The following is a 44,522-nucleotide window of genomic DNA, read 5'->3' as shown; positions in this document are numbered from 1 at the left end:
TCCCTTCCTTAAATCAGAGGACGCCGGCTTCGACTTTAAGCTTTTCGACGAGCTCGGCGACCGACTTGACCTTGATGCCGGCCTTGCGGCCCGACGGCTCCTCGGTCTTCAGCACCTTGAGGCGGGCAGCCGTGTCGACGCCGAAGTCGGCCGGCGACTTCTTGTCGAGCGGCTTCTTCTTCGCCTTCATGATGTTCGGCAGCGAGGCGTAGCGCGGCTCGTTCAGGCGCAGGTCGGTGGTGACGACCGCCGGCAGCTTGATGTCGATCGTCTGCAGACCGCCGTCGACTTCGCGCGTCACGGTTGCCTTGCCGTCGCCGATCTCGACCTTGGAGGCAAAGGTCCCTTGCGCCCAGCCGAGGAGAGCGGACAGCATCTGGCCGGTCTGGTTCGAATCGTCGTCGATCGCCTGCTTGCCGACGATAATCAGGCCCGGCTGTTCGGCCTCGGCCACACCCTTGACGATCTTGGCGACAGCGAGCGGCTCGACCTGGTCTTCGGTCTCAATCAGGATGGCGCGGTCGGCACCCATGGCGAGCGCCGTGCGCAGCGTCTCCTCGGCCTTGGCCGGACCGACGGAAACGACGACGACTTCCTCAGCCTTGCCGGCTTCCTTCAGCCTGAGCGCCTCTTCGACCGAGATTTCGTCGAAGGGGTTCATCGACATCTTCACGTTCGCAAGTTCGACGCCCGAACCGTCTGCCTTCACCCGGATCTTGACGTTGTAGTCAACGACCCGCTTCACCGTCACAAGTATTTTCATGGATTCTTCCCTCCAAGAGCTTTCGCAGGAAAATGCGCCTTAACGGAGCCGCCTGATTGTCGGTTGGCGACATCGATACGCGTTTTTTCTCCAATTACAATCGCTGTGCATGGCGCTAAATCGATATAATCCCGAGAATTGGAATTACGTTTACGTACACGTAAGAATGATCCATGGCAAGTGGTTTGGGGCCTGATGCGGCACTGTCCCGGCAGGGCCGGGCGCGCTTCAGGCAAGCCATTGAAATAACGGATCATCCTCGTTGAAGGCTGGCGATTGCCGGTGTCAGGATCCGGTCTGGCGTCCCCAGGGAATGGGCGGTCTTGTCGCATCTGACGACGGCTGTTGGCTTGCGGTGACCGGTTCGGCCTTGTGCCGGACGGCGCGCGGCGTGACGATCGTGCGGTCGAAGAGCGGCACATCGCGGCGTCGCAAAATGACAACCAGAACCAGGCCCGCGACGATGCCGCCGACATGGGCGCTCCAGGACACGCCGCTGCCGGGATCGACGACCAGCATGAAGAACTGCTGGCCGATCCAGAAGGCAAGCGGAATGGCGGCCGGCAGCGGCAGCGGGATGCGGAAGAAGACAAGCACCCAGACGCGCACCTTCGGGTGCAGCAGGAAATAGGCGGCAACGACGCCGGAGATCGCGCCCGATGCGCCGATCAACGGCGCCTCGGAGGCCGGGTCGAGAAGCCCATGCGCCAGTGCGCCTGCAGCGGCGCAGAGAAGATAGAAGGCGAGATAGCGGAAGTGCCCGAGCGCATCCTCGACATTGTCGCCGAACACCCAGAGGAACAGCATGTTCATGGCGAGGTGCATGAAGTCGCCATGCAGGAAGGAATAGGTGACGAAGGTGAAGCCGTCAGGGACGACGACGAGCGAGGGATCGAGCTGCGCGTAGTCGAAAATGAGCGCCGGAATATAGCCGAAGCCCAGCAGCGCGGCGTTGGCGAATTGCTCGGAGGCAATCGGTCCAGTGATCAGCCAGACGGCAATGTTGATGACGATCAGGCTGATCGTGACGTACTGGACCTTGATGTGCTTCAGGGTGTTCGTATCGTGAAGCGGTATGAACATGCGGTCTCCCGAAGCACAGGTTATTGCCCGTTTCTCCCGTCGAATCTCGATCGGGCGCGACAATGCGCGAGCCGACGTTATCTGTTTTTTCCGGGAATCCAAAGGACGTCGGCTTGACCTTTGTCATTTGCAAAGCGCGCCGCGACGAACAGGAAATCCGACAGGCGATTGATATAGGCGATGGCTTCCGTGCTGACGACTTCACCCTCGATCTGGGCAAGGGCCACCACCTGGCGTTCCGCACGGCGTGCGACCGTGCGGGCGACGTGGAGGGCTGCGGAGGCGGGGCTTCCGGCCGGAAGCACGAAGGAGCGCAAGGGATCAAGTTCGGTATTCAGCCGGTCGATTTCGGTTTCGAGCCAGGTCACCTGCGCTGCGACGATGCGCAGCGGTTCGTATTGCGGCGGCTCGCCGGTGTCGGGTGTTGCGAGATCCGCGCCGAGATCGAAGAGATCGTTCTGTATCCGCATCAGCGCGGCGTCGAGATCGACGTTGCCGGCCGTATGCTGCCGAGCCAGGCCGACGAAGGCATTGGTTTCGTCCACTGCGCCATAGGCATCGACGCGCAGATCGCTCTTCAGCCGGCGCGGGCCGGAGACGAGCCCGGTGGTGCCGTTGTCACCCGTCCGGGTATAGATCTTGTTCAGCTTCACCATGGGCGGACGCAGTCCTCTAGCGCAATTTCAGGAACGGTGTGGAACGGTTGTCCGTTCGGAATTTGCGTCAGGTCGGACGGCCGCCGCCGGTGATCCAAAGGGTCACCATGATGAGCACGATCGCGATTGCCTGCAACAGCACACGCGCCTGCATCAACTTGTTGGACGTGTTGCCGCTGCCACCCTTTGCCATGTTCACGAGGCCGCGGATCAAAACGATCACGACCAGGCCCATGACGAACAGGGTCAAGCCGGTAAAGAAGCTGGACATCGAACTCTTCCTTGCAATTCTGCTTCAGCCAAGTCGGCCGATGATGCGATAAAACAGTGCCGCCGGCAGGAGCTTCTTCAGAAGCGCGCCCTGTCTGGCTGGCCTTGTTACAATATAGTGCGGTTTCGGTTTCTTTGCTGTCAGTGCGTGCTTCAAAACCGCATAAACCGCCTCCGGGCCGAGCTTTCCGGCCGCGGGTTTGCTTTCGCCTTTCAGGCGTCGCATCTGCCGCTCGTATTCGACGCGGTGCACCGAATTCTTGAGGTCGATGAAGCGCTCGATATAGGTAACGGCATTGGCGGTGAATTTCGATGTGATCGGCCCTGGCTCGATCAGGCTCACCTCGATACCGCTGCCGGCCAACTCCATCTTGAGGGTGAGGGACAGGCCCTCGATCGCAAACTTGGAGGCGTTGTAGGCGCCGCGCCAGCGATAGGGCACGATGCCGAGGATGGAAGAGCACTGCACGATGCGGCCGCTGCCGCGCGCCCGCATCGCGGGGATCACCCGCCGCGTCAGGTCGTGCCAGCCAATCACGTTGGTCTCGAGCTGGAGCCTCAGCGCCTCGGTCGGCAGATCCTCGACCGCACCCGCCTGGCCATAGGCGCCGTTGTTGAACAGCGCGTCGATGCGCCCGCCGGAGAGCGCCAGCACCGTATCGGCCAGGGCAGCGATGCTCTCCGGCTTGGTGTAGTCCATCAGAAAGGTCTCGATGCCCTCGCTTTCAAGCGATTGCCGGTCCTCTTCCCGGCGCACGGTCGCAAACACCCGCCAGCCGTCGGCATGAAGCGCGCGTGCGCAATGGGCGCCGATTCCGGAGGAGCATCCGGTGACAATGATTGTGGGGCGATCCGTCATCCGGTCGAATCCTGTAGAAATCCTGCCTCGGTTTCCCATATTCATCGGCGGGATACAATTGAATTGCGCAAGCCGGAACCCGCCAGCGTTGTCGCCGTTGGGGTCATGCGAAGCCAAGGAAACGGCGCCGAGACGGACGTACTGATCGGGTAGTCCCGGCGCCTGGTAGGATTGGAATGGAATGCCAGCGTTTATACGCATCACCTGGAAAGTCGTGTTCGATGCGCTCTGGCACTTCAGCCTCGACGACGGTTGGGCGATGGCGAGCCATGTGGCGCTGTCGTCGCTGCTCGCCGTCTTTCCCTTCCTGATTTTCGGCACGGCGCTCGGCAGCTTTCTCGGGGCCGACCAGTTTGCCGAAACGGCGGTGCATCTGATTTTCGATGCCTGGCCGGAATCGATCGCCAAGCCCATCGCCGACGAAATCGTGCGGGTGCTGACGATCCCGCGCGGTGGGCTCTTGACCGTTTCGGTGCTGGCCGCCGCCTATTTCGCCTCCAACGGCGTCGAGGCGCTGCGCGTCTCGCTCAATCGCGCCTATCGAGTGACCGAGAGCCGCTACTGGTACGTCACTCGGCTTGCGAGCCTCGGCTTCGTGCTTGCCGGCGTCCTGATCCTGGCCGCACTCAGCATTCTGCTCGTCGCCGTGCCCCTGGCGGTGCGTTATGCCGGACAGTGGCTCCCCTGGCTTGGTGGCGTGCTTGCGACCGTCGACAATTGGAGCCTGCCGCTCGCTCTCGTCGTGCTGACCAGCGGATTGCTCGTGTCCCATCTCTGGCTGCCGGATGGGCACCGTAAAGTGATCGACGTTTTGCCGGGCATCGCGCTGACGCTCGTTTGCTGGACGATCGGCGCTTATGCCTTTGCTTCGTACCTCGCGACCTTCGCCACCTATGTGTCTACCTATGCTGGCCTGGCGTCGATCATGATCGTGCTGGTGTTTCTCTACATGATCGCTGCAATCTTCATCATCGGCGCCGAGATCAATGCGGCGATCCTCAAATACAGGGTCAAGAGCATGGTGCGGCGCAGCTTCCAGCTGCGCAATGGCAACGACGCGGCCCGCGAGGAGCAGGACCTAGCCGATTAGCGCGCGGATTTCCTCCGCTGTGCGACCGGCGGCGCGGAAAGCGGCGATGCCGGTATCCTGGTTGCTCTTCGACAGCTTGCGCCCATCCGGGCCGAGGATCAGCCGGTGATGGTGATAGAGCGGTTCCGGCAGATCGAGAAGCCGCTGCAGCAGCCGGTGCACGGATGTCGCATGATAGAGGTCGCGGCCGCGCACCACATGGGTGATGCCCTGCAACGCGTCGTCGACGACGACGGATAGATGGTAGCTTGACGGCGCATCGGAGCGCGACAGGATCACGTCGCCCCAGGCGGCGGGGTCGGCGATGATGGTGCCGGTTTCGTCCTCAGGACCATGGCCGCTCTCGGCCCAGCTCAGGTGGTCTTTTCCCAAAAGCGCGATGGCCTTCTCCATGTCGAGCCTCCAGGCATAGGCCTTGCCGCCCGCGCTGAGAGCCGCGCGCTCGGTTTGGGGCAATTCCCGCTCACGGCCGGGATAGAGCGGGCTGCCGTCCGGATCGCGCGGCCAGGTCTGGCCGCCGGCTTCCGCATCGGCAACGGCGGCCTTGATTTCGCCGCGGGTCATGACCGAGGGGTAGATGACACCCAGCATGTCCAGCCGTTGAAGCGCCGACGTGTAGGCGTCGAGATGTTCCGATTGCCGGCGCACTGGGCGCTCCCAGTCGAGGCCGAGCCAGGCAAGGTCTTCGAAGATCGCCGCCTCGAATTCCGGGCGGCAGCGGGTCTGGTCGATGTCTTCGATGCGCAGCAGGAAGCGCCCGTTCGCGGCCTTCGCCATGTCATGGTTCAGCACCGCGGAAAGCGCGTGGCCGAGATGGAGCAGCCCGTTGGGGCTCGGGGCAAAACGGAAAACGGGTGGCGTGTCAGGCATGCTTTCCCTTTGCCATGGAAGGGGTATAAAAATCATCCGCTTTGTGGAGGCGTCATGCGGATCATCCGGACACATGAGGATATCGAGGCCGGGCTGTCAGGCCTGGTGATGCTCGATGCGCGCCTCGGGCACGTCGTTGCGAGAGCCGGCCCGGTGCCGCTCCGGCGCACCGATCCCGGCTATCGCGGCCTTGCCAGCATCATCGTCTCGCAAATGGTCTCGAAGGCAAGCGCGGCTGCGATCTGGCGGCGCATGGAAGAAAAGCTCGGCGAGGTCACGGCGGCAGGCGTCAATTCGCTGAGCGACGAGGATTGCCGGGCGATCGGGCTGTCGCGGGCGAAGGCCGAGGCGCTGAGGCGCGTGGCCGAGGTGGTCGTCAGCGGTCAGATCGATCTCGACGCGATCTGCAACATCGAAGGATCGGAGGCGATCCGGGAGCTGACGGCGATCAAGGGGGTGGGGCGCTGGACGGCGGAAGTCTATCTGCTCTTCTGCGCCGGCCACCCGGACGTCTTTCCCTCCGGCGACGTCGCGCTGCAAAACGCGATCGGTCACGGACTGGGCCTCGAACTGCGCCCGAGCGCACGCGAAATTGATTCGCTCGCCGCTTCGTGGTCGCCCTGGCGCAGCGTCGCCGCACGCCTCTTCTGGGCCTATTATTCACAGGAAATGCGTCGTGATGCTGTTCCTGTGACACCTTGAAGGAAAAAGCGAATCCAGCGCACGCATTTTTGTTTCCGGCTTCACAATCCTGTTGCAACGGGCCTAATATAGAAGGTGCAGATGCCGAATCGATCAGGAGAATACGCTTGACGATTGCAGTCTCACCACAGGCCTTGCCGGCGCTCGTCTTGAACGCTGACTACAGGCCGCTGAGTTACTACCCCTTGTCGCTTTGGTCCTGGCAGGACGCGATCAAGGCCGTCTTCCTTGACCGTGTAAATATCCTTGCCGAGTACGAACATTCGGTGTCGTCTCCGAGTTTCTCGATGCGACTGCCGAGCGTTGTTTGCCTCAAGAGCTACGTGCAGCCCTCACGCCACCCGGCCTTCACCCGGTTCAACGTGTTCCTGCGCGATAAATTCGAATGCCAGTATTGCGGTTCGCCCGACGATCTCACTTTCGATCACGTGGTGCCCCGCGCTCACGGCGGCCAGACGACCTGGGACAATGTCGTCGCAGCCTGCTCGCCCTGCAATCTACGCAAGGGCAGCAAGCTGCCGAAGCAAGCCGGCATGTTCCCGCACCAGAGGCCTTTCCAGCCGACGGTGCAGGACCTGCACAACAACGGCCGGCTCTTCCCGCCGAACCATCTGCATGAAAGCTGGATGGACTATCTCTACTGGGACGTCGAACTGCAGCCCTGACGCTGTTCGTGCCTTCTTGCCGGATCTAAGCCCAAAGCGGGGTCAGGAGAGGTGCGTGCGCTCGCGAACCCCCTTGTCGGGGCGTTGCCTGTTTCCCGAGAGCAATCTGGGATCAGCGCGCCTTTGCCGCACCGCGCAAGGCGATTGCTGCGAGGATGAGGCTGGCGATCACATTCCATCCGGCAAAGGAGAGCCCGAGCACCCGCAAGGAGGCTTCAGTGCAGGACGGGCCATGCTTGGAATCGAGATCGCCCAGCAGATCACCGACATTCGACGAAATCCCTTGCGCGGTCGTGGCGCAGGTGGACGGTCCTTCCCAGAAGCCCCATTCGGCGCCCGAGTGATAGACGCCCATGCCGGCGCCGACCAGCATCAGGATGCCGACGATGAGAAGCAGAGTGCGTGTCGTCCACGCCGGCAGTTTGAACGCGCTCGTGGCGATTGCCAAAACACCGACCGGGATGCCCCAGTAGTAGGGATCGCGCTGCAACAGGCAGAGCGCGCAGGGAATATAGCCACCGACATGCTCGAAGCCGAGCGCGCCGCCCACGGTCGCCGCCATGCCGAGTGTTACGATAACGGCGATCAGCAAATGCTGGCGGGATTGGGTGGCGGCGTCGATCATCTATACCTCGCGGGCGGCAACTCGAAACCGAGGGATGCCGCAGTGCAAACTGGATGGCGCCTTCTTAGGCAGGATCGTGCGCGCTGTAAATCGCAGCGGCTGTGAGCGGCCCGCACGCTTTCGTGATTGTTGGTCGTGCATCCTGAAAATGATGGTTGACCACGGCGAAATCCTTCGTGTAAATCCGAGCCGCTGATATCGCACTTCCCTGAGCCCCATTGGCGGAATTGGTAGACGCGCTCGACTCAAAATCGAGTTCCGAAAGGAGTGCTGGTTCGACCCCGGCATGGGGCACCACCACATACACTTTCTTCACATCCATCGTCCGACATGCCTGAACGCCGCCGCAGTCATTGAACTGTCGCTTGCGAAGGTGTTAGGTGCGCTGCAGCAAGAAAACTGTCATGGCAGCGTCATGTTACCGAGAATAGAGACCTACGACGAACTCTACCGCGCCTTCCGCTGGCAGATTCCGGAAAAGTTCAATATCGGCGTTGCCGTCAGCGACGCCTGGGCTGAGCGGGCGCCGGAGCGTGTCTGTCTCCAGCATTTCGATCCTGGCGGTGCGCATCAATCGCTGACCTATCGTCAATTCGCCCGGCAATCCTCGGCCTTTGCCAAGGGGCTGACGGGGGAGGGTATCATGCCCGGCGAACGGGTGGCGATCCTGTTGCCGCAGGGGTTCGAGACGGCGATTGCCCATGCAGCGATCTACAAGCACGGTGCCATCGCGCTGCCGCTGGCGCTGCTCTTCGGCGTCGAGGCGCTCGAATACCGGCTGCGCGACGCCGGCGTGGCGGCTGTCATCACCAACGGCTTTGGCTATGAACGCATCGCGGCGATCCGTGAGCGGCTGCCTGACTTGCGGCTGGTGGTGCTGGCGGATGATCAGCCGCGTCCGGGCACGATTGTCTTCTCTGACTTGGCGTCGGGTGATCCCTCTGGCTTTGTTGCGGCCGATACCGGCCCCGACGATCCGGCCTTGATGATCTACACGTCAGGCACGACAGGGCCGCCGAAGGGGGCACTGCACGGGCACCGGGTGCTTCTCGGCCATCTGCCGGGCTTCGAGTTTCACCATCACTTCCTGCCGCAGCCGGGTGACCGCATGTGGACGCCGGCCGACTGGGCCTGGGCGGGAGGGCTGCTCAACGCGCTGTTACCGTCGCTGCTGCACGGCGTACCCGTCGTGTCGTCGCCGGCGCAGAAGTTCGACCCGCATACTGCCTTTCGCATCCTGGAAGAAATGGACGTGCGCAATGCCTTCATTCCGCCGACGGCGCTCAGGCTGATGAAGGCGGTCGAGAATCCGCGCGAGCGCTATCGGCTTAATCTTCGAACCTTCAGCTCGGCTGGCGAGTCCCTCGGCCGCGAGACCTATGAATGGGCAAAGGCGGCGCTCGGTCTCGAGGTCAGCGAGTTCTACGGCCAGACCGAGTGCAACATCGTCATTTCGTCAGCCGCCGATCTCGGCGTCGTCAAGCCAGGGTCGATGGGCAAGGCCGCACCCGGCCACCGGGTGGCGATCATCGACGGCGAAGGCCGCGAACTGCCGGCCGGCAGCGTCGGGCAGGTGGCGGTGAAGCGGCCGGATCCGGTGATGTTCCTCGGCTACTGGGGCAACGCGGCGGCGACGGAAAAGAAGTTCATCGGCGACTGGATGACGACAGGCGATCAGGGCGTGATGGACGAGGAGGGCTATTTCACCTTCTTCGGGCGTGACGACGACGTCATCACCTCGTCGGGCTATCGCATCGGCCCGGGCGAGATCGAGGATTGCCTCGCCGGCCATCCGGACGTGCAATTGGCCGCCGCTGTCGGCAAGCCCGATCCGGTGCGCACCGAGATCGTCAAGGCCTATGTCGTGCTACGGCCGGGCGTCGTTGGCGACGCGCGTGTGGCAACCTCCATCCGCGAGTGGGTGAAGACCCGGCTCTCGATGCACGAGTATCCGCGCGAGATCGCCTTCGTCGACAGCCTGCCGTTGACGACCTCGGGCAAGGTGATCAGGCGGTTCCTGCGCGAGCAGGCGGCGGCGGAAGCGCGTGGGGCGATCGAGGTTTCCGAAGCGTCGTAGTCCCTCGGCCGCCGCGCGATTGATTTGAATTGGCTGGAGCGGGATGCGGGCGGAAAACGGCGCACGCTTTTTCCTCATCCCGCTCTAGCGTCCGGCAAGCGCCTTGATCTTGTCGCGCAGGATCCGCGCCATGTTGCGGGTGTTGCGATAGAGGTGGAGCTGGGCTGCCACCTGGCGCACTTCGCGGTCTCGGGTCTGCTGCAGGCCGATCACCATCGTGCCCATGTCTTCGCGCTCCTGCCAGAAACGGCTCATGATCGGGTGGTCCGGCACCGCGCAGGAATCGGAGCGGGCGATGTTGGCGTCGTCGAGATGCCATTCCGTCAGTTCGGCGAGAAGCAGTTTGCCCGGCGAGAACTTGGCATAGCGCTCGTCATAGGCAGTCTTCCAGGTATAGGCCTCGCCCGACATCAGGAAGACGACCATCGAGGCGATCGCCTTGCCGTCGAGATCGAGCGTGTGGATGCGCACGCTGTCGCCGTCGGCCAGATTGGTGATCGCCTCGCGGGCAAAGGCGGCCCGGAAGCGGTCGAGCACCATGGCGCTGCGCGCCTTGCCCTTCCAGCCGGATGCTTCCAGCGCCAGGAATTCCTCCATGCGCAGGCGGACGTCGGCGGGCTGACGGGCGACCGAATAGACGAGCTCGCCCTCTTTTTCGAGATTGTTCCACTGCCGCCGCAGTTCGCGGAAATGCGCCGGGCTGATTGCCTTGCGCAGATAGGTCGGGCCGTCGAGCAGGCTTTCGAGCATCGGCCGGCTGAAGGTGTCGGTCACCGTCAGAGGCAGGTTGCGGCCGATGGCGACGGCGCGGGTGAGGCGGGCGACCTTGCCGTTGAGCCGCATGTCGGGCAGCACCAGGATCGAGGGCAGCCCGGTTGCCGGCGCGGCAAAGGCTTCGAACAGGTTGTCGATGGTCTCGGCCGCATCCTCGGCGTCGAGCAGTGGCACGCCCAGTGGCCCGAACGGGTTCGACCAGGCGCGAATGATCGGCGCGCCGATCGAGAAGCCGGGCTTTTCGATCGAGAACGGCATCAGGAAACGCAGCCGGCTGCGGCGCTCGTCGTTGTCGCGCATGATCGCGAGCCGGATGACTCGCTCTTCCAGGCGTGGCATGGCCGGCGCCAGGAAGCGTCCGGTGAAGAAGACGTTCGGCTCCAGCGCCCGGTTCGACAGAAAGTCGAGTTCGCGCTGCAACTCGTAGCCGGCCCTTGCCGGATAGATGGCAAGATGCCGTCCGGGACGTCCGACCTCGATCAGATGCTCTGCGGTCGGTCCGCTTTCGCCGTCCTGCGCCAGACCGCCGAGAACCCGTGCGGCCCGGCTGTTTGCATCGCTCGGAAGATTGGTATTGCCGATCATGGATGGACAGCCCCGTTGTTTTCATTGCCGGCCCGCGCTCTTGCGAAGGCAAAGAGCGCAAAGCCGAAGGTACGCCGGACGGCGAGGTGCAGCAGCATCGCCTCTACGAACATAGCACCAGCGGTTGCAAAAGCAGCACCGTTCAGTCCGAAAAGAGGGATGAGGCTGAGGTTGAGTGCGATGTTGACGACCAGCGCGCCGGCGTAGAGGGTCACGCACAGCGTCTGCTGGCCGGCCATCGTCAGCAGCGTTTCGGCCGGGCCGACGAAAGCCTTGGCGAGGATGCCCGCGAAAAGCACCATCATCAGCGGCAGCCCGGTGACGAAGGCCGGGCCGAAGAGCGAAAGCAGGAACGGCCCTGCCAGTAGCACCAGCGCGCCGACCAGAAGCGACGGCCAGAAGGCCCAGCGGGCGCTTTCGACCGCGATGCCGGGGATCTGGCCGGGATCGCGGGCCATCGCGTTGGAGACGCGCGGGCCTGCTGCTGCCTTGACCGCGAACATGACGAAATGCACAAGCGCCATGGTCTTGGCGGCAGCGAAATAGATCGCGACGTCGTCCGGCTCCAGGTAGAGGCCGACGATCACCACATCGGAATTGGTCAGCAGGAAGCCGAAGCCATCGACCAGGAAGACGGGGATCGAGACCTTGAGCCAACGGCGAAGCTCGATGCGTCGCGGTCCCGGAACGTAGCGCGAGCGAAGACGGTAGGTGAGCGCGAGAAACTGCGAGACACTGGTGACATAGGCCGCGGCCATGGCTGCCATCATGGCGGTTTGCGCGGTGTGGGGCGCGCCGGCGGTGACGGCGAGCACCATGAAAACGAGCACGAGCAGCGGCCGGATGATGAAGGTGGGGCTCATCGCGGCAATCGGCCAGCCATGGGCACGCGCCGTTCCGTCCATGACGTCGCCCAGCGAGATCATCGGCAGGGTGAAGAGGCCGAGATAGAGGGGCACAAGGTAATAGGCCTCGATGTGCCCGGAAAAGAACCAGAGGCCGGCAAGGCCGAGGACGGCGACCGTGGTGGCGGAGGAAAGCGCGAAGATGCGCACCGTCGTCGTCACGCCGCGGATTTCGTCCATGGCGGCCGACGCCTGGTATTCCGGCAGGAAGCGGATGACGACCGAGTGGAACCCGACGCAGGAGAGGCTGCCGAACAGGATGACCAGCACCCAGACGAAGACGAAGATGCCATATTCGAACTCGCCCATCAGCCGCGCGAGGATGATCTGCGACAGAAAGGCGATGGCGGCGCTGACGATGCGAACCGAAAAGGCGACGAGCGCCATGCGGCGCGCGGCGTTCTTGGCGTCCGAACTGGTCAGGATGGGGAGAAGCCGGGCGATTATTGCGGACAGGCGGTGTCTCAGTGCCGACGGCAGCATTCGTCCGGCCGTTTGACATACCGCCATGAACACGAGAACACCCTGAGATTACGCAATACAGGGTTTCAGTACTGCCAGAACAGCGTTAACAAAGGGTGCAGCGCGGTTGTAAGGAATGGGGGCAACCATGCCGATTGTGGACAGCGAGCGGCAGCGGATTATGCAGGCGAAATCGATTGGCCGCACATGGTCGGCGATCTCCAGGAGATCGGCATCGAGCGGCTGGAGGACCTGAAAGCTTCCTACGCGCAAGATCTCGCACTCCGTATCAACGCCACGCTCGGCCGCCGCCATCAACAGCAACCGGCATTCGCGCGCTCGAAAACCTGATCGCCCACGCCAGGGCGAGCGATCGCTAGCAAACAGGCTCCAGGAAACGAAAATGCCGCCCGGAGGCGGCATTTCTGAAGGGCAGGGGGCGCAGACAGTACCTGCATTCCGCGGCTGGCTTATGCCTCGTAGATGCCGTGGCAGTGCTTGTACTTCTTGCCCGAACCGCAGGGGCAGAGCTCGTTACGCGAGACCTTGCCCCAGGACAATGGGTTGGTTGCGTCTCGCTGCACTGGCGGGGCGGCCAGCAGCGTGCCGTCGCCGAAATCGTCCTCGCCGGTGAGCGGATCGATATGGTGGCCATGCATGACAGGCGGAGCCGGCTGCGGCGCTTCGGCTGCTTCGCGCACCAGCTCGACGCGCATGAGCTGTGCGGTCACGGCCTGGCGCAGGTTGCCGAGCAGGGCCTGGAACAGCTCGAAGGCTTCGGACTTGTATTCCTGCAGCGGATCGCGCTGGGCGTAGCCGCGGAAGCCGATGACCGAACGCAGGTGATCGAGGTTGACGATGTGCTCGCGCCACAGATGGTCGAGCGTCTGCAGCACGACCGAGCGTTCGACATACTGCATGATCTCCGGACCGAAGCGTTCGGCACGGTCGGCGGCTTCCTTTTCGGCAGCGGTCATGACGCGCTCGAGAATATCGGCTTCGTCGATGCCTTCCTCGGCAGCCCATTCGGTGATCGGCAGGTCGAGATTGAGGTATTGCTGCACGTCGGCCTTGAGACCGGCGACGTCCCACTGCTCGGCATAGGCCTTCTCGGGAATGCGCTTGCTGACCATGTCTTCGACGACTTCGGTGCGCATGTCGGTCACGGTTTCGGTGACGCTTTCGGCATCCATCAGCTCGATGCGCTGCTCGAAGATCACCTTGCGCTGATCGTTGAGAACGTCGTCGTACTTCAGAAGGTTCTTGCGGATATCGAAGTTGCGGGCTTCAACCTTCTTCTGGGCGCGTTCGAGAGCCTTGTTGATCCACGGATGGATGATCGACTCGCCTTCCTTGAGGCCCAGCTTCTGCAGCATACCGTCCATGCGGTCGGAGCCGAAGATGCGCATCAGGTCGTCCTGGAGCGACAGGTAGAACTTCGATCGACCCGGGTCGCCCTGACGGCCGGAACGGCCGCGAAGCTGGTTGTCGATGCGGCGGCTTTCGTGGCGCTCGGTAGCCAGAACGTAAAGCCCGCCGGCGGCCAGCGCTTTTTCCTTCAGCTGCTGCACTTCGGCGCGGATCGCCTGTTCGCGCTGTTCGCGCTCGGGGCCGGGCTCGACTTCCGAGAGCTCCTGCTGGATGCGCATGTCGACGTTGCCGCCGAGCTGGATGTCCGTGCCGCGACCGGCCATGTTGGTGGCGATCGTGACGGCGCCGGGCACGCCGGCCTGGGCGACGATGAAGGCTTCCTGCTCGTGGTAGCGGGCGTTGAGAACCTGGAAGTTGGCAAAGCCGGACTTCTTCAGAAGATCGGCCAACTGCTCGGACTTTTCGATCGACGTCGTGCCGACCAGCATCGGCTGGCCGCGCTCGTGCGCCGACTTGATCTCGTCGATGATGGCGTTCAGCTTTTCGCCCTGCGTACGGTAGACCTCGTCATCCTCGTCGATACGCTTGATCGGCAGATTGGTCGGAACTTCAACGACTTCCAGGCCGTAGATGTTGCCGAATTCTTCCGCTTCGGTGGAGGCCGTACCGGTCATGCCGCCGAGCTTGGAGTACATGCGGAAGTAGTTCTGGAAGGTGATCGATGCGAGCGTCTGGTTCTCTGGCTGGATCTGCACCTTTTCCTTGGCTTCGAGCGCCTGGTGCTGGCCTTCCGAATAACGGCGGCCCGGCATCATGCGGCCGGTGAATTCGTCGATGATGACGATCTCGCCGTTGCGAACGATGTAGTCCTTGTCGCGCTGGAACAGCTTGTGGGCCTTGAGCGCATTGTTGACGTGGTGGACGATTGCGACGTTTTCGATGTCGTAGAGCGATTCACCCTTGAGCAGGCCCGCCTCGCGCAGCAGGTTTTCGAGCTTCTCGGTGCCTTCTTCGGAGAAGTTGGCCGAGCGCTGCTTCTCGTCGATCTCGTAGTCCTCCGCCGAAAGCAGCGGAATGAATTCGTTGATCGTGTTGTAGAGATCCGAGCGGTCGTCGAGCGGGCCGGAGATGATCAGCGGCGTGCGCGCTTCGTCGACGAGGATCGAGTCCACTTCGTCGACGATGGCGAAGAAGTGGCCGCGCTGGACCATCTGCCCGCGCTCGTACTTCATGTTGTCGCGCAGATAGTCGAAGCCGAGCTCGTTGTTGGTGGCATAAGTGATGTCGCAGGCATAGGCGGCTTTGCGCTGCTCGTCGGTCAGGCCGTGGACGATGACGCCCGTGGTCATGCCGAGGAAGCTATAGATGCGGTCCATGGTGCCGGCGTCGCGCTGGGCGAGGTAGTCGTTGACGGTAACGACGTGCACGCCCTTGCTCGCAAGCGCGTTGAGGTAGACCGGAAGCGTCGCGACGAGGGTCTTGCCTTCACCGGTCTTCATTTCGGCGATGGCGCGCTCGTGCAGGATCATGCCGCCGATGAGCTGGACGTCGAACGGGCGCAGGCCGAGCACGCGGCGGGCCGCCTCGCGGGCGACCGCAAAGGCCGGAACCAGAAGGTCGTCGAGCGTCTTGCCTTCTTCCAGCTGCTTGCGGAATTCCACCGTCTTGCCGGCGAGCGCCTCATCCGACAAAGCCTTCATGTCGGCTTCAAGTGCGTTGATGGCGTCCACCCGTGCCTTGTAGCCACGCACGCGGCGATCGTTGGAGGAGCCAAACAACTTGCGGGCTAGGCCGCCGAGACTGACCATACGAATGGTCCTTTCATTTTTGTTGCCTTGGGTCTCATGGCCACGCCGCGAAAACCGCGCAATGCCGTGAAACGCCCGGAAACTGTTCTGGACGCGAGGTTGCGTGACAGATAAGAGGGGGGTCGAATTATGTCAACGCAATTGCACTGCCGGACGGCTACAGAACCGCCACATTCTGGTGTTGTGCAGCCGCTACAAGCTGCAGGCAATTGCGCCGAAGGCCAATGTGAAAGGTTAGTGAGCATGACCAAGTTGAAAACCCTGGCCGCCGTGGCACTGGTTGCGGCGATGGCCGTACATGGTGGCGCGCGGGCGGAAGACGCCGATCCGGTGGTCGCCAAGGTTGGCGACGAGGACGTGCGTCAGTCCGAACTCAATCTTGCTCTGGGTGGTCTCGACCCGCAGTTGCAGCAGATGCCGGAAGAGCAGAAGCGCGCCGCAGCACTGTCAGCGATCATCGACGTTAAGCTTCTTTCCGCCACGGCCGAGAAGGAAGGCCTGCAGGACGACGCTACCTTCAAGCAGCGCGTCGCGTACCTCACCGAGCGCGAACTTCACAACGCCTACTTCAAGAAGCATGTCGTCGACGCCATCACCAAGGAAGAGGTGAAGGCACGATACGACAAGGAAGTCGCGGCCATTCCGGTTCAGGACGAAGTGAAGGCTCGCCATATCCTGGTCAAGACGGAAGACGAAGCCAAGGAAATCATCAAGGAACTCGACGCTGGCAAGAGCTTCGTCGAGCTTGCCAAGGCGAAGTCCACCGATCCGAACAAGAACGACGGCGGTGACCTCGGCTACTTCACCAAGGGCCGCATGGTGCCGGAATTCGAAACGGCTGCCTTCGCTCTCGAGAAGGGCGCCTACACCAAGACCCCGGTCAAGACGCAGTTCGGCTTTCACGTGATCCTGGTCGAAGACAAGCGCCCGCAGGCCCCGCCGCCGCTCGAGCAGGTCGAGCAGCAGGTTCGTCAGCTCGTCATGCGTGACAAGTATGTCGAGCTGCTTGCCGCCGCCAAGAAGGATACAGGCGTCGAAATTTCCGACCCGGCGCTGAAGCAGGCCTATGACGAGGCCAACAAGGCGCAGGAAGCGCAACAAGCCAAGTAATTCGATCGGCGGGCCCTGCCACTGGCGGGGCCTGTCGTCACCGCTTTTTGTCGATGCCCGGCGGTGAAAACCGTTCGGGCATTTGTCGCAAGATGGATCTGGAGCCGTTTCGGTTGTAGACCGCTCCGGATCCTTGTTCTTAGGCATTTCCTGAAGGCTGCTATGGTCTTCCTGGAAATGCTTTGGCTCCAACACGTCACAGCAGGTTTCCCATGTCCGGCTCCGTTTCTCCGCTCGCTCCGAAAACCTTTGCCGAAATGCCCTCCGTGCGCGGCGTCCGCATTGCGACCGCAGCCGCCGGCATCAAGTACAAGAACCGCACCGACGTGCTGATGATGGTGTTCGACCGGCCGGCCGTCGTGGCCGGTGTCTTCACCCGTTCCAAGTGCCCTTCGGCCCCTGTCGATTTCTGCCGCAAGAACCTTGCCGGCGGTGTCGCGCGCGCTGTCGTCGTCAACTCCGGCAACGCCAATGCCTTCACCGGCAAGAAGGGCCGCGAGGCGACGGAACTGACGGCAAAGTCGGCGGCAAAGGCTGTCGGCTGCGCGGAGAGCGAAGTCTTCCTGGCGTCGACCGGCGTCATCGGCGAGCCTTTGGACGCGACCAAGTTTGCCGGCGTGCTCGACGATCTGGCTATTGCCGGCAAGGAGGACTTCTGGTTCGAAGCCGCCAAGGCGATCATGACGACGGATACCTATCCGAAGGTAGCGACACGCAGCGCCGAAATCGACGGCGTCAAGGTGACGATCAACGGCATCTCGAAGGGCGCCGGCATGATCGCGCCCGACATGGCGACGATGCTCTCCTTCGTGGTCACGGATGCCGACATTGCGCCTTCGGCGCTGCAGGCCCTGCTTTCGGCCGGCGTCGGCCCGACCTTCAACTCGGTCACGGTCGACAGCGACACTTCGACGTCCGATACGCTGATGCTGTTCGCTACGGGCGCGGCATCGGCCGACGGCCAGCCGGCAATCTCCGATGCGGCCGACCCGCGTCTTAATGCCTTCCGCGCCGCACTGAACGACCTTTTGCGCGATCTCGCGCTCCAGGTGGTGCGCGATGGCGAAGGCGCTCGCAAGATGGTTGAGGTGACTGTCGACGGCGCCGAGAATGATGCGGCCGCCAAGCGCATCGCGCTTTCGATCGCCAATTCACCGCTCGTCAAGACGGCGGTCGCCGGTGAAGACGCCAACTGGGGCCGCGTGGTCATGGCCGTCGGCAAGTCCGGCGAAATGGCCGAGCGCGACCGGCTGGCGATCTGGTTCGGCCACGTGCGCGTCGCCGTCGAGGGGGAGCGCGATCCCACCTATTCTGAAGCTGCGGCCACGGCCGTGATGAAGGAAGAGGACATCACGATCCGCGTCGAAATCGGCCTCGGTTCCGGTCGGGCCACTGTCTATACCTGCGACCTGACGAAGGAATATGTCGAGATCAACGGCGATTACCGGAGCTGAGGCACCGGTTATGTGATGGTGAGCGGCCTGGCGCGCCAGGCCGTAGAGGTAGCAAGATGACATCGAATGATATTCGGCCCGTGGCGGGCAAGGCACAGGCCGAAGCTGGGGAAGTGGCAATGGTGGATCTTCCAAACGTGCGCCGTCTCGAGGCCGTGGGTTTCCGCGCCTGGCCGGCAGCGTCCGTGCAATATGATGGCAGCTGGCTGATCCGGCTCAATGCAGGCCATGATTCCAAGCGGCTGAATTCCGTCAATCCGCTTGATCCGTCCGACTATCGCGACATCCCGGTCCGTCTCGAAAAGGCTGCCCGGCGCTTTGCCGACTACGGCCGGCCGCTGACTGTGCGCCAGACGCCGCTGACGCCGCCGCAGCTTGTCGCCCATATGGATGCCGAGGGCTGGAATGCGTTCAGCCGCAGCCTGGTCATGAGCGTCGACCTGGTCGAGCGCGAGTTCGGTGACGGCATCGATCATCTGCCGATCAAGGATGTCGGCCGGTTCGTCGATGCGTGCATCGGGATTGCGAAGAGCGATCCGAAGCGCAAGGCGGCGCTGGCCGAAATCATCAACGCGATCAAGCCGGAGAGTGGCCTCTTCCTGTTCGAGGATGCCGAGATGGGGCCGACGGCCGTGGCGCTCGTCGTCCAGGACAACGATCTTGCCGGCATCATGCAGTTTGCCGTGGACGAGCGGGTCCGTGGCCGGGGCGTCGGCAAGGCGATGCTCGACGTCTGCCTGCGCTGGGCGCGTCTGCGCGGAGCCAAGAAGGCCTGGCTGCAGGTGGAAGCGGATAACAGCTCGGCTATGGCGCTTTATCGCGGCGCCGGTTTCTCCGAAGTTTACAGCTACATCTATCGAACGCCGGGAGCTTGAGGCCATGGATGCCAACGGAAAGAAGATCGTGCTTGTCGCGGCCTGCGCGCTTGTCGATTCCGATGGTCGCATCCTGCTCGCGCAGCGGCCGGAGGGGAAATCGCTTGCCGGCCTATGGGAGTTTCCGGGCGGCAAGGTTGAAGCCGGCGAGACGCCGGAGGAAACCCTGATCCGCGAGCTCGAGGAAGAACTCGGCATCCGCACCAAGGTCGCATGCCTGGCGCCGCTGACCTTCGCCAGCCACACCTATGACGACTTCCATCTGCTGATGCCGCTCTATGTCTGCCGCCGCTATGAAGGGGTTGCGATCGGGCGGGAAGGCCAGGCGATCAAGTGGGTCCGGCCAAAGGCCCTGCGCGATTTTCCGATGCCGCCGGCAGACGAACCGCTTATCCCGTTTCTCATGGATTTGCTCTGAACCTACCCGAAATCTGATTGATTATTAATCGATCGTTTATCTCCCTGGCGCAAAGATAGCTCCAATTCAGTTTTGGTACGTATCGTTGGCAACGGCGTATCGATTTCAGGCAGTGCGGTGGAACCAAGCTTGGGAAGGGCGCTTGCGTTCGCCGTATTTTGCGCGTTTGTGAGGCTGGGATGGTGGACGACGATTTCTGGAACACGGTTCAGGAAAAGGATCTGATGAATAATCAGTCCCGCCGGACAGGTGTGCTCAATCTGTCGCTGTTGTTCGGAACGGCGGTGATCGCGCTGACGCTGATCCTGACGCCCATGCTGTCATCCAAGACCGACAAGCGCATCATGGCGAACACGCCCGTCGATTACGACAACATTTCCACCGGCTCCATCCCTTCGAAGGGGACCACCAAGCGCTACACGGTTCGGCGCAGCGTCCTTCAGGAAATGCCCGGAGCGGTTTGCATTATCGATGCCGACGGCCGCAAGAGCGGCTGCTGAGGCGAACGCCATCGGCCCGTTTGGCGCTGGCGTCCGATTCGGATTGAACACAAATCTGGCTGGGGACGCATGGAAACGCTTAGACGCTTGTTTGGTGGCACGGACGGCGGCATCGCCATCGAGTATGCGCTGATCGCCGCCCTCGTCTCCCTCAGCTTAATCTTCGGGGCCAACCAGATCGGCAACGCCCTGACCTACGTCTACGACTCGCTCGCCGCAGCGTTCCCGAGCGCATAAGCACTAAAACCGGATCTGGGGTGGATGCCGCCCTACAGCGGCTGCTCCTTCGTGCCAAGCGCTGCCGAAAGCCGTTGCTTTGCTGAACCCGGCTTCAGCGGCTTCTGCTGGCTTTCGTGCGGCGCCCAGCCGGACAGATAGATGATGGAGAAGGTAGCGCGAACGCGGCCGTCCGGATCGGAGAAGCGCTCCGCGTAAATTTCCGCAGCCCTGAGGAAGAACCGCCTGGAAACGGGCGTGCGGCTGCGCGCCGAAAGCGGGCTGGTCATACCCATGGCGCGCAGGTCGCGGATCAGCGCGAACAGCGAATCGTAGCGCACCGTGTAGGTTTCCGTGTCGGTGACCGGCAGGGCGAAGCCGGCGCGTTGGAGCAGAGCGCCGACGTCACGGACATCGGCGAAGGGAATGACGCGCGGGCTGGCGCCGCCGGTCAATTCAGCCTCCGCGGCCAGCAGCGCTTCGCGCAGCTCCTGCAGCGTGCCGCTGCCCGGGATGGCGGCGAGGAACAGCCCATCGGGCTTTAGCGCCCGCCGCACCTGGATGAAGGCGCCCGGTGTGTCGTTGGTCAGATGCAGGGACAGCGGCGAGACGATCAGATTGACGCTTTCCGGTTCGGCCGGAACTTCCTCGAGCGAGGCGATCGTCACCGGCGCCTCGGTCGAGCTGAAGCGGGCGTCGGTCTCGACGCGCTCGATGGCGTCGATCTTGCCGGTCGCCATCAGTTGGCGGGCCGTTTCTCCGGTATAGCCGTGCAGTTCGAGTGCGCGATCAAAATGACGCTCGACCACGCCGACACGCTCGGCGAGCTCCTCGGCAACGATGTCGAGAAGGAAACCGGCCTTCGGATCGGCGTTTCTGAGCGCCCTTGCCCGGTGCGCCTCGACGAGGCTCTGGTCAAAGATTTTTTCCACGATAGTCTCTCCGCGATGGGCAGCAAAGAGACCTTCGGAGGCACAAAGTCAACCGCATGGCATGGGAGAGGTTGCGTATTCCGCAGGCGTGGCGCGCGGGCATGCTGAAACGATTCGGACTGGGGCTCGTCGATCTCGTCTTTCCGCCTGTCTGTTGCGGTTGCGGCCGGCTGGTCGGCGATCATCGCGCGGTCTGCGCCTCCTGCTGGGCGACGCTGCCGCTGATCGAACGGCCCTATTGCGATATTCTCGGCATGCCGTTTTCGGTCGATCACGGCGCCGGAGCGGTGTCACCGGAGGCGATCGCCAATCCGCCTGCATTCGATCGGTTAAGGTCGGTGGCGATCCATGAAGGCGTTGCCCGCGATCTGGTCCACGGGCTGAAATATCGCGACCGCACGGATCTCGCGCCGATGATGGCGACATGGATGATCCGGGCGAGCGACGGTGCCGTCGCTTCCGCCGACGCGATCATCCCCGTGCCGCTGCACGCCTTCCGGCTGTGGAAGCGGCGGTTCAACCAGTCGGCGGAGTTGGCGCGAGCCATTGCGCAGCTCTCCGGTCGTCCGTATCAGCCCGACATCTTGAAGCGCGTCCGGCGCACGAGCCCGCAGGTTCGCCTGGGGTTGCGCGCGCGCGAGGAGAACGTCCGCGGCGCCTTCGCCGTCTCGGAAAGCGGCAGGGCGGGTCTCAGTGGGAAAAGCGTGGTTCTCGTCGACGATGTATATACGACCGGCGCAACCGTTGCCGCAGCGACCCGTGCGCTGAAGCGGGCGGGAGCCGGGTCGGTCACGGTTTTGACCTTTGCAAGAGCCGTATCCGGTCTTATATGACAATCAGATGTCCGGCACGGTCGCCGGCAAAGGAGCGGTTCAGGATCATGGCTTCGGTGGTCATTTATACGCGTCAGTTCTGCGGCTATTGCTCGGCCGCAAAGAAACTCCTGGAAACCAAGGGCGTTTCCTTCCTCGAGCACGATGCCACCTATGATCCGAACGTTCGGCAGGTGATGATCGACAAGTCGCACGGTGGGACGACGTTCCCGCAGATCTTCATCAACGACATTCATGTCGGTGGCTGCGACGACCTGCACGCGCTGGAACGCGCCGGCAAACTCGACGCGATGCTGGCTGCCTGAGGCACCGTACCCTTGCATGAGGCGACGTCCCGTTTATCTGCGGTGAGCGCTTAGGAGTTGGACGAGATGACTTTCAGGGCCGCAGCCATTCAGATGTGTTCCGGCGTCGATCCCCGCAAGAATGCGGAGACGATGGTGCGGCTCGCGCGTGAAGCGGCAGCCCAGGGCGCGACCTATATCCAGACTCCGGAAATGACCGGGGCGCTGCAGCGGGACCGGGCGGCGCTGCGCGCGATCCTGAAGGACGAGGCCAACGATCTTATTGCCGCGGCGGCAGCTCAGCTTGCCGGCGAACTTGGCGTCTACCTCCATGTCGGCTCGACGCCGATCGCGCTTGCTGGCGGCAAGATCGCCAATCGCGGCCTGCTGTTTGGCCCGAATGGCCAAAAGATCTGTGACTATGACAAGATCCATATGTTCGACGTCGATCTCGACAACGGCGAGAGCTGGCGGGAAAGTGCCGCCTATCAGCCAGGCAGCATTGCGCGCCTGGCCGAACTCGACTTCGGCAAGCTTGGCTTTTCCATTTGCTACGACGTGCGCTTCCCGGAGCTTTTCCGGCAGCAGGCCGTTGCCGGCGCCGAGATCATGTCGGTGCCCGCCGCCTTCACGCGGCAGACGGGCGAGGCGCACTGGGAAATCCTGCTTCGCGCCCGCGCGATCGAGAACGGCCTCTTCGTCATTGCCGCCGCACAAGGGGGCACGCATGAGGATGGGCGTGAGACGTTCGGCCATTCTATGATCGTCGATCCCTGGGGGCGCGTGCTCGCTTCGGCTGGCCCTACGGGCGAGGCGGTTGTGCTTGCCGACATCGATGTCGCCGCCGTGCACGCGGCGCGCGCCAAGATACCGAACTTGAAGAATGCCCGTAGCTTCGTGCTCGATGAAGTGGCGCCGACCGGGAAGGGAGGCGTTGCCGCTTGATCCGCTACACCCTTTCCTGCGACAACGGCCACGATTTCGAGGGCTGGTTCTCGTCGAGTGACGATTTCGACCGCCAGGTCGAGCGCAAGCTGGTCTCTTGTCCGAGCTGCAACTCGACATCCGTTACCAAGCAACTGATGGCGCCCTCGGTCGCGACCGCGCGCAAGAAGGAGGCGACGCGGGCGGTGATCATGGACCAGGCGCAGAAGGAAACGGTCGCCAAGATCCGCGAGCTGGTGAAGTCCGTACGCGAGAATGCCGAGGATGTCGGCGAGCGCTTTCCCGAGGAAGCCCGCAAGATCCACTACGGCGAGGCGGAAGAGCGCGGGCTGATCGGCAAGGCGACGGCGGAAGAGGCCGTGGCGTTGCTCGAAGAAGGGATCGCGGTCGCGCCGCTGCCGATCTTGCCCGACGAGGTCAACTGACGCGGGGCACTTTCGCATCTGCGCGTCTAAACTTTGGTTCCCGCCCTTTAAATACAATGCCTTGGCTCCCATCTCGCAGCTTTGCAATGGGAGTTTTCCAGCCAATGGCATTGTCCGATGTTCACATTTCCACTGATCGCCTCGTTATCCGGCCCTTCGCGCTTGGCGATTTTCCGGCATTCTTTGCCTATCACCGCCTGCCGGAGGTCTACCATTATCTCTATCAGCACCCGCTCGACGAAACGGCAGCGCGGACAAAATTCGCCAAGGCTTCGGCGCCAAAGCTCGTTGACGATGGGGACGTCGCGGTGTTTGCCGTCGAGCGCCGCGAGGATGGTGTACTGATCGGCGAAGTCCTGCTGAAGCTCGCAAGCAGTGCGGCGGAACAGGCGGAGACCGGCTACATCTTCAATCCCGACTTTGCCGGCAAGGGCTACGCTACGGAAGCGATGCGGGCGTTGCTTGATCTCGGCTTTTCGACGCTGAAGTTTCACCGGATCTTTGCCCGGCTCGATGCCCTCAACAAGGGGTCCGTCGGCGTCGTCGAGCGTCTCGGCATGCGCCGCGAAGCGCATCTGATCGAGAACGACCGGTTCAACGATGTCTGGGGCGACGAATACGTCTATGCGCTGCTGAAGCGCGAGTGGCAGGAGCGTCGGCAGGCTGGCTGAGACCGCCGACAGTTGCTCATAGCGGCCGCTTGGCGACGATCATGTAGTTGACGTCCATGTCCTTGGACAGGTTCCATTGATTGGAAAGCGGATTGAAGAAGACGCCGGTCCGCTCGGTCACTTCGAGGCCGTTGGCCACGAGCGGCTTTTCCAGTTCCTCCGGGCGCACCAGTTTTTCATACTGGTGCGTACCGCGCGGCAGCCAGCGCAACACGTTCTCGGCTGCGAAGATGGCAAGCGCCGCTGCCTTCATGGTGCGGTTGATGGTGGCGACGAACATCAGACCGCCGGGGCGAACCATATGGGCGCAGGTGGTCATGAAGAAATCGACATCGGCGACATGCTCGACCACTTCCATGTTGAGCACGATGTCGAAGCTCTCGCCGGCTTCGGCAAGGGCTTCGGCGGTCACTGCGCGATAGTCGACCGTCACAGCGCTTCCGGCCGCGTGCGTCTTGGCGATGCCGATGTTCTTTTCGGAGGCGTCGGCGCCGAGAACATCGGCACCCATGCGTGCCATCGGCTCCGACAGGAGGCCGCCGCCGCAACCGATATCGAGCAGCCGCAGACCTTTGAGCGGCTGCGGGCTCCTGGGGTCACGGCCGAAATGCTCGGCCACCTTGTCGCGGATATAGGCGAGGCGAACGGGATTGAACTTGTGCAGTGGCCGGAACTTGCCGGTCGGATCCCACCACTCCGCGGCCATGGCGGAAAAGCGGTCAACCTCGCTCTGGTCGATCGTCGTGCGTGCGGTCTCGCTCATGTCGCCGTCTCCTTGCATCGTCCCGACAGCGCCGCGCGTCTTTCTAGGCGCGCTAAGGACGCTGTAGCACTTTAAAGTGCTGCATAATTCTATCCTTAAATCGATCCCGATTTAGGGACTTGTGCAGCAGTGAAGTCGGACGATCGGACAAGGAAGTCAAGAGGCGGCGCTGGGCCAGATCGGCGCACACGCGTGCGTGGCGCCCGTCCTGCTACGCGTCCGCTTCTGGCTGGTAGTGCAGGATAACCACACCGGATGTCAGAGGGCGTGTGTGGGTCAGTTTGAGTTTCGTCCGCTTCAGCCCTGGCTTGAACAGCGGCACACCCTCGCCGAGAAGCACCGGATTGATGCCGAGGCGGTATTCGTCGACGAGGCCCTTCTCGATCAGTTCGCTCGCGAAGTCGGCGCTGCCGAAAACGAAGATCGTGCCGCCATCCAGCGCCTTCAGTCGTTCGACTTCGCTTGCGGCGTCGCCGGTCACGAGCGTCGTGCCCGCCCAATTGGCGGAGGCCAGCGTGCGCGAGAAAACGAATTTCTCGACGCCGTTCATGAAGGTCGCGATGTCGCCTTCGGCGGATGGCCAGTAGCCCGCCATCATTTCATAGGTCACGCGGCCGAAAAGCAGGGTGTCGGCCTCGAGCTGCGTTTCGCCGATATAGGCGGCGAGCTCGTCCTCGAAGACGAACCACTCGATGTCGTGCCCCGGTGCTTCGAAGAAGCCGTCGACGCTAACCATGTCCCACATGATGACCTTGCGCATTGTATCTCTCCCGTTGCGGCATGCCTGTCACGGAAAGGGTGGCAAATCTGATATTGTTTTGCAAGTGGTTTTATTTTTGCATCGGACTGGTTGGCGCTGCGGCTCTTCCGCGTGCTAGTTTCTGCGCTGGCGAGGGGAGGAATCCACATGGGCTTGAACAGGGTCGACTGGGCGGTCGGCGTCATCGCGCCGCAGCCGTCCGATCATCTGCTCGAAGTCGGTTGTGGCCATGGCATTGCCGTGACGAAGGTTTGCGATCGGCTCGACGAAGGGGAGATTGTCGCTATCGACCGCTCGGCTGTGATGATCGCGGCGGCAGCACGCAGAAATGCTGAACATGTTGCTGCAGGCCGGGCGACCTTGCGGGTTGCGGAGCTTCGCTCGTTCGATCTCGGTGGCCGTCGCTTCGACAAGGCGTTCGCCATGCGCGTCGGCGTGTTCACGCGGGGCGATCCCGCTCGAGAGTTTGCGGCGCTGGCGCAGCTGTTGAAGCCTGAGGGACGTCTTTTTCTTTTCCATGACGAGCCGTCCACGGGGGCGGACGACGTTGGCGCGCGGCTCGCGGCGGCGGCCCTTCGCCAGAGCTGGCAGGTCGAGGCACTGTCGGCGCAGATTTTGACAGCAGCGAGGTCGCATGCCTGATTGCGCGGCCGCCCGCCTGATGATGTTGGCATTTGTGACGCCCGCTTGTTGCGGGCGTCACACTTGCGATGATTGCGCTTTATGTCAGCCGACGTCGCCTGCCGCCGCCGAGGCGAAGAAGTCCTCCGGGTCCTCGACCTCGACGAGGCGGCGCTTCTCGATCAGCCAGAAGCGGTCGCCGACATTGCGCACGAAGCTGCGGTCGTGGGAGACGAGCAGGCAGCTCGTCTCGTTTCTCAACAGCTCCGTTTCGAGCGCTTCCTGGCCCTCGATGTCCAGGTGGTTGGTCGGTTCGTCGAGCAGGTAGAAATTGGGCTCCTTCAAGCGCAGCACCAGCATGGCAAGACGCGCCTTCTGGCCGCCCGACAGCCGGCCGATCGCCTTTTCCTGCATGTCGATGCCGACGCCGACACCGACGAGCAGGCTACGGGCGCGCTGGTCGCCGAGCGAGAAGCGGCGGGACAGCGCGGCAAGCGGCGTCTCCTCGTCCGACAGGCCGGCAAGCGCCTGGTCGCTGTAGCCGAGCACCAGCGAGGGTGTTGCCTTCAGCGTCTCCGGCGCGCGGGAGGGCTCCTCGATCGCCGTGCGGATCAGGTTGACGAGCCGGGTCTTGCCGGCGCCGTTTTCGCCAAGCAGCACGATGCGGTCGCCCTGGCAGATCCAGCGCTTGCCGGTGCGGAAAAGCGGGGTGCCGTCGGGCGTTTCGACATGGACGTCGTCGAGCGTCACCAGGATCTTGGCATGGGTGCCTCGATTGGCGAGCCGGATCGCGCCGGCGGAACGTTCCTGATGCGCGGGCTTTGCCGCATCCTCCAGCCGTTCTGCGCGCTGCTTCAGTTGCTTCGTCTTTATCGTGAGCAGGTCGCTGCCGGAGTTGATGCCGATATTGTTGAGCTTGGCGGCCTGGCGACGCAGTTGCTGCGCCACCTTCATGTCGCGCTGGTAACGCCGCTCCTCCGATGCGTCCACCTCATCGAGAGCGGCGCGCGCCCGCGAATAGGGGAGCGCGAAGATCGGCGATTGCTCTGGCCTCAGGAACAGCGTGCGGTTGGTGGTTGCGTCCAGGAAGGCGCGGTCATGGCTGGCAACCAGCACCGGCACGTCGCGTGGCAGCGCATTCAGCCAGGCCTCCAGCCGGCCGATCTTGGCGAGATCGAGATGGTTGGTCGGCTCGTCCAGCAGCAGCGCGTCTGGCTCGCTGACCCAGACGCGGGCAAGCAGCATCAGGCGCTGCCAGCCGCCGCTCAACTCCGAGACGGCGCGAGTCCGCAGAACCTCCGGCACATCGAGGGAATCGAGCACGATATCGACGCGCCAGCTTTCGTTTTCCGCCTGGTCGGCCGGGAGGGCCGAAAGAACGGCGTCGTGGAAGGAGAGAGGTAAAAGCGACGAAGGCACGTTCTGCTCGACGTGACCGACCGTCAGCCCGCGTGAGCGGGTGATTTCGCCGGCGGTCGGATCAAAGCTGCCGGCGATTGATCTCAGCAGGGTCGACTTGCCGCGGCCGTTGGCAGCGACGATGCCGATACGATCACCGGATGCGACGGACAGGCTAAGACTGGAGAAAAGCGGTGTGCTCAGGCTGACGCCGAGGTTGCGGATATTGATCAAGGCCATGGTCGTTCTCTGGACTGCACGAGCGACGGCGGATCATCCGGGGCGGCACTTCAGGCCGGGGTTTCGGATGGTCGAGCCCGCAACACAGACATGCTGTGCTCGGGCCGCATCGGCTCGGTATTGGAAGACGATGCAGGCGTTGAAACCGAAATGGTTCCGCACTGCATCACTCTGGGCAGACCAGGGATAGGCTCGCGATCTTCGCGAAAGGATGTCTGGTCAGCCCTGCAAACGCATCTGCAGGGCTTGGACGGGGCCACGCTGGCGGTGGTGCCGGAAAAATGTCATCACGTGCAGCCCCCCTTTCTCGAATTTGAACTTACGGCAGCGTCAATAACACCGTCGCGCGCAATTTTCAATGGCTTCGCGCCGGCCCCGAGCCGGTGTGCTCACATCTGCAACCCGAGGAACTTGAACGGTTCGGCCTGCTTGAAGTCGCCGGTCGCGTCGCCCGAATAGGTGTGATCCTGGTTTTCGCCGAGATCGAGCTTCATCACCTTGCCGGTCTCCTTGGTAAAATCGATCTTCTTCAGGTCGACCCAGAAGGTGTTCGGGGTCAGCGCCGACTCGAAGAAATAGAGCTTGCGCTTGTGATCGACCACGGTGCGCCAGCGGGTCGAGGAAATGTTCGGTTCCTCCGGCGTGTTGAGCCCATAGGGAACCGAGACATTGCGAATGACGCTGAAGACGCTGGCCAGCGCACGGTCGGGGTTCTCGTCCTTCGGAATGGCGTTGACGTAGAACGAGGCGCGCGCGAAACGATCGGCCGCGCGGTTCGTGCCCGGCAGCATCACGGTGCCGCCGATCTGCTTCCAGTAGGCGTTCAGGGCCAGTTGCTGGTCGAAGACAGGCGAATTGGTCATCACCTGATACGGGCGACCGTGATGGATCACCTGCTTGCCGCCGATATACTCGACGATGGCGCTGTCGCCGGTCTTGTCCGAGATCGAAAGGTGCAGTGTAGTCAGCCGGTTCTCACCCGGTACGTTGTCGGTGACGATCGTGAACGGTTCTTTCTCAAGCGCCTTCACCGCATCCTCGACAGTGGCGAAGCTGTCGAGCACATATTGCGCCCAGGCGGCGATCGTCAGGCCCGGCTTCGATTTGTCATTGAAGTCAGGGTACTCGGATTCGACCAGCCACAGGAGATTGGCATTGAGGCCGGCCTCGTTGACGCCGTCGGTGGTCGAGACATCATAGCCGGTGGCCACGACGCTTCCATACTTCGCCGTCCATTTGAACGAGTTCGGCCCTGCCTGACCGTTGCGCTCGATGCCGCGCGGCAGGACCCAGAGGTTGGTCGCGACGTCGCTCTTCCAGTCCATCGATCGGGCAGTGATGATATTGTCATCGGGGCCGAGATAGACGAGGCGGGTGCAGGCTTCCGCCGTCGTCTGACCGAGCATGAGAAGGGCGGCAAGTGCGGATGTGACCGATCGGACGGCCGGCTTTACGATGAACGTCATACCATTCTCCTTCGCGGGCAAAGCGTATGCTAGGTATCCGCCAGTCGGTCCTTGAGCGTTGAAGCAGGCCCAGGTTCTAAAACAACATGGAAAAGCCGATCACCGGGCCGTGCTGGTTCACGTCCCAGCGGAACTTGTTCGCGCCCGTGAAGTCGTCGCTTTCGTAATCCTGATAGAGCAACCGGTACCCGGCGCGCAAAATTGTCGGCTGGCCAAGCATTTCGGTCCGGTATCCGAGATAGGCCTGGGCGTTGACGCTGAGCTTTGAGCCGACATCGAAGCCGCCGACATCGGCCTCGGCGACGAGGTTCCAGCGCTCGCCGAGATCGGCGTTGAGCCGCAGGCCGACGAAGGGGTCGGTCCAGTCGGCGCTCTTGCTCGTGTTGAAGCCGGCCACGGACACGTCCGCCTCGAGCTTCGTCCAGCGCAGACCGATCGTCGGCTCGATCGACAGCGTCCGGGGCTTGCCGAAGACGGTGTTGCCGCCGAGTTCCTGCTCATAGACCTGATAGAACGCGCCGAAGGCCAGCGTCGTCATCTTGATGTCGAGGCCGATCTCATGGCTGAGCAGCTCCTCATCCTGGCTGGTACGGACGTACTGGCCGTCGAAATAGACACCCCATTGGCCGTTGGTCAGCTCGATGTTGCCCATCAGCGCCAGGTCGAGATGGTCGAGCGTGTCTTTGAAGGGCACGTCGACATCGGTATCGAAGCCGGCAAGCGATGCGTCCCCCTTGAGGCTCGCCGCCCAGACATAGGGGCTGACGATCACCGTCCAGTCGCCTTGCGGCGCCATGCGCGCCTGGTCGAAATCGGCGGCGTTCGACGGTGTCGAACACAAGAGCGTCACGGAAAGCGCGACGGCACAGCGGGCCATCATTCGTGCGGTTGCGGGTATGCGATGTGCTTGCATGTCTGCCCCCTCAAGCGTCCGTTGGCAGCCTAGCCGGCGCTGCCGCAATTTCAAGTGGCGCAAACCGCGACCGCGCACGTTTCCCCACCGTGCGTATGGAGCCTTATTCCTGCCGCCCTGCCATTGCGCGCAGGCCCCTGATCCGCTAAGAGACGCCGCGACTTTCCGCTCCCCGAAGCGGTGACTGCCGATGTGCGAGAAGTCTCCCAAGCTTTTTGACCGTCGGGCGCCGGCGGGGGCTTTCCTGTCACGCGCGCAAGCGCGCGCAATTTGGGTACCGGTAGAGGCACATGGCACGCATCGTGATGAAATTCGGCGGGACGTCCGTCGCTGATTTGGAACGCATCCACAATGTTGCCCGCCATGTGAAACGCGAGGTCGATGCCGGCCACGAAGTTGCCGTCGTCGTTTCCGCGATGTCCGGCAAGACCAATGAGCTGGTCGGCTGGGTGCAGAACATGCCGAAGGCAACCGGCGCCAACTCGCCCTTCTACGATGCGCGCGAATACGACGCGATCGTCGCGTCCGGCGAACAGGTGACCTCCGGTCTTCTCGCCATCGCGCTGCAGTCGATGGGCATCAACGCCCGCTCGTGGCAGGGCTGGCAGGTCCCGATCCGCACCGACAACGCCCACGGCGCTGCCCGCATTCTCGACATCGACGGTGCCGAGCTCATCCGCCGCATGGGCGAGGGCCAGGTCGCCGTCATCGCCGGCTTCCAGGGGCTTGGGCCCGACAACCGCGTCGCCACGCTCGGCCGCGGCGGCTCCGACACCTCGGCGGTTGCGATCGCCGCCGGCGTCAAGGCCGACCGTTGCGACATCTACACCGACGTCGATGGCGTCTACACCACCGACCCGCGCATCGAGCCGAAGGCGCGGCGTCTGAAGAAGATCGCGTTCGAGGAAATGCTGGAAATGGCATCGCTCGGCGCCAAGGTGCTGCAGGTGCGCTCGGTGGAGCTTGCCATGGTGCACAAGGTCCGCACCTTCGTGCGTTCGTCTTTCGAAGATCCCGATGCGCCGGGCATGGGTGACCTTCTCAATCCGCCCGGTACGCTGATTTGTGATGAGGATGAGATCGTGGAACAGGAAGTCGTAACCGGCATTGCCTATGCCAAGGATGAAGCCCAGATTTCGCTGCGCCGTCTCGCCGACCGGCCGGGCGTCTCCGCCGCGATTTTCGGCCCGCTGGCTGAAGCCCATATCAACGTCGATATGATTGTCCAGAACATCTCCGAGGACGGTTCGAAAACCGACATGACCTTCACGGTTCCCTCCGGCGATGTCGACAAGGCACTGAAGGTGCTCGGCGACAACAAGGACAAGATCGGTTACGACGTCGTCCAGTCCGAAGCCGGCCTCGTCAAGGTATCGGTCATCGGTATCGGCATGCGCAGCCACGCCGGTGTTGCAGCGTCGGCTTTCCGTGCGCTTGCCGACAAGGGCATCAACATCAAGGCGATCACCACTTCCGAGATCAAGATTTCGATCCTGATCGATGGACCCTATGCGGAATTGGCGGTTCGCACTTTGCATTCCGCTTACGGTCTCGATAAGAGTTAATCGACAGACGACCGATTTGGGATTCGCGGCGACTTGGCCGCGCATCCCCTTTGCTGCCGTCCCCTCTATTTCGGGAGACCCCACGCGATGAGAGACCTTTCCGCAGGTCCGCGCGTTCTCCTCAAGCGGTTGCGCGAGTTGATGGCGGAACCGCTGGAGCCGCAGGAGCGCCTTGACCGTATCGTGCGCCAGATCGCGCAGAATATGGTCGCGGAAGTGTGTTCGGTCTACGTGCTGCGCTCCGACGGCGTGCTCGAACTCTATGCGACCGAAGGTCTGAACAAGGCCGCCGTTCACCTGGCGCAGTTGAAGATGGGGCAGGGCCTCGTCGGTACCATCGCCGCTTCGGCCCGGCCGCTCAATCTGTCCGACGCCCAGTCTCACCCGGCCTTTACCTACCTGCCGGAGACCGGCGAAGAGATCTATCATTCCTTCCTCGGCGTGCCGATCCTGCGCACAGGGCGCGCGCTCGGCGTTCTCGTCGTCCAGAACAAGGCGATGCGCAACTATCGCGAGGACGAGGTCGAGGCGCTCGAAACGACCGCCATGGTTCTCGCCGAGATGGTGGCAACCGGCGAGCTCAAGAAGATCACCAAGCCAGGTCTCGAACTCGATCTCTCGCGTCCCGTCTCGATCGACGGCAACAGCTACGGCGAAGGCATCGGCCTTGGCTATGTCGTCCTGCACGAACCAAGGATCGTCGTCACCAATCTCCTCAACGAGGATACCGACCAGGAGCTGCAGCGGCTTGCCGAGGCGCTCGGGTCGCTGCGCATCTCGATCGACGACATGCTGTCGCGCCGCGAGGTGTCGATGGAGGGCGAGCATCGGGCAGTGCTCGAGACCTACCGCATGTTCGCGCATGACCGCGGCTGGGTGCGCAAGCTCGAAGAAGCGATCCGCAACGGCCTGACGGCGGAAGCCGCCGTCGAGCGTGTGCAGAGCGAAACCAAAGCGCGCATGATCCGCCTGACGGACCCTTATCTGCGCGAGCGCATGCATGATTTTGACGATCTCGCCAACCGCTTGCTGCGCCAGCTCTCGGGCTACGGCGCCAAGCTTTCGGCGAGCGACTTCCCGAACGATGCTGTGATCGTCGCGCGCGCCATGGGCGCTGCCGAGCTGCTCGACTATCCGCGCGAAAATGTGCGCGGCCTGGTGCTCGAAGAGGGTGCCGTCACCAGCCACGTGGTGATCGTTGCCCGCGCCATGGGCATTCCTGTGATCGGCCAGGCGACCGGTGCCGTGGCGCTTGCGGAAAACCGCGACGCGATCATCATCGATGGCGATGACGCCAAGGTGCATCTGCGGCCGCTCGCCGACCTGCAGCGCGCCTATGAGGAAAAGGTTCGCTTCCGGGCGCGGCGTCAGGCACAGTTCCGCGCGCTGAAGGACGTCGAACCGCTGACCCGGGACGGCACGCGTATCACGTTGCAGATGAATGCCGGCCTATTGGTCGACCTTCCGCATCTGAACGAGGCGGGTGCCGAAGGCATCGGCCTCTTCCGCACCGAACTCCAGTTCATGATCGCCTCGACCATGCCGAAGGCGGAGGAACAGGAAGCCTTCTACCGCAGCGTGCTGAAGCAGACGGGCGGCAAGCCCGTAACCTTCCGCACACTCGATATTGGCGGCGACAAGGTGGTTCCCTATTTCCGCGCTGCGGAAGAGGAAAACCCGGCGCTCGGCTGGCGCGCCATCCGGCTTTCGCTCGACCGGCCGGGTCTGCTGCGCACCCAGCTCCGCGCGATGCTGCGGGCGGCGGCCGGTGCCGAGCTCAAGCTGATGCTGCCGATGGTCACCGAGGTCTCCGAACTCAGGATCGCGCGCGACCTCCTGCAGAAGGAAATCGAGCGGCAGTCGAAGCTCGGCGAACAGTTGCCGCGCAAGCTGCAATTCGGCGCCATGCTGGAAGTGCCGGCGCTGCTCTGGCAGCTCGACGAGCTGATGACCGAGGTGGACTTCGTCTCGGTCGGCTCCAACGACCTCTTCCAGTTCGCGATGGCCGTCGACCGCGGCAATGCCCGCGTGTCCGATCGTTTCGACGTGCTCGGGCGCCCGTTCCTCAGGATCCTGCGTGATATCGTGCGCGCCGGCGACCGGCACGATACGCCGGTGACGCTCTGCGGCGAGATGGCGAGCAAGCCGCTCTCGGCCATGGCGCTGCTGGGTCTTGGCTTCCGTTCGGTGTCGATGTCGCCGACGGCCGTCGGACCGATCAAGGCGATGCTTCTGGCGCTTGACGCGTCCAAGCTCGGCGCACTGCTCAACGCTGCACTGGACGACACGCGAGATCAGACGCCCGTTCGCCAGATGCTGGTGGATTTCGCCGCGGAAAACGGCATTCCGGTTTAGATTGAAGTGACGCGTCGCAACCTCGTCCGGAGCTGATCCGGCCGGGGCGAGACGCATTGGAGTGAGACTTGGCAAAGCTTCCCGTTGAAAAGATGCGCGAACTGGAACGGCGGTTCGGTGAAATCGAGGCGCGCATGTCCGCCGGCCCGGCCGCGGACGTCTACGTCAAGCTCGCCTCGGAGTATTCCGAACTGCAGCCGGTGGTGACGAAGATCCGCGCCTACGAAAAGGCGACGGCGGAGCTTGCCGACATCTCCGCCATGCTCGCCGACAAATCGACCGATCGCGAGATGCGTGATCTCGCCGAAATGGAAAAGCCCGAGGTCCAAGCGACGATCGAGGGTTTGGAACAGGAAATCCAGATCCTGCTCCTGCCGAAGGATGCGGCCGACGAAAAAAGCGCAATCCTTGAAATCCGCGCCGGAACCGGTGGTTCCGAGGCGGCGCTGTTTGCCGGCGACCTGTTCCGGATGTACGAGCGTTATGCGGCGGGCAAGGGGTGGAAGGTCGAAGTGCTGTCGTCGAGCGAAGGCGAAGCCGGCGGTTTCAAGGAAATCATCGCTACAGTTTCCGGGCGCGGCGTGTTCGCGCGGCTGAAGTTCGAATCTGGTGTGCACCGCGTACAGCGCGTGCCGGAGACGGAGGCGAGCGGTCGCATTCACACCTCGGCGGCAACCGTCGCAGTGCTGCCCGAGGCCGAAGACATCGATATCGAGATCCGGCCCGAGGATATCCGCATCGACACGATGCGCTCGTCGGGCGCCGGCGGACAGCACGTCAACACGACGGACTCGGCCGTGCGCATCACCCACCTGCCGACCGGGCTTGTCGTCACCAGCTCGGAAAAGTCGCAGCACCAGAATCGTGCGAAAGCGATGCAGGTGCTGCGCTCGCGCCTCTACGACATGGAGCGCCAGCGCGCCGACAGCGAACGCTCGGCCGACCGTAAGAGCCAGGTGGGATCGGGCGACCGCTCCGAACGCATCCGCACCTACAATTTCCCGCAGGGACGCCTTACCGACCACCGCATCAACCTGACGCTATACAAGCTCGACCGGATGATGATGGGCGAGATCGACGAAGTCGTCGATGCGCTGCTTGCCGACTACCAGGCGAGCCAGCTGGCGCAGCTCGGCGAGCAGCGGGGCTAGGAGATGGCCGAGACGCTCGCGAGCCTGGTTGCCGAAAGTCGCGATCGCCTGCAGGCGGGCGGCATCGAGCATGCGGCGCTCGACGTCCGGCACCTGATCTCGGGCCTGCTCGACCTGTCGCTGAGCGCGGTCGTGTCGCGGGGCAGGGACCCGGTTTCGGATGAGGATGCCCAGCGGATCCGGGCGGCGGTTGCGCGCCGGCTGGCGCGCGAGCCGGTCTATCGCATCCTCGGTGAACGCGAGTTTTTCGGTCTGCCGCTGAGGCTGTCGAAGGAAACCCTGGAGCCGCGCCCGGACACCGAGACCTTGGTCGACCGCATGATCCCCTATCTGCGCGCGGTGGTCGCGCGAAAGGGAGGTTGCGAGATCATCGATCTCGGGACCGGCACGGGCGCGATTTGTCTCGCGCTTCTGTCTGAGGTTCTTGAAGCCAGGGGCACGGCTACCGATATATCCGGAGACGCGCTGGCAACGGCGACGGCAAATGCCGTCGCTCTCGGACTTGCGGATCGCTTTCGGCCGTTGCTCAGCAACTGGTACGAAAAGGTGGACGGTCGTTACGACGTTATCGTCTCAAATCCGCCGTATATCCGGTCCAGTGTGGTCGAAGAGCTTGAGCCGGAGGTGAGACTTCACGACCCGGCCGCAGCGCTTGATGGCGGAGAAGATGGGCTAGATGCCTATCGCGCCATCGCTTCTCAAGCTGGTCATCATCTTGAGACAAACGGCGTGATAGGCTTGGAAATCGGTTTCGACCAGAAAGAGGCGGTAACGGCGTTGTTTTACGCCGAAAAATTCCGTCTGCGTGAAGAGGCGAAGGATCTCGGCGGCAATGACCGCGTCCTGATCTTCGAACGCGACACAAACCGTTGAAAAAATGCTGCACTGGCGCATCTTCTTTCTTGCAGAGGCAAAGAAAGGGCTTGGAATCCCAGAGGAAGCGGGCTAGTTTGCCCGCGCACTGGGCAGAAGGTCATGGACCTAAGATTCGTTCCGGTATGACCTGGCCACGGGGATTGCTCTCAAGAAAGAGTTGCTAGGGTTCAACACGTGCCTTGTGCGGGTACCTGTTAATTTGACGTCAGTCGGCGCCGAAGCCGCCATTGTGCGAGCGCAACGGTGCGTGCTCTGTCGGGCGGATCCGGCCGGAAGATGAAACCACATGATCATCATTATCAAGAGAATTCGGGTGAATGTACTATGAGGCCAGGACAGCAAAACAAGCGCGGCCGCGGGCGAAATAACAACAACAATAACAACAACAATGGAAGCAACAACAATCACAACCGCAAGGGCTCGAATCCGCTGACGCGGACCTACGACAGCTCCGGTCCGGATGTGAAGATTCGCGGTACGGCCCAGCACATCGCCGAGAAGTACTCTGCACTTGCGCGCGACGCCCAGAGCTCCGGCGACCGGGTCATGGCGGAAAATTACCTGCAGCACGCCGAACACTACAACCGCATCATTGCTGCCGCGCAGGCGCAGATGCAGGATCGTTTCCAGCGTGACGACCGTCAGGACTTCCGCGGCCACGACGCAGCCGACCAGGACCAGGACGATCTGGATCAGGGCTACGCCGACGACATGCCGGCTTCGGGTGCCGCAGCCGTAACGCCTGTTGCCGAGCCGCAGCCCGTTGTCATCGACGGTACCGGCCCGCAGCCGGTGATCGAAGGCACGCCGGCCGAAGTTGCGATGGAAGAAGAAGCTCCTGCCGCTTCCGGCCGAGCCGCAACGCGCCGCCGCAACGCGCCGCGTCCGCGCCGTCCGCGCCGCAGCGCCCAGGAAGGTGCTGCCGACGAGGCTCAGCCGTCGGGTGATGACGCTCCGGAAGCGCCGGCTCTGGCTGGTTCCGAGTAAGCGAAGTCGCAATAGTCAGCCTGCCCGATGCAGGCATCAAAAACCCGGCCCATCGCGGCCGGGTTTTTCTTTGCACGGCAAACGCTGATCAGCCAGTTGCACTGGTTAGCTTTTGGCACTGTCGATGATGAGTGCAGTTAGGTTGCTGCTCGCAGCGGTCTCGTTTGTGCGCCCGCGGATCAGTTCGCGGCCGATCGCCTCGGCCGCGCCGGCGATACCCGTGCAGCGAAGCCTCAGATCGTCCTCGGGGACTTCCGAGAAAGGGGAGAGGGCTGCCTTGATCATGGCGACGTAATCGTCAGCCTGCTGTTGCTGCGTGGCGATCATGTCCGCATTGCCGCGCAGCGCGCCGGAGATCGCCTGCCATTCCTCGCCGCTTTCGACAGCACAGTTGATGTAGACGGAACTGATGATATCGGCGACCGCTTCGAGCCGATTTAATGCACCCTTCAGCGCGACCTTCAGTTTTTCCGTGTGCCGGTCTTCGATTTCCTGGGAGAGCGCGATCAAGAGCCCCTCGCGCGTGCCGAAATGTTCATAGGCGATCGGCTTGCTGACGCCAGCGCTTTCGGCGAGATGGCCAAGCGTCAGGGCGTCGGCGCCCCGTTCGCGCAGGATCTCCCTGGCGGTGTCGAGCAGCTGGGCGCGCCGCTCGGGCTTCGCAAGCTTTCGGCCTTTCGTCCGGCTCATCGATCACAATCCTCTTTTCGCGTCGGCCCATGCCTCTTGAAAGTGGTATTCGGCATCTTACTTACCAATAGTAAGTTACTAATGGTAAGTTCGGTAGGTGCCGCTTACCTCTCGTTTAGGAGATAGGAAGATGTCGAGCAAGTTTCTGCCCGTTTTGATTGTCGGTGGTTCCGGTGTCGTCGGGTCGCAGGCCGCAAGGATCATTCGTCGTCTGCACCCGACGTTGCCGATCGCGATCGGTGGCCGCGATCTTGGCAGGGCCGAGGCGGTCGCACGTGAGGTTGGCGGCGCGGTCGGGGTCAGCGTCGACCTCAGTCGCCCGGATCTCGGCCTTGGCGATGCGCCCCGCTTCAGCGCCGTCGTCATCTTCCTGAAAGACGAAAAGCTGAGTTCGATGCGTTACGCCCAGCGCCGCGGCATTCCCTATATCAGCCTATCGAGCGGCACCTTCGAGGTCGGTCCGGAGATGGCGCAGTATATCCACGCGCCGGACCGTGCGCCGATCCTGCTCGCCAGCCACTGGCTCGCCGGCGCCGCGATCTTCCCGATCCTCGACTTTGCCAAAGCCTATGAAGCGATCGACACGATCCGCATCGGCGTCTTGCTCGACGAAGAGGACATGGGTGGGCCGGCAGCACTTGCGGATTACAACCGCATCACCGGCCTTGCGCCCGCCGCTTTGACCGTCGCGGATGGCAAGTTCCACTGGGCCGGCGGCGAGGATTCCAAGGCGCGCTTCAGAAGCGTTGACGGCGTCGAACTCGAAGCGACCGCCTATTCGCCCTTCGACGTCATGGCGCTTTCGGCCCGTACCAACGCCAGCGATATCCGCCTGGATCTTGCCTATAGCGTGTCCGCGAGCAGGCGGCGCGGCGAACCGTTCTCGACGGAGATCGCCATCGATATCAAGGGCCGCGACAAACACGGCGAACTGGTCGACCGTCGCTATGAGATCGTGCACCCTCAGGGCCAGGCCCCACTGACGGCGCTTGGCGTCGCCCTTGCGGTCGAGCGCATGCTCGGCCTTGAAGGAGGGGCCGCCCCGGCGCCGGGCCTCTATCTGCCGGAGGTCCTGATCGAGCCGGCCTACTATGTGCGGCGGATGAAGGAATTCGGCGCGTCCTTCGCCGAGCGGACCCCCGCGGCATAGACGATCCCGCGGCCGCGTTACCCTTTCGGTGCGCGGCCGCCTCGTGGTTGCAGATTTCCGTCTCACGAGCGCCGAGAGGCTCTTTAATTTCCAAAATCGCTGCCCCATATTCGCTTCGGACGCGTTGATCCGACGTAAAGCGGGGATCGCGCCACACTGACAGGCTTGCCGAATGCGGGAGCCTGATCCTGAAACACCGACGGGTGCCATGATGGGCCTGCCGGGCTATGGAGGTAGAGTATGAATATCGAAAAATATTCCGAGCGCGTGCGCGGTTTTCTGCAGTCGGCGCAGACCTATGCGCTGGCGCAAGGACACCAGCAGTTCACGCCGGAGCATGTGCTGAAGGTACTGCTCGATGACGACCAAGGCATGGCCGCCTCGCTGATCGAGCGGGCCGGTGGTGATGCCCGCGAAGCGCGCGCCGGCAATGACGCAGCGCTTGCAAAGCTTCCCAAGGTTTCCGGCGGCAACGGTTCCGTCTATCTGTCGCAGCCGCTTGCGCGGGTGTTTTCGAGCGCCGAAGACGCAGCCAAGAAGGCTGGCGACAGCTTCGTCACCGTCGAGCGCCTGTTGCTGGCGCTGGCGATCGAAAGCTCGGCGGCCACTGCTGACATCCTGAAGAAGGCCGGCGTCACGCCGACCAAGCTCAACCAAGTGATCAACGACATCCGCAAGGGCCGCACCGCCGACAGCGCCACTGCCGAACAGGGCTTCGACAGCCTGAAGAAATACGCGCGCGACCTGACGGCCGACGCGCGAGAAGGCAAGCTCGACCCGGTCATCGGCCGCGACGACGAGATCCGCCGCACCATCCAGGTGCTGTCGCGCCGCACCAAGAACAATCCGGTTCTGATCGGTGAGCCCGGCGTCGGCAAGACCGCGATCGCCGAGGGCCTGGCACTGCGCATCGTCAATGGTGACGTGCCGGAAAGCCTCAAGGACAAGCGGCTGATGGCGCTCGACCTGGGCGCGCTGATTGCCGGTGCGAAGTTCCGCGGCGAGTTCGAGGAGCGGCTGAAGGCCGTGCTCAACGAGGTGCAGGCCGAAAACGGCGAGATCATCCTGTTCATCGACGAGATGCACACGCTGGTCGGGGCCGGCAAGGCCGATGGCGCCATGGACGCCTCCAACCTGTTGAAGCCGGCGCTGGCGCGCGGCGAGCTGCATTGCGTCGGTGCGACCACGCTCGACGAGTACCGCAAGCATGTCGAAAAGGACGCGGCCCTTGCCCGTCGCTTCCAGCCGGTCATGGTCGAGGAGCCGACGGTCGAAGACACGATCTCGATCCTGCGCGGTCTGAAGGAAAAGTACGAGCAGCACCACAAGGTCCGGATTTCGGATTCGGCGCTGGTTGCCGCCGCGACCCTTTCGAACCGCTACATCACCGACCGGTTCCTGCCGGACAAGGCGATCGACCTGATGGACGAAGCCGCCTCGCGGCTGCGCATGCAGGTGGATTCCAAGCCCGAGGAGCTCGACGAGCTCGATCGTCGCATCATCCAGCTGAAGATCGAGCGCGAGGCCCTGAAGAAGGAAACCGATGTCTCGTCGAAGGATCGGCTCGAGAAGCTCGAACTTGATCTTGCTTCGCTCGAAGAGCAGGCATCCGCGCTGACGGCCCGCTGGCAGGCGGAAAAGCAGAAGCTCGGGCGTGCCGCCGACCTCAAGAAGCAGCTCGACGAAGCCCGCAACGAACTGGCGATCGTCCAGCGCAAGGGCGAGTTCCAGCGTGCCGGCGAACTGACCTACGGCGTCATTCCGAAGCTCGAAAAGGAGCTCTCGGACGCCGAAAGCCAGGAGAACGCCAATGCCAACCCGATGGTGCAGGAGGTCGTGACCCCCGACAACATCGCGCATGTCGTTTCGCGCTGGACGGGCATTCCGGTCGACAAGATGCTGGAAGGCGAACGCGACAAGCTGCTTCGCATGGAAGACGAATTGGCGAAGTGGGTCGTCGGTCAGGGTGACGCCGTGCAGGCAGTTTCCCGTGCCGTCCGGCGTGCCCGTGCGGGTCTCCAGGATCCGAACCGGCCGATCGGCTCGTTCATCTTCCTGGGCCCGACCGGCGTCGGCAAGACGGAGCTGACCAAGGCGCTTGCCCGGTTCCTCTTCGACGACGAGACCGCGTTGTTGCGTGTCGACATGTCGGAATACATGGAGAAGCACTCCGTCGCCCGGCTGATCGGTGCGCCTCCGGGCTATGTCGGCTACGAGGAAGGCGGTGCGTTGACCGAAGCTGTTCGGCGCCGGCCCTATCAGGTCGTGCTGTTCGACGAGATCGAGAAGGCGCATCCGGATGTCTTCAACGTGCTGCTGCAGGTGCTCGACGACGGCCGCCTGACCGATGGTCAGGGTCGCACCGTCGACTTCCGCAACACGATGATCATCATGACCTCGAACCTCGGCGCGGAGTATCTGGTCGGGCTTGGCGAAAATGAGGACAGTGATGCGGTTCGCGACCAGGTGATGGAGGTGGTGAAGTCCGCCTTCCGGCCGGAGTTCCTGAACCGCGTCGACGAGATCATCCTGTTCCACCGGCTGCGCCGGTCGGAGATGGGGGCGATCGTCGATATCCAGCTCGAAAGGCTGCGCAAGCTGCTTGCCGAGCGCAAGATCTCGCTGGAACTCGACGACGATGCCCGCGCGTTCCTGGCCGACAAGGGCTACGACCCGGCCTATGGTGCCCGTCCGCTGAAGCGGGCGATCCAGAAGTTCGTGCAGGATCCGCTCGCCGAGAAGATCCTGCAGGGCGAGTTCCCTGATGGTTCGACCGTCAAGGTGCTGTCGGGCTCGGACCGCCTCAACTTCAAGCGCGGGGCGGGGCCGGACAAGGAAGCCGCCTAAGTCCAGCAGCGCACAAATCAAGAGGCCGCCCTTCGGGGCGGCCTTTCTGTTTGTGCCGATTTTCGAGCAGGGGAGGGGAGCCGTTAGTTGCTCGCGACCTCTGCGCCCGTGCCGTCCTTGTTCAGCAATTCGTCGATGCGGTCGCGTTCCTTCTCGAACTTCGCCAGCGCGTCGCCCGAAAGCGACTTGCCGCCGGGCAGTCGGATGCGCAAGGGGTCGACCTTGTTGCCGTTGACGATCAGCTCGTAGTGCAGGTGCGGTCCGGTAGAAAGGCCGGTCGTTCCGACCCAGCCGATCACCTGGCCCTGGACGACCTTGTTGCCCACCTTGACGTTTTTGGCGATCGCGCTCTGGTGGTTGTAGGAGGACACGTAGCCGTTGGCATGGCGGATCAGCGTCTGGTTGCCATAGCCGCCGGAATCCCAGCCGGCCTTTTCGACGACACCGCCGCCGGCGGCGATGATCGGTGTGCCGCGCGGGGCTGCCCAGTCGACGCCGGTGTGCATGCGCGAGAAACCGAGGATCGGGTGCCGGCGCATGCCGAAGCCCGAACGGAAATGGCCATTCGGCACGGGATTGCGCAGCAGGAACTGGCGGATGCTTTTGCCGTCCTGGTCGAAATAGTCGATCGTGTTGTCGCTCGGATCCTGGAACCGGTAGAAGGCGGTAACGGCATCGCCGAATTTGGCGCGAACATAGAGGAGCTCGGATTCCTCCGTCGCCATGCCGCGTTCGTCGGTCACGGAGAAGAAGGCTTCAAGCGAATCCGTCGGCTTCAGCTGCGCCTGGAAATCGACGTTGCTGGCGAGCAGCTTGACGACGAGGCCGACCATGTCGGCGTTCATGCCGTAGGAAAGTGCCGCACGGTAGATGCCGTCATAGACCCGCGGCAGGTCGTGGCTGCTGGTCATGACCGGCGCGCCGTTGTCGTCGAAGGCGGTGGCGACCGCGTCGAGCCTCGGTGGCTCGGCGCCGGGGACGAAGCGGCCCTTGTCATCGACCGCCATCGTCAGCACATGCCGGTTGCGCGAATAGATCGTGGCCCGCACGATGCGTGCGTCCTGGCCCTTCTGCGTCTCGCCGTTCTGGATGATGCCGATGCGCAGGATATCGCCTTCGGAAAGCTCGCTGGCGCCGAGCGCCTGGCCGAGATAGCTGGCGGCGTCCTCGGCCTGCGCCTTGGTGTAGCCGGCACTGCTCATGACTGTCGCGATGTCGGTCTGGCGCCGCACCGGAATGATGTCGTCGGCGTATTCGGTGGTTTCTTCGTCGATCGTCTCGTAGGCGGCGTCACTCTTGTTCTGCTCGACGATGCGCGCAGTCAGGCCCTGGAGAAGATCGAGCCCGTCACTCTCCGAGGCGAAGCGCTGCGGATCGACATAGTAGAGCGAGGCGACCTGGGTGCTGCCCTCGGTCAGGACAGAGCCGTTGGTGCGGACATTTTCCTCGACCTCTTCCAGCGACATCGAACTGTCGAAGGTGGGGCCGCCGCGCAGCGGGAAGTCGACGGTTTTCAGCGCCACTTCGGAATCGACGTTAGAGCCGTAAAGCGTCCCGGTTCGCGAAACGGGGGATTCCTCGTCTGCCTCTTCCGTCGAGAAGATCGCCAGAGGATCGAAGTCCGGATAGCTTTCCGAGGCCTGATGATTGGCGGCGAGTGCCATCTTTACGTGAACGAAGGGCTGTTTGCGCACCACTTCCTTCTCGCCGTCATGGGTCATCGTCGAGACTTCCATGATCGTCTTGTCGGCCGGCTTGGCAACGAGCTTCGGCGACAGGATGCGGCCGCCGCGAACGGCGATCGCTTGCTCGTCGCCATTCGAACCGGCATCAAGTGCGGCATAGGCTTCGGCCGGGATTGCCAGCTGCTGGCGTCCGTCAAGCGCTGCAAAGAGCGCGACACCCATCAGGAGGCTCGAGGTGATCCCCGTCAGGAAGGTGCCCGATAGCCAGCGCAGCGAAATCTCGCGCCTGTCGGGCGCGCGCCGGCCATGCGCCAGGATCGGTGGCTGGTCGCCAAGCGACCTGACCATGTTCTTGTCGGTGATCATGCCGAACTGAGGGTCCCCGATTTCTCTAAACCGTATTCTTGCCTGCGATACGTTGCGCGAAGGTGTGCATCTTTCACGCGGCGGAGTCAAATCACGCGCGGAGCTGCAAGGGCGATATCCTATATATCCCAAGCCTGTCCGCGCGCCCGCATCCGCGACGCATCTTCGTTTTCGCTTAGATAGGCCGATTGTGAAAAAGGTAGGGCCAAATTGTGTCTCCACAGGCCCGGGGGAGGGGGCAAAACTTTTTTGGGGGCGCAAAGCCCTGCGTTTGTGGGCTTTGTCAGAAATCTGTCATTTTTTCCGAAAATCCCTGTTGACGTGTCGGATGTGTGGGGTCTATAAGCCCGATCACTGACGAGGGCGGCGGCGCTGCTGGCGACGACGACCTTCGCTCTAGAGTTTCCTGGTTGGCTTGGTGCTGATTGAGGGGTTCGGGACGAGAGTTCTGGGCTTTGTGG

General features: G+C 62.9%; 42 protein-coding genes and 1 tRNA gene. 25 read left to right on the top strand and 18 right to left on the bottom strand.

The genetic code is table 11. The annotated features are described in order from the left end of the window. Positions 1-13: 13 nt before the first annotated feature. The 5 genes from IB279_RS36455 to IB279_RS36435 form a co-directional block, all read right to left on the bottom strand. The gene (locus IB279_RS36455) at positions 14-763 is read right to left on the bottom strand and encodes an electron transfer flavoprotein subunit beta/FixA family protein (RefSeq protein ID WP_192341218.1); all 750 of its coding nucleotides are present in this window, start codon (positions 761-763) and stop codon (positions 14-16) included. A 285-nt stretch (positions 764-1,048) separates the two neighbouring features. Continuing rightward, complete coding sequence (locus IB279_RS36450) at positions 1,049-1,846, bottom strand: rhomboid family intramembrane serine protease (protein WP_060518493.1); 798 nt, start codon at positions 1,844-1,846, stop codon at positions 1,049-1,051. A gap of 77 nt (positions 1,847-1,923) precedes the next feature. Continuing rightward, positions 1,924-2,502, bottom strand: a complete 579-nt coding sequence (locus tag IB279_RS36445; RefSeq protein ID WP_034797864.1) for a cob(I)yrinic acid a,c-diamide adenosyltransferase — start codon at positions 2,500-2,502, stop codon at positions 1,924-1,926. Positions 2,503-2,569: 67 nt separating this feature from the next. Then, the gene (locus tag IB279_RS36440) at positions 2,570-2,773 is read right to left on the bottom strand and encodes a twin transmembrane helix small protein (protein WP_034797863.1); all 204 of its coding nucleotides are present in this window, start codon (positions 2,771-2,773) and stop codon (positions 2,570-2,572) included. A gap of 24 nt (positions 2,774-2,797) precedes the next feature. Further along, positions 2,798-3,631 carry an SDR family oxidoreductase gene (locus IB279_RS36435; protein ID WP_060584426.1) on the bottom strand — a complete coding sequence of 278 codons (834 nt, stop codon included), beginning with the start codon at positions 3,629-3,631 and terminating at the stop codon, positions 2,798-2,800. A 181-nt stretch (positions 3,632-3,812) separates the two neighbouring features. Between IB279_RS36435 and IB279_RS36430 the strand changes: the two genes are divergently transcribed. After that, positions 3,813-4,721 (top strand): YihY/virulence factor BrkB family protein, encoded by a 909-nt coding sequence (locus tag IB279_RS36430; RefSeq protein ID WP_034797861.1) that lies wholly within the window; start codon positions 3,813-3,815, stop codon positions 4,719-4,721. Here the strand turns inward: IB279_RS36430 and gluQRS are convergent. Then, entirely contained in the window at positions 4,710-5,591 is an 882-nt protein-coding gene (gene gluQRS / locus IB279_RS36425; RefSeq protein ID WP_234824479.1) for a tRNA glutamyl-Q(34) synthetase GluQRS, read from the bottom strand. The genes IB279_RS36430 and gluQRS overlap by 12 nt on opposite strands. Positions 5,592-5,645: 54 nt before the next feature. Here gluQRS and IB279_RS36420 point away from each other — a divergent pair, with 54 nt between their 5' ends. Continuing rightward, on the top strand, positions 5,646-6,293 hold the full coding sequence (locus tag IB279_RS36420; protein WP_034797859.1) for a DNA-3-methyladenine glycosylase: 648 nt from the start codon (positions 5,646-5,648) through the stop codon (positions 6,291-6,293). A 107-nt stretch (positions 6,294-6,400) separates the two neighbouring features. Next, complete coding sequence (locus tag IB279_RS36415) at positions 6,401-6,958, top strand: HNH endonuclease (protein ID WP_034797858.1); 558 nt, start codon at positions 6,401-6,403, stop codon at positions 6,956-6,958. Positions 6,959-7,070: 112 nt separating this feature from the next. On the opposite strand, the gene IB279_RS36410 is transcribed toward IB279_RS36415, so the two are convergent. Beyond that, positions 7,071-7,583, bottom strand: coding sequence for a disulfide bond formation protein B (locus tag IB279_RS36410; protein WP_060584437.1), 513 nt, complete (start codon positions 7,581-7,583; stop codon positions 7,071-7,073). A 212-nt stretch (positions 7,584-7,795) separates the two neighbouring features. Between IB279_RS36410 and IB279_RS36405 the strand changes: the two genes are divergently transcribed. Both IB279_RS36405 and IB279_RS36400 read left to right on the top strand, forming a co-directional pair. After that, positions 7,796-7,880, top strand: a tRNA-Leu gene (locus tag IB279_RS36405). A gap of 118 nt (positions 7,881-7,998) precedes the next feature. Then, positions 7,999-9,660: an AMP-binding protein gene (locus IB279_RS36400; protein WP_112771862.1), complete on the top strand. Its 1,662-nt coding sequence runs from the start codon at positions 7,999-8,001 to the stop codon at positions 9,658-9,660. Between the two features lie 84 nt (positions 9,661-9,744). On the opposite strand, the gene IB279_RS36395 is transcribed toward IB279_RS36400, so the two are convergent. Together IB279_RS36395 and IB279_RS36390 are read right to left on the bottom strand one after the other, a co-directional pair. Beyond that, positions 9,745-11,019, bottom strand: coding sequence for a GNAT family N-acetyltransferase (locus IB279_RS36395; RefSeq protein WP_112771835.1), 1,275 nt, complete (start codon positions 11,017-11,019; stop codon positions 9,745-9,747). Continuing rightward, positions 11,016-12,407 carry a lipopolysaccharide biosynthesis protein gene (locus tag IB279_RS36390; RefSeq protein ID WP_181529552.1) on the bottom strand — a complete coding sequence of 464 codons (1,392 nt, stop codon included), beginning with the start codon at positions 12,405-12,407 and terminating at the stop codon, positions 11,016-11,018. The genes IB279_RS36395 and IB279_RS36390 overlap by 4 nt, the downstream gene beginning before the upstream one ends. 186 nt (positions 12,408-12,593) lie before the next feature. Between IB279_RS36390 and IB279_RS36385 the strand changes: the two genes are divergently transcribed. Beyond that, positions 12,594-12,737, top strand: coding sequence for a hypothetical protein (locus tag IB279_RS36385; RefSeq protein ID WP_181529553.1), 144 nt, complete (start codon positions 12,594-12,596; stop codon positions 12,735-12,737). A gap of 119 nt (positions 12,738-12,856) precedes the next feature. On the opposite strand, the gene secA is transcribed toward IB279_RS36385, so the two are convergent. Further along, positions 12,857-15,565 (bottom strand): preprotein translocase subunit SecA, encoded by a 2,709-nt coding sequence (gene secA / locus IB279_RS36380; RefSeq protein ID WP_060518382.1) that lies wholly within the window; start codon positions 15,563-15,565, stop codon positions 12,857-12,859. 243 nt (positions 15,566-15,808) lie between these two features. On the opposite strand from secA, the gene IB279_RS36375 reads away from it, so the two are divergent. The 6 genes from IB279_RS36375 (at position 15,809) to IB279_RS36350 (ending at position 20,159) form a co-directional block, all read left to right on the top strand. Continuing rightward, positions 15,809-16,675 carry a peptidylprolyl isomerase gene (locus IB279_RS36375; RefSeq protein WP_112771836.1) on the top strand — a complete coding sequence of 289 codons (867 nt, stop codon included), beginning with the start codon at positions 15,809-15,811 and terminating at the stop codon, positions 16,673-16,675. Between the two features lie 212 nt (positions 16,676-16,887). After that, positions 16,888-18,129 (top strand): bifunctional glutamate N-acetyltransferase/amino-acid acetyltransferase ArgJ, encoded by a 1,242-nt coding sequence (gene argJ, locus IB279_RS36370; RefSeq protein ID WP_112771837.1) that lies wholly within the window; start codon positions 16,888-16,890, stop codon positions 18,127-18,129. Between the two features lie 56 nt (positions 18,130-18,185). Beyond that, entirely contained in the window at positions 18,186-19,004 is an 819-nt protein-coding gene (locus IB279_RS36365) for an N-acetyltransferase (protein ID WP_370689635.1), read from the top strand. 4 nt (positions 19,005-19,008) lie between these two features. Next, positions 19,009-19,422 carry an 8-oxo-dGTP diphosphatase MutT gene (gene mutT, locus IB279_RS36360; protein WP_060518377.1) on the top strand — a complete coding sequence of 138 codons (414 nt, stop codon included), beginning with the start codon at positions 19,009-19,011 and terminating at the stop codon, positions 19,420-19,422. 179 nt (positions 19,423-19,601) lie between these two features. Then, the gene (locus tag IB279_RS36355) at positions 19,602-19,922 is read left to right on the top strand and encodes a hypothetical protein (RefSeq protein ID WP_034797725.1); all 321 of its coding nucleotides are present in this window, start codon (positions 19,602-19,604) and stop codon (positions 19,920-19,922) included. Positions 19,923-19,991: 69 nt separating this feature from the next. Further along, on the top strand, positions 19,992-20,159 hold the full coding sequence (locus IB279_RS36350) for a Flp family type IVb pilin (protein ID WP_082566310.1): 168 nt from the start codon (positions 19,992-19,994) through the stop codon (positions 20,157-20,159). A gap of 32 nt (positions 20,160-20,191) precedes the next feature. On the opposite strand, the gene IB279_RS36345 is transcribed toward IB279_RS36350, so the two are convergent. Then, positions 20,192-21,070: a methyltransferase domain-containing protein gene (locus IB279_RS36345; protein ID WP_060518375.1), complete on the bottom strand. Its 879-nt coding sequence runs from the start codon at positions 21,068-21,070 to the stop codon at positions 20,192-20,194. A 101-nt stretch (positions 21,071-21,171) separates the two neighbouring features. Here IB279_RS36345 and IB279_RS36340 point away from each other — a divergent pair, with 101 nt between their 5' ends. The 5 genes from IB279_RS36340 (at position 21,172) to IB279_RS36320 (ending at position 24,228) form a co-directional block, all read left to right on the top strand. After that, on the top strand, positions 21,172-21,903 hold the full coding sequence (locus IB279_RS36340) for a ComF family protein (RefSeq protein WP_234824480.1): 732 nt from the start codon (positions 21,172-21,174) through the stop codon (positions 21,901-21,903). A 47-nt stretch (positions 21,904-21,950) separates the two neighbouring features. Beyond that, on the top strand, positions 21,951-22,208 hold the full coding sequence (grxC, locus tag IB279_RS36335) for a glutaredoxin 3 (RefSeq protein ID WP_034797718.1): 258 nt from the start codon (positions 21,951-21,953) through the stop codon (positions 22,206-22,208). Positions 22,209-22,274: 66 nt separating this feature from the next. Next, on the top strand, positions 22,275-23,132 hold the full coding sequence (locus IB279_RS36330; RefSeq protein ID WP_112771839.1) for a carbon-nitrogen hydrolase family protein: 858 nt from the start codon (positions 22,275-22,277) through the stop codon (positions 23,130-23,132). Next, positions 23,129-23,557 (top strand): DUF1178 family protein, encoded by a 429-nt coding sequence (locus tag IB279_RS36325; RefSeq protein ID WP_112771840.1) that lies wholly within the window; start codon positions 23,129-23,131, stop codon positions 23,555-23,557. The genes IB279_RS36330 and IB279_RS36325 overlap by 4 nt, the downstream gene beginning before the upstream one ends. A gap of 104 nt (positions 23,558-23,661) precedes the next feature. After that, on the top strand, positions 23,662-24,228 hold the full coding sequence (locus IB279_RS36320) for a GNAT family N-acetyltransferase (RefSeq protein WP_112771841.1): 567 nt from the start codon (positions 23,662-23,664) through the stop codon (positions 24,226-24,228). 16 nt (positions 24,229-24,244) lie between these two features. On the opposite strand, the gene ubiG is transcribed toward IB279_RS36320, so the two are convergent. Continuing rightward, a complete protein-coding gene (gene ubiG / locus IB279_RS36315; RefSeq protein WP_112771842.1) occupies positions 24,245-24,991 on the bottom strand; it encodes a bifunctional 2-polyprenyl-6-hydroxyphenol methylase/3-demethylubiquinol 3-O-methyltransferase UbiG in 747 nt (248 codons plus the stop codon). A 211-nt stretch (positions 24,992-25,202) separates the two neighbouring features. Beyond that, positions 25,203-25,751, bottom strand: coding sequence for a dihydrofolate reductase family protein (locus IB279_RS36310; RefSeq protein ID WP_112771843.1), 549 nt, complete (start codon positions 25,749-25,751; stop codon positions 25,203-25,205). A gap of 90 nt (positions 25,752-25,841) precedes the next feature. Here IB279_RS36310 and IB279_RS36305 point away from each other — a divergent pair, with 90 nt between their 5' ends. Further along, on the top strand, positions 25,842-26,393 hold the full coding sequence (locus IB279_RS36305; RefSeq protein ID WP_146749549.1) for a cyclopropane-fatty-acyl-phospholipid synthase family protein: 552 nt from the start codon (positions 25,842-25,844) through the stop codon (positions 26,391-26,393). 84 nt (positions 26,394-26,477) lie between these two features. On the opposite strand, the gene IB279_RS36300 is transcribed toward IB279_RS36305, so the two are convergent. The 3 genes from IB279_RS36300 to IB279_RS36290 all read right to left on the bottom strand — a co-directional run bounded on the left by IB279_RS36300 (position 26,478) and on the right by IB279_RS36290 (position 30,353). Further along, a complete protein-coding gene (locus tag IB279_RS36300; RefSeq protein ID WP_112771845.1) occupies positions 26,478-28,010 on the bottom strand; it encodes an ABC-F family ATP-binding cassette domain-containing protein in 1,533 nt (510 codons plus the stop codon). A gap of 389 nt (positions 28,011-28,399) precedes the next feature. Continuing rightward, complete coding sequence (locus IB279_RS36295) at positions 28,400-29,416, bottom strand: linear amide C-N hydrolase (RefSeq protein ID WP_226020909.1); 1,017 nt, start codon at positions 29,414-29,416, stop codon at positions 28,400-28,402. Between the two features lie 136 nt (positions 29,417-29,552). Next, positions 29,553-30,353 carry a hypothetical protein gene (locus IB279_RS36290; protein WP_112771864.1) on the bottom strand — a complete coding sequence of 267 codons (801 nt, stop codon included), beginning with the start codon at positions 30,351-30,353 and terminating at the stop codon, positions 29,553-29,555. Between the two features lie 326 nt (positions 30,354-30,679). Between IB279_RS36290 and IB279_RS36285 the strand changes: the two genes are divergently transcribed. The 5 genes from IB279_RS36285 (at position 30,680) to IB279_RS36265 (ending at position 37,323) form a co-directional block, all read left to right on the top strand. Then, entirely contained in the window at positions 30,680-31,954 is a 1,275-nt protein-coding gene (locus IB279_RS36285) for an aspartate kinase (protein ID WP_034797696.1), read from the top strand. Between the two features lie 87 nt (positions 31,955-32,041). After that, positions 32,042-34,309 carry a phosphoenolpyruvate--protein phosphotransferase gene (gene ptsP, locus IB279_RS36280; RefSeq protein ID WP_034797694.1) on the top strand — a complete coding sequence of 756 codons (2,268 nt, stop codon included), beginning with the start codon at positions 32,042-32,044 and terminating at the stop codon, positions 34,307-34,309. Between the two features lie 68 nt (positions 34,310-34,377). Beyond that, complete coding sequence (gene prfA / locus IB279_RS36275) at positions 34,378-35,460, top strand: peptide chain release factor 1 (RefSeq protein WP_112771847.1); 1,083 nt, start codon at positions 34,378-34,380, stop codon at positions 35,458-35,460. Between the two features lie 3 nt (positions 35,461-35,463). After that, positions 35,464-36,333 (top strand): peptide chain release factor N(5)-glutamine methyltransferase, encoded by an 870-nt coding sequence (prmC, locus tag IB279_RS36270; protein WP_060609769.1) that lies wholly within the window; start codon positions 35,464-35,466, stop codon positions 36,331-36,333. A 327-nt stretch (positions 36,334-36,660) separates the two neighbouring features. Further along, entirely contained in the window at positions 36,661-37,323 is a 663-nt protein-coding gene (locus tag IB279_RS36265) for a DUF4167 domain-containing protein (RefSeq protein ID WP_192341216.1), read from the top strand. A 105-nt stretch (positions 37,324-37,428) separates the two neighbouring features. Here the strand turns inward: IB279_RS36265 and IB279_RS36260 are convergent, their stop codons facing one another. Beyond that, positions 37,429-38,013, bottom strand: coding sequence for a TetR/AcrR family transcriptional regulator (locus IB279_RS36260; RefSeq protein ID WP_112771848.1), 585 nt, complete (start codon positions 38,011-38,013; stop codon positions 37,429-37,431). Between the two features lie 130 nt (positions 38,014-38,143). Between IB279_RS36260 and IB279_RS36255 the strand changes: the two genes are divergently transcribed. Continuing rightward, positions 38,144-39,163, top strand: coding sequence for an NAD(P)-dependent oxidoreductase (locus IB279_RS36255; RefSeq protein ID WP_112771849.1), 1,020 nt, complete (start codon positions 38,144-38,146; stop codon positions 39,161-39,163). A 240-nt stretch (positions 39,164-39,403) separates the two neighbouring features. Next, positions 39,404-42,010 (top strand): ATP-dependent chaperone ClpB, encoded by a 2,607-nt coding sequence (gene clpB / locus IB279_RS36250; RefSeq protein WP_192341214.1) that lies wholly within the window; start codon positions 39,404-39,406, stop codon positions 42,008-42,010. 83 nt (positions 42,011-42,093) lie between these two features. Here the strand turns inward: clpB and IB279_RS36245 are convergent, their stop codons facing one another. Continuing rightward, on the bottom strand, positions 42,094-44,061 hold the full coding sequence (locus tag IB279_RS36245) for a M23 family metallopeptidase (RefSeq protein WP_112771851.1): 1,968 nt from the start codon (positions 44,059-44,061) through the stop codon (positions 42,094-42,096). Between the last annotated feature and the right edge of the window lie 461 nt (positions 44,062-44,522).

Origin of the sequence: Ensifer sp. ENS06 (genome assembly GCF_014852205.1) — a bacterium.
Lineage (GTDB): Bacteria > Pseudomonadota > Alphaproteobacteria > Rhizobiales > Rhizobiaceae > Ensifer > Ensifer adhaerens.
The sequence above is the reverse complement of the archived record's forward strand: the minus strand, read 5'-3'. Positions and strand labels throughout refer to the sequence as shown.

Coding starts and splice junctions, on each gene's coding strand:
- IB279_RS36455 (WP_192341218.1), bottom strand. CDS start 763: ATGAAAATACTTGTGACGGTGAAGCGGGTCGTTGACTACAACGTCAAG.
- IB279_RS36450 (WP_060518493.1), bottom strand. CDS start 1,846: ATGTTCATACCGCTTCACGATACGAACACCCTGAAGCACATCAAGGTC.
- IB279_RS36445 (WP_034797864.1), bottom strand. CDS start 2,502: ATGGTGAAGCTGAACAAGATCTATACCCGGACGGGTGACAACGGCACC.
- IB279_RS36440 (WP_034797863.1), bottom strand. CDS start 2,773: ATGTCCAGCTTCTTTACCGGCTTGACCCTGTTCGTCATGGGCCTGGTC.
- IB279_RS36435 (WP_060584426.1), bottom strand. CDS start 3,631: ATGACGGATCGCCCCACAATCATTGTCACCGGATGCTCCTCCGGAATC.
- IB279_RS36430 (WP_034797861.1), top strand. CDS start 3,813: ATGCCAGCGTTTATACGCATCACCTGGAAAGTCGTGTTCGATGCGCTC.
- gluQRS (WP_234824479.1), bottom strand. CDS start 5,591: ATGCCTGACACGCCACCCGTTTTCCGTTTTGCCCCGAGCCCCAACGGG.
- IB279_RS36420 (WP_034797859.1), top strand. CDS start 5,646: ATGCGGATCATCCGGACACATGAGGATATCGAGGCCGGGCTGTCAGGC.
- IB279_RS36410 (WP_060584437.1), bottom strand. CDS start 7,583: ATGATCGACGCCGCCACCCAATCCCGCCAGCATTTGCTGATCGCCGTT.
- IB279_RS36400 (WP_112771862.1), top strand. CDS start 7,999: ATGTTACCGAGAATAGAGACCTACGACGAACTCTACCGCGCCTTCCGC.
- IB279_RS36395 (WP_112771835.1), bottom strand. CDS start 11,019: ATGATCGGCAATACCAATCTTCCGAGCGATGCAAACAGCCGGGCCGCA.
- IB279_RS36390 (WP_181529552.1), bottom strand. CDS start 12,407: ATGCTGCCGTCGGCACTGAGACACCGCCTGTCCGCAATAATCGCCCGG.
- IB279_RS36385 (WP_181529553.1), top strand. CDS start 12,594: ATGGTCGGCGATCTCCAGGAGATCGGCATCGAGCGGCTGGAGGACCTG.
- secA (WP_060518382.1), bottom strand. CDS start 15,565: ATGGTCAGTCTCGGCGGCCTAGCCCGCAAGTTGTTTGGCTCCTCCAAC.
- IB279_RS36375 (WP_112771836.1), top strand. CDS start 15,809: ATGACCAAGTTGAAAACCCTGGCCGCCGTGGCACTGGTTGCGGCGATG.
- argJ (WP_112771837.1), top strand. CDS start 16,888: ATGTCCGGCTCCGTTTCTCCGCTCGCTCCGAAAACCTTTGCCGAAATG.
- IB279_RS36365 (WP_370689635.1), top strand. CDS start 18,186: ATGACATCGAATGATATTCGGCCCGTGGCGGGCAAGGCACAGGCCGAA.
- mutT (WP_060518377.1), top strand. CDS start 19,009: ATGGATGCCAACGGAAAGAAGATCGTGCTTGTCGCGGCCTGCGCGCTT.
- IB279_RS36355 (WP_034797725.1), top strand. CDS start 19,602: ATGGTGGACGACGATTTCTGGAACACGGTTCAGGAAAAGGATCTGATG.
- IB279_RS36350 (WP_082566310.1), top strand. CDS start 19,992: ATGGAAACGCTTAGACGCTTGTTTGGTGGCACGGACGGCGGCATCGCC.
- IB279_RS36340 (WP_234824480.1), top strand. CDS start 21,172: ATGCTGAAACGATTCGGACTGGGGCTCGTCGATCTCGTCTTTCCGCCT.
- grxC (WP_034797718.1), top strand. CDS start 21,951: ATGGCTTCGGTGGTCATTTATACGCGTCAGTTCTGCGGCTATTGCTCG.
- IB279_RS36330 (WP_112771839.1), top strand. CDS start 22,275: ATGACTTTCAGGGCCGCAGCCATTCAGATGTGTTCCGGCGTCGATCCC.
- IB279_RS36320 (WP_112771841.1), top strand. CDS start 23,662: ATGGCATTGTCCGATGTTCACATTTCCACTGATCGCCTCGTTATCCGG.
- ubiG (WP_112771842.1), bottom strand. CDS start 24,991: ATGAGCGAGACCGCACGCACGACGATCGACCAGAGCGAGGTTGACCGC.
- IB279_RS36310 (WP_112771843.1), bottom strand. CDS start 25,751: ATGCGCAAGGTCATCATGTGGGACATGGTTAGCGTCGACGGCTTCTTC.
- IB279_RS36300 (WP_112771845.1), bottom strand. CDS start 28,010: ATGGCCTTGATCAATATCCGCAACCTCGGCGTCAGCCTGAGCACACCG.
- IB279_RS36295 (WP_226020909.1), bottom strand. CDS start 29,416: ATGCTCGGTCAGACGACGGCGGAAGCCTGCACCCGCCTCGTCTATCTC.
- IB279_RS36290 (WP_112771864.1), bottom strand. CDS start 30,353: ATGGCCCGCTGTGCCGTCGCGCTTTCCGTGACGCTCTTGTGTTCGACA.
- IB279_RS36285 (WP_034797696.1), top strand. CDS start 30,680: ATGGCACGCATCGTGATGAAATTCGGCGGGACGTCCGTCGCTGATTTG.
- ptsP (WP_034797694.1), top strand. CDS start 32,042: ATGAGAGACCTTTCCGCAGGTCCGCGCGTTCTCCTCAAGCGGTTGCGC.
- prmC (WP_060609769.1), top strand. CDS start 35,464: ATGGCCGAGACGCTCGCGAGCCTGGTTGCCGAAAGTCGCGATCGCCTG.
- IB279_RS36265 (WP_192341216.1), top strand. CDS start 36,661: ATGAGGCCAGGACAGCAAAACAAGCGCGGCCGCGGGCGAAATAACAAC.
- IB279_RS36260 (WP_112771848.1), bottom strand. CDS start 38,013: ATGAGCCGGACGAAAGGCCGAAAGCTTGCGAAGCCCGAGCGGCGCGCC.
- IB279_RS36255 (WP_112771849.1), top strand. CDS start 38,144: ATGTCGAGCAAGTTTCTGCCCGTTTTGATTGTCGGTGGTTCCGGTGTC.
- clpB (WP_192341214.1), top strand. CDS start 39,404: ATGAATATCGAAAAATATTCCGAGCGCGTGCGCGGTTTTCTGCAGTCG.
- IB279_RS36245 (WP_112771851.1), bottom strand. CDS start 44,061: ATGATCACCGACAAGAACATGGTCAGGTCGCTTGGCGACCAGCCACCG.